Raw genomic sequence first — 52,553 nt, 5'->3', positions numbered from 1 at the left:
CTGACCGTAAGGTCGTGAGCTACAAGCCTCTCACTTTAGTGAGGGGTAGTTGACAACCTTAGCTCAAGAAAATGGGCCTTTGTGCATAGACATAAATAAGGGGCGAACAGTTGGAATTTGTTCACCCCTAAAAGCAATGGGTACTCAGTTATTTTTCTAGTTCTTACAACATTGGCCCCACTGCAGCTAATCCCCGTGCCAGGTTTTCCTTGAGCAGGCCGGACTGGGAGATAAGCTTGTAGATGGTTTGCATCTTAGGTGAAAAGCTAGTATGGCCGAGATTTTTGACGGCTAAGCGACGCATGTCATCTGCTAAGTTGCGTAGTTCGTCTTCTAAGTCGCTCTTAGGTTTAAGTCGGTTCTTGAAATCGACAAGGAGCTTGCGTTCGGCCTCAGTAAGGCTAGGATCTAAAATGAGATTGTAGATAAAAGTTAATAGTTGTTCGTCTGACATAAAGCACTTCCTGTGTAAAAAATTTAATTTAGTGTAACAGAAGTTAAGTGCGTTAGCAAATGGGACACAAAATAAAATCCTTGACAGGAAGCGGTGAGAGACTATACTTAAAGGTGTAAGATTACAAATGTAAACGAACTAATGAAGGGGTGCGTCAGAATGCAAATTTTAGTTGTGATTGTTGTTGTAGCTGCGATTGCCTTTATCGCTTGGTGGTTCTTTGGTAAGCATGATCAAGGCCAAAGCCAAGCTCAAGTTAAGGGTAATAGTCAGGAAGCGCGGATTACCGTTAATGGGGGGTATAGCCCAGAAACGGTAGTGTTGAAGCAAGGGGTACCGGCTAAGCTGGTCTTTAACCGCTTAGATAAATCTAACTGCTTGAAAGAAGTGGTTTTCAAGGACTTTGGGATTAGTGAAGAATTGCCAATTAAGCAAGATAAGGTTATTGAAATTGATACCAGCAAGGCAGGCGAATATACCTATGCTTGTGGGATGGATATGTTCCACGGAAAGGTTGTCATTAAATAATGTCTTACTTTAAACGTTTTGTGATTTCCCTGGTACTGTCGGTGCCACTGATTATTCAAATGGTGGGAATGGCTTTTTCCTGGATGATGCCTGCCTATAATTGGATTGCCTTAATAACAACCACCATTATCATGGCGCTGTCGGCCTTACCATTTTGGCAAAGTGCTTGGGCGGCCTTTAAAAACCATCACGCTAACATGGATACCTTAGTTGCGATTGGCACGGCGGTAGCCTATTTTTACAGCATCTATGCGATGGCAACTGGACGGGCGGTTTACTTTGAAACTGCCGCCCTTGTCACGGTCTTTGTCTTGTTAGGACAAGTTTTTGAGGAACGGATGCGCAATAATGCTTCCAGTGCGGTAGAAAAATTATTACAGTTGCAAGCAAAGGAAGCAGAGGTTTGGCGGGACGGTCACTATCAGCTAGTCCCTGTAGCTCAGGTTCAAGTTGGGGACTTAGTGCGGGTCAAACCAGGACAAAAGGTGCCCCTAGATGGCCTTATCACTGAAGGGGTTTCAAGTGTAGATGAATCAATGGTTACTGGTGAGAGTATGCCGGTAACCAAAAAAGTAGGAGACAGAGTTGTAGGTGCTACGCTTAATAAGACCGGGACATTTACCTTCCGGGTGGAAAAAATCGGGCAAGATACAATGCTAGCCCAGATTGTGGAGCTAGTCAAAAAGGCTCAAACTAGTCATGCCCCGATTCAACGTTTGACGGATAAGATTGCCGATATTTTTGTCCCCATCGTGTTAATAATCGCACTGCTGACTTATCTAGTTTGGTATGTATTTCTAGGAGCTAGCGGGGTAGACGCCATGCTTTATGCCGTGGCGGTCGTTGTGATTGCCTGCCCTTGTGCTTTAGGGTTAGCGACACCAACCGCAATTATGGTGGGGACCGGCCGGGCTGCCAAGTTAGGGGTGTTAATTAAAGACGCTACTGTTTTGGAAGCCATTGATGGTGTTCAAACTGTGGTCTTTGATAAGACCGGTACGATTACGGAGGGCCAGCCGGTGGTGACCGATGTTGTCGGACAAAAAGATCTTTTACGTGTGGCTGCCAGCCTAGAAGCTGCTTCGGAACACCCACTGGCAGCAGCAATTTTAACGGCTGCTAAGCAGGCTGACTTAACTTTAAGCCCGGTAACTGATTTCCAAGTAGTGGCGGGCCAGGGGGTTAAGGCGAAATTAGCCAACAAAGAAGCCCTCTTAGGCAATGAACAGCTCACTAAAGCTTATGAGCTCTCTCCTCGGTTACAAGCGACCCTAACAAAGTTAAAGCAAGCAGCTAAAACCGTGGTGATTGTGGTTTATGACGGGCAAGTCTTGGGCTTAATTGGAATTCAAGACCGGCCTAAAGCAGATGCTAAACAGGCTATGGCTGCCCTAGTCAAGCGAGGTTTAAAGCCAGTTATGCTAACTGGTGATAATGAGGTGGTCGCCCAAGCGATTGCGGACGAAGTAGGGATTAAAGAAGTGATTGCTGGAGTCTTACCAGATCAAAAGGCGGCGACGATTGAACACCTGCAAGCCGCCGGCAAGGTAGCCTTTGTGGGGGATGGGATTAACGATGCCCCTGCACTTTCGACCGCCACTGTGGGGATTACCATGGGCTCTGGGACAGATATTGCCTTAGAAGCCGGCGGGATTGTCTTGACCAACAACCAGTTGATGGGTGTGGTCAACGCCTTTGACATTAGTCAAAAGACCTTCAAGCGGATTAAGCTTAACTTGTTTTGGGCTTTAATCTACAATGTGATTGGGATTCCACTGGCAGCCGGGCTCTTCAGTGGCTTGGGGCTAACTCTCAGTCCCGAATTTGCCGGCCTAGCAATGGCATTATCGTCTATTTCGGTTGTGGGTTCCTCCTTGCTTTTGAATAAAGTTAAAATTGGGGCTTAAAATAATAGTCTAGGATTTGTGGATAAAACAACTCCTAGGCTATTTTGTTAATTCTTAAGTTTTAGTTAAGACTGCTTTTGAAAAAAATAATTTCGGCCTAAATTGCGAATGTTAATAGTAGAGGGGGAAATTTTTTTATTCGCAAAGAGGTGACGAATTTGGATTTGAGAAAAAAACTTGCCCGCAAATGGCGCCAAGCTACAATTAAGGATCACTTGGTTTTTAGCTGGGTTTTCAACGACCATCCGGAACTGCTAGAAGAGTTACTAAAATTGTGGGTGCCCTGGCTAAAAGTCAGGCAAAATTGTCAAAGTTAATCGGGAAGATAATTTTAAGAAGAATGCGATTTTTCACGGGCCCCGCTTTGACGTTTATGCCGAAGACGACCAGGGGATTATCTATGATTTTGAGATGCAAAATGAGGACCAACATGATTTAGCCGAACGAATCTCAATCTACCAGGGTAATTTGAGCAGGCAAGCCCTGTATGCAGGTCAACCGTTCAAGAAACGCAAGCGCACGGTGGTCTTTTTTATTTGCGACCATGACCCTTACGGATTAGGTTGGCCTAGTTACGCCTTGAAAGTCGAGTTAGTCGGGTGTCCAAGCTTTTCAGTTGACAACAAGGAAACCAATGTTATAGTGAACTTAAAAACAGATGTTAGTCATCTTACGCAAGCACAAAGAGAAATGGTAGCGTATTTTAATGATGGTACCGTGAGCGGAGCTTTTAGCCGGAAATTGGCGGTCGCAGTGGCGGCGGTAAAAGCAGATGCAATCAGGGGAGGGATTTACATGACGATTGAAGAGTATGCGGCGCTAAAGAGTGCCTACGCCCGGGAACAGGCTTTAAAGGAAGGCTTGGAACAAGGCGAAGAGGCTGGAAAAGAGTCCGAGCGGATTAAAACAATTACCGGTTTAGCCGCCCTAGACATGAGTCGGGCCCAAATAATAGAATTTTTGAAAACTAATATGGAATTAAGTGAAGAAGAAGCCCAAGCTGCCTACGATAACGCCATGGCGGCCCACGCTTAATCTCTCGCCAAAAAAGTCCCGCTCTAAAAAGAGAGCGGGACTTTTTTAGAAGATAATTTTTGATTAGAAAAAACATTAATTTCCGAACATTGCTTGAAAGAAAAATTACTAGCTGGGGAGACACTTTTTGTCGTGCCTACTTGCTAGACTAACGCTCGTAGGCAACTACGGGTGGGTAAAGCTAGTATTGGGCAAGAAGGTTGCTAGGTACAAAAGATTACTAGAGGGTGGGCTAAAATTTGCTATAATTTACTGTGAGAGGGAAAGAAAATCCAAGGGGGAACTTTTCTATGAAAAAGCAGGTAATTTATCTAGCAACTACGGCGCTACTAACACTAGGGCTAGCGGCTTGTTCTAGCGGTAAGCATGAGCAAGCTAAGACAAGTAGTAGCCAAAAGACCAGTCAGGTTAAAAAAGCTAGTCATAAGAAAGCTGAGCAAAAAAGTAGCAGCAGTCAGTCGGCCAAGAAGCAGGCAGAAACTAAGAACCAACAGGCCAGTGAGTGGGACCAAAGTAAGACCCAACAGTTGACCACCTTTATGACCAACTGGGGCTACACCATGCAGCAGAGCTACCAAGCTTTTAGTCCGCAAAATCCAGGCCACTTTAGGGGGATTACAATCCCAACTGGAGTCTATCCCAATGGTCCTACTCCACTTGCAATTAACGAACCAGCTAACAAGCAAACTGCGGCTTGGTCTAACGATGGTGCGGGACCTAAGAATACCTATAACATTGTTGCCAGTTACATATACCATAACGATCTAGGGGCAATTGACGTTTACGCCTACCTCTTTGCCTTTTACAATGGGAAGCCAGTCGCATTAGTAACTGGTCAGACTGAAGGTAATAGTGAGGGAACTGCGGTTTTCAAGGAGACAGCCAATCCTGACGTCAAAGCGGCCTTTGCGCAAATCGCAGCCGGCAAAGGCATCCCAGCCAAGTATGCTTCGCCTAAACAAAAGGTCGAAGCCAACACCAAGATGACGACCGACCTCGCCTTACAGGTCTTTTGGTCCGCCAAAAAGGCCGAGGATGCCAACTGGGGCTTAGACAACGTTACCTTCTTGTTTATGCATGATGTTTCTAACCACCACGTCTACGATAACGATACGATTGACGCCGTGTTCCCAGCCAATACATACATGGTGGGTCAATCAATTACCGGCGTCAATGACATTGCCTTCCAATTAATTGGTAACAATAAGGCTAAGGTCTACTATCTTCCAGGCAGCTTTATGATGTCTGCCGACGGGGATCCTAACGACATTGTTAATAATGCCATGTCCCATCCACAAGAAGTAGAGATTCTTAATGTCGATACCGCCACATTAGACGGTCTCAAAGCTAAGCTAAATCAGTAATATTAGTAAATAGTTTTAAATCGTTATGATACAATTTAACCCCCGCTGTCTGTGGCAGCGGGGGATTTTTAGTATAGGGAAAATTAATTAGGTATTAACTTTTTAAAATAAAGCTGCTATTCTTAGGTTAGATTTAGATTATAGGAGAAGAAGCGATGAAAAATATTTACGTTGTTGGTGCTGCTTTAATAGAAGATGGTAAATTATTGGTTACTAAACGTAATAGTGACCGTATCTTGGGAGATTTATGGGAATTTCCCGGTGGAAAAATTGAACAAGGTGAATTACCTCAAGAAAGTTTGAAGCGTGAATTAAAAGAAGAATTCAATGATGAAATTATTGTGGGAGATAAAGTAACTGAAACAGCGAGTTACGAGTATGAATTTGGTACGGTTCATTTAACAGTCTACTATGCAAAATTCTTGTCCAAGAATTTTGATTTGATTGCACACAGCAAGGTTAAGTGGATAGACCCGGCTGAGGCATTAGATTTAAATTGGGCTCCGGCAGACATACCTGCAGCACAAGCAATAAGTAAAGTAAACTTGCGTGAGGTAAGATTTGATGAAGATCATTAGTCAAAAGCAAGCATTAAAAGACTCACTCTTAAATTCTTTTCTTGATAAAAATAAGTTCGAGGCAAATGACGAGTATGCAGCTAAGTTGATTGCAAATACTGAGGGCGAAACGATGTACGACCGAATTTTTGATGGAGTTAAGCATTGCCAATTTTTTACATTTGCCGTGGCTTTTATTGAAAGTGGGATTCTTAACTCATTAAAAGTTGCTTTGAAAAATAGGACCGTTCAAGGAAGAATACTGACATCGACATATCTATACTTTAATAAACCAAAAATGTTTAAGGAACTATTGAAGTTACCTAACGTTGAGGTCAGAATTTATGAACAAAATCATGGTAAATTTCATGCTAAAGGTTATTTATTCCAGCACGAAGGTTATCAGTCTGCTTTAGTGGGCAGTTCGAACTTTACTACGGGCGCCTTGCAAGTCAATAAAGAATGGAACTTACTCTTTACTTCTTATAATGATGGTCAGCTCACAGAAGACATCTCCGCAGAAATTGAAGATCAATGGGATGCAGCTACCCCTTTAACGGCTGAATGGATTGAAAAATACGAGAAGGTTTATCACCTAAATCAAAAATTTGTTAAATCAGCCTCAAATATTGTTCCTGAGCAAGTTGATGAAAATAAAGGTAACTATTCTTCGATTCAACCTAATAAAATGCAAGCGGAAGCCTTAAAGAATTTGCAGAATTTAAGATTGTTAAGGGAAACAAAGGGGCTGGTTATTTCTGCAACTGGGACAGGGAAAACGTACTTAGCAGCCCTAGATGTTAAAAATTATCAGCCTAAGCGTTTTTTGTTTATAGCCCACAGGGAACAAATATTGAAGAAGGCTTTGGAAAGCTTCCATAAAGTACTTGGCGGGGATAAGGATTCAAATTATGGAATATTATCCGGCAATTCCAAGGTGATGGACGCCAAGTACCTCTTTGCAACGGTGCAGACATTAAGCAAAGACGAGAATTTGAAACAATTCAAGCAAGACGAATTTGACTACATTTTGGTTGATGAGGCGCACCATGTTGGAAGTAAGATATACAACAAAGTTTTAGATTACTTTGAGCCCGATTTTTTATTAGGAATGACTGCCACCCCAGAACGAAGCGACGATAAGAATATCTATGAGTTGTTTGATTACAATGTTCCTTATGAGATTAGGCTCCAAGAAGCATTAGAAGAAGAAATGCTGGTGCCGTTTCACTATATTGGAGTGTCTGACTATACGTATAACGGTGAAGTAATTAGCGACAATACTAATTTGAAATACCTAGTTAGTGAAGAACGTGTCAAGTATGTGGTAAAGCAAAGTGAGTACTATGGCTATGATGGCGATGTATTACATGGCTTGGTCTTTGTTAGCAGGAAGGAAGAAGCTCGCGAAATAGCGACGTTATTAACTAAATATGGTTATCCTGCCCAAATGTTGAGTGGTGAAGACAGCCAGGAAGAACGTGAAGAAGCAATCGAAAAACTTCGCCTAGGCCAACTAACGTACCTGGTTACGGTAGACATATTTAACGAAGGGGTCGACATTCCTTTCATAAATCAAGTAATTATGATGAGACAAACAGAATCTGTGATAGTTTTTGTTCAACAGTTGGGCCGAGGCTTGAGAAAGGCGCAAGGTAAAGAGTATCTAACTGTTATAGACTTCATCGGCAATTACAAGAATAATTACTTAATTCCAGTTGCTTTAACGGGAGACCAATCGCGGACGCGCGACGGGATTAGGGAACACGTCGAAACCGGTAAGATTGAGGGCTTATCAACAATTAACTTTGAATTAGTTGCGAAAAAACGGATTTTGGATCAGTTGAAAGGAAGCAAGAATTTATTTACTTTAGAGATAAAGAAAGATTATCAAGAATTAAAGCGACGTTTGAATAGGATCCCGCTAATAGCTGATTTTATTAAGAATAATATGGTTGCTTCACAAGCTATTTTATCCGTTTTAAATAAAAAGGGGAATTACAATGATTTTCTCCGCAAAGTTGACAAGGACGCTGCTTATTCATGGGAAAAAGGTTACTTAGATACTACGCTCACTTTTGTAACCACTGAGTTATTAAATGGCAAGCGCGTTCATGAATTATTGCTGTTACAAAAAATTTTACGTGATGGTAAATCTTCGCGAGCAGAGTTGGAGGAATTGGTCTTAGCTACGGGTAGCTATTGTAACGAGGACGTGCTAGATAGTGTTGAACGGATTTTAACCTTAGACTATTACAAGCCTAAGGGATATGACGACAGGAGCGAGCAAGACAAAACTAAAACAGAATTTGCAAAGTTAGGTGGACGACCACTAATTCGAATTGATGAAGAAAAAGGTTATCGGTTTAATGATACAGTCTCTGAATTATTAGATAGTACACCAGGATTTAGAGAATTATTTGAAGATGTGGTTGAATCCGGCTTGCTAAACGCAAAGGAATACAATTTGCGAGAGTTATTCACGTTAGAAAAAAGATACACTCGTTCAGATGTTAACCGACTCTTAAATTGGCAAAGACGCGTCCCTGCTCAAAGTATAGGTGGATATTTTATCGAGAATGGTTATTGCCCGATTTTTGTAACCTATATGAAGAGCGAAGATATAAATGAATCCATCAAGTATGAAGACAGGTTTATATCTAATAGTAAAATTCACTGTTATACCAAGTCAGGAAGAAGACTAGGTAAAGGTGAAATTGCTGGGGTTGTTGAAGGAGCACCTAAGTTAGAATACTTGCTGTTCATAAAAAGATCTGATGCTGAGGATGATGATGAATTTGTTTATTTAGGTACTGGTAAGGTAGATGGTAATTCTTTAAAACAAGAGTACCGTGAGCTTGAAAAAAAGGGAAAAATAGTAAATGAGCCGATTGTTTCTTATGACCTTAAGCTAGATGTACCTGTACCATTTATGCGTTATCGGATGCTGACTGAGGAAAATAACTAATAAGTAATTAAAGGTTTTTGGGGAAGAGTGCTTTTCCGAAGGCCTTTTTTGCTAGGTTAAAAAATAATGATAATTTTTTAATTGAAAATTTAGCTAAAAAAAGAATTAATTGAGTGAGTTTTTGCGAATCATATATATAGAGGGGGAACTTTACCCACAATCAAGAATAGAACGAGGAATTTAGATATGACTAAGATTTTAAAACGAGAAGCTAATTATCCAATTACAATTCCAGCCAAGGTTCGCTTTGATTTGCGCTTAACAGCTAATGAGAAATTATTTTATGGGGAGCTGTACACGTTTGGCGGTATGGCAGGAATTTTTACGGTTTCTAACCAACGCTTAGCGGCTTTATACCATGTGACGGTGAGGTCAATTTCAGCTTGGCTCAATAAGTTGGCTAAGTGTGGTTACATTGAACTTGCCAATTCGCTGGATAAAAACGAGCGGATTATCAGCTTTATACCAGGGGTTGATCCGTTGGATAGGGATGGCTACCTTTATGATGAAGAAGTAGGTCATGAGGAAATAATTGAAGCCGTAGCGGAATCAGCTGATAAGTATGATTACACGGTTGATACTAAGGTTGACCCGGAAGTGATTGAAGCAGAGATGACAGCTCGTTTTGGCCCCATTCCAGACCATTTAACTCCTGAACAAAAAGCTGAGTTAAGAGAGTTTAGAAAGCTAGCCTACAACAAATTACACTCAAAAAATAGTTATGATTCTAAGCTGCGCAAGGAAGCACAACTTGGCAAGGCTTTATATGCTGAAGAAAAGATAACTGAATTTTTTAACAAGTTGAAGTCTAAGGAAACGGAACCCCCACTAGAAAAGCAAATATATATGATGAAGCAAATTACAGAACAGGCGAATAAGGAATATGATTGGTTACACGAAGATGAGTTTAGGAAGGAAATTTCTATGGAAGAAAATTTCTACCCCCTGGAGAAGAAATCTTCTAGGGTAGAAGCAAACTTCCAGCAAGAAGATAATTTCCAGGGGTTAGAAAATGCTGATAATACTAAGGTAGAAGAAAATTTCATGGAGAAGAATACTTCTAGGGTAGAAAATAATTTCCAGTCTAAGTTAGATAATATTAATTCAATAGTGGATAAGATTATTGTCGGCTTCGCCGACATAATTAAAAATATAAATAAACTAAGTGATTTAAGAACTACTAAGAATTTAATTCCTAATCAATCGGCGTAAGCCGATTAATAATAACCACTCTTTAAATAAAATGAACTAGTTAGGCTAGAAAAAATTTTCGCAGGTAGGACAGGAAAAATTTTTCCACCTGGAAGGAAATTAAATGCAAGTAACAATTACAGATGATATTATTTTGGGTAGAATTTTTAGTGACAATGGGTATAATTCCTAGTAATAGCTTTACAAAAAAACAAAGGCTATAGTAAATTAAAAAGGTGAGCTAAGTGCTGAAAACACCGCCAGACAGGCACTTAATACGTATTTTACAAAGCAAATTGTAAGTGATGAATTTACGGCGCAAATAGATCAAGCCGTGCAAGCATTAAAGCAAGATTCGAAAAGGGGGGCAATCTACATGGAAGCAAAAGAATGGGTAGCAAGAGAAGTAGCGCGTGTTCGAACAGATAGCCTTGCAGAAGGTCGTGAAGAGGGGCTGAGTATTGGCCGTAGAGATGGTATGACCCTGGCTTTAGCAGTATTAAGTGATATTCCTAAGCTAATAGCAGCTAATAAAGGACATGAAGAAATAATAACCACTTTGGTAGCTAAGTACAACATAGATCAAGCGCAGGCGGAAAGTTATTATGAGCAAGTGATGGCGCTTAGGGCCTAAATAATAAAAAGAGCAATTGGATTGGCTCAGTGTAGTCTTCCAATTGCTCATTATTACGAAAAGGATAAAGTTAGATTATTTCAAAATTACTTGCAATCCAGCAGCTAGGATTCCACCAATAATTGGACCACAAATTGGTACCCAAGCGTAAGACCAGTTAGCACCACCCTTATTTGGAATAGGTAAAATACTATAAGCAAATCGTGGAGCTAAGTCTCGGGCGGGGTTTAAAGCAAAGCCAGTTGTAGCACCCAAAGCTTGACCAATAACCATAATTAGTAAGCCAACTATTAAGGGTTTTAATCCCTGAGTAAAATCGCCTAAATTGATTAAAGTAAAGACAAAAAAGAAGGTGGCGATTGTTTCGCTTAAGAAGTTAAATAAGCCATTTGGAATTGAAGGTCCAGTTGCAAAAATTCCTACAGAGTTACCGTTGTTATTATCAGTTTCTTTAAAATGAGGATAATAATGAATAATAACAAAAATTGCTCCGACAAAGGCACCCAGTAGTTGCCCACTGATGTAAGGTAGAACTTGTGACCATGGGAAAAATCCAAAAACAGCAAAGCCTAAAGTGACGGCTGGGTTTAAATGTCCTTGAGCGCCAAATTGTCCGGCGACATAAACGCCAAATGTTACAGCCATTCCCCATGCTAATGAGATGTATAACCAGTTTGAACCTTTGGCATAACTGTTTTTTAAATTAACAGCAGCACCGCAGCCAGTACCAAATACGATTAAAATCAGCGTCCCTAAAAATTCGCCTAAAAAACCGGACATGTTAGTCATCCCCCTTTATTTTAAGTGGTTTTAATTGTTGCTCAATAGTGGATAGCTCAACTCCTGCTTGAAGTAATGAGGCTGCAACGTAAGAACTTTCAACTAAAGCAGTATCGTAAACGTGGATAGTTTTATCAGAAAATTCAATGGCCATATCTAAATTCATACGTGCACTGCCGAGATCATAGAAGGCCAAGATTTCATCAGCAGTATTTGTGGTTAAAGCTTCAGAAATTTTTTCCATACTTGTGCCGATGTCGTTTTCATCAGTACCGCCGGCATAGGTAATGGATATATCTTTTGCCACTTGCTTTAAAAGTTTGGGTAATCCTTGGGCAATTTCTGGAACGTGTGAACAAATTAAAATACCATACGCCATATTATTCACCGGCTTCCAAAAGTGCTTGGAATAGATAGCCACTAGAAACTGAACCAGGATCTAAATGACCGATAGAACGTTCACCTAGATAGGAGGCTCTTCCTTTCTTGGCTTCCATGTCCTTAGTTGATTGAACAGCTTCTTCTATTTGTTTTGCTGTTAAGCTATTTTCCTTTAGTGCAGGAACAGCGACCAACCATACATCTACCATAGTTTTATCACCAGCATTTGCACCACCACGTTTCTTGATGCCATTAACAGCTGCTTCGGTCAAGAGACCTAGATCGTTTGTAGATGTACTGAGTTTAGCCATTTCTAGAAAAGCAGTTCCGTACAGCGGACCGGCAGCACCACCAACTTTAGATATCAAAGACATTGCGACTAACTTTAGTGCAGAAGTTACATCAGTTGGGTTCTTACTTTTAAACGCCTCTTGGACTGCGACCATTCCACGAGCCATATTGTTACCATGATCTCCATCGCCAATAGGGGTATCTAAATCGCTTAAATATGCTTTGTTTGCCTCGATTTTTTCAGCAAATAGTTTCATCCATTGTTTTGTTAAAGCTAATGTTAGTTCCATATCTAATCACTCCCCATTACCAAGCAATTGTGTCAACTTCATAATTTAAATAGTCCAACCATTTTGTTTCAGCTAGTTCAAAAACTGTAAGTGAAATACCGGCCATATCAATGGAAGTCATGTAGTTTCCAACTTTAGTAAAGACAGGAACAATATTTTTATTTTCTAGCCAGTTTAAAACATCATTGGAGAAGATATACTGCTCCATTAATGGAGTTGCTCCCATCCCATTTACGAGGACTGCATATTTTTTATCACTCTTTAAATTCAGACTAGCATCAATTTTAGCTAGCATTTCAGCAACTAAATCTTTAGAAGGTTTAATTGTTTCTCTTCTATACCCTGGTTCACTATGAATTCCCACACCATATTCAATCTCATCATCAGCTAATTCAAAGCCAGGTTTACCAACTTCTGGGACAGTAGCTGCTTTTAAAGCAACCCCGATGGTGTTGATATGAGGTAAAACTTTTTCGGCTAGGGCGGCAATTTCCTCAAGAGAAGCACCTTGATCAGCAGCTGCTCCGACAATTTTATGCATTAAAACAGTACCAGCAACTCCCCGCTTTCCTTGGGTATAGAGACTATTTTCAACGGCAATATCATCGTCAACGATAATCGATTTAACAGGAATATCGTCCATTTCAGCCATATCTTTTGCCATATCAAAGTTCATTACATCACCGGAGTAATTCTTTATAACTAAGAACACACCTTGACCTTGATTTGCTGCTTTAATAGCTTCGTAAACTTGATTAGGAGTTGGAGAAGTAAATACTTGACCGCAAACAGCTGCTGTTAACATTCCTTGACCTACAAAGCCTGCGTGTGAAGGCTCATGGCCACTGCCACCTCCAGAAACAATTCCGACTTTGCCAGTCATACTAGCTTTATTGCTACGCACAACGGCTTCTGTACCAGGGATTTGTTCGAGGTATTGAGGATATGACCGCACAAGACCACTGACCATTTCACTAACTACGTTGCTAGGATTGTTGATAATTTTTTTCATAATAAAGATCCTTTCTTGACTTATCTTAATGACAAGTCCATTATAAAGTGAAAACGCTATCGCTCGTAACGGACAGAAAATAAAAGTTGTCCGTATTGCTAAAAGGAATTGCTATGTTAGTTTAAAATAAAGGGAGAAAGGGGGTTTTTGGGGTATGAAAATATATAATTCTGAAGATAGCCTACTAACTGATACACAAAGAGGCATTGAGATAGTTGCGCCACATTTAAAAAAAGTAGAAGGAGTTTACGGTTATGTTGATTCAAGTTTTGATGATTCGTATATTCCAGTGATTTCAGGTGGAGGTGCTGGACATGAGCCCTCCGATTGGGGTTTTGTAGGTGGAAATATGCTAACGGCGTCAATCACTGGAAAATTATTTGAACCACCTATGCCTGAAGAAATTATTAAAGTAGCAAAGGCGGTAACTAAAAAGAAGCGCGCTTTTTTTATTATTAAAAATTTTGAAAAAGATGTGCGGGTTTTTAAGCAGGCAATTGAATATTTGAGAAACATAGGTTGGTCGATAGAATACGGGATTGTAAATGATGATATTTCGGTTGATGCAAGTTCATTAAGAAAATATCGCCGTGGGTTAGCTGGAACCATTTTAATTGAAAAAATTATTGGTACGTTGGCGAAAAAGGGGAAGAGCCTAGTAGACTTAAAAATGGTTTGTGAGCAACTCTTGCCGGAAACCAAAACGATTGGCCTGGCCTTTAGTGATTCCGTTTTATATAAACAGAGTTGTCACACTCTATCTTTGGGAAAAGATGATATTTATTATGGAATTGGAATCCATGGTGAAGCCGGTTATCGTAAAGAGCATTGGCAAAAATCAGAGTTAATGGCGCGCGAGATTGTTAACAAGATGCGCTTAAACTTTAGGTGGCAAAAAAAAGAGAACGTGGCGCTCCTAGTTAATAATATCGGAAAGATATCCCCAATGGAAGAATTAACCTTTACTGCAGATATCACAGAACTTTTGGAATTAGAGGGACTAAAGATTCCATTCATAAAAACTGGTTCTTTTATGACTTCACATGATATGTCAGGAATTTCCGTATCAATTTTACGCTTGCAGGATAAATGGCTAGAGTACTTAAAACAACCAAGCACTTGTTATGCTTGGCCTAATAGTATTTGAAGGTGAAGTAGATTGCATTGACAACTTTTTTAGATAGTTCATCATATTCTTTTGGGTGTGGTTTATAGAGGTTATTAGTCATTGTATAAGTCATACCTAAGCTATAAGTTTCTACGAAATCACGGGCTTGGTCATTTTTGACTAAGCCTTTTGTTTCAAGTATATGTAAAAGAAGTGTTGTCATATATAGTGATATTTCTTTAACAACATCAACTTCGGTTTGATCTGCAATTACACTACGAAAGAATTTAGCATTGATCTCAATATCATAAAAAACGAGGGGGATGATTTCTTCCCAAGATAAGTAGTCTAAATTGCTAATAATGTCGTCTTCCATCATTGAGCGAATAGTCCATTCTAGCAAGTCATATTTATCCTTAAAATTATCATAAAAAGTTTGGCGGCGAATGTTGCCTTTTTTCATGAGGGAAGCTACGCTCACGTGGTTGAACCCTCGTTTAGAAACCTGTTCTATAAATATTTGCGAGATTCGTTTTTGAAGGATGTAGGACAAGAATTGACACCTACCTAAAATAAAAATCATTATTTGTGAATACTTTATTAAACTATTGTATCATACCCGACTTGTAATTGATAAATGGGAAATGTTTATTAACAAAACGATGAATTGGTGCCTATTATTACCATTTAATAGAAATCCACGCTTGTTGGAATTTAAGTTATAATCAGGTTGAGATAGTATGAATCCGTTTTTATTTAAAAGTTAAAGTTATAATGCATAGTAGGTGGTAGAGATGAATGTAAGTTTAGTTAAATTACAATATTTTGTGGATGTGGTTGATGAGGGGACTTTTTCTAAGGCGGCGTTAAAAAATAGAATAGCGCAAACAAGTATTTCGCAACAAATTAAGGAGCTAGAACAATATTATCAGTGTGAATTGATAAAACGGCAACAACCGGTAGTTATGACGCAAGCTGGTAAAGTTTTATATCAAAATGCTAAGAAGGTTTTACAGCAATTTACATTACTTGAAGAACAGATGGAAAAAGCGAAGAATAATCAAGTGGAACTTAATATAGAGTATGCATCTATTGTCGATATTCAGTCGCTAAATTTAATGCTCAAAGGTAAAAATCAACCTAACTTTACTTTGCATAAGGTTAATTTGGGCGAAATTGCTAGTAACTTATTAAGTGGTAAATATGATTTTGCAGTTACATTTGATTCTGAGTTTCAAGGTGTGGCGGGAGTTGAAACTAAAGAATTGACTAGTGGGGAGTATTGGCTAGGAATTAGTCAAGATAATCCGTTAGCAACAGTAAACGAAGTAACGCTAACTCAACTCGAATCTTACCCATTAGTTATGTTGTCTCCCAAAATAATCGGAAAATCATATGATATCATGATAAAAAGGTCACAAGGTAAACTGAAAATTAACAGAATTGTTGATGATATAGAAAGTGAAATCTTCTATATGAAACAAGAAAATTTGTTAGGATTTTTTCCTAAGACATATGAGTTAACGCTTAAAGAAGAAGGAATAAAGTTAGTTAAAATCATTGATTCTCCCCATGTTTATAGTGTTGTTCTAGCTTGGAGGAAAGTGGGGCTTACAGAAATTCAAAAACGCTTTATTGAGGTATAGGTATTACCTATACCTGTATAGTTATTTCATGTTTGAATTTGTTAACAAAATCACATAAACTAAAAATGAAAATAAATATAGAGGGTGATTTTATGACTAAATTAATTTTAACGGGTGTTGATGGCAACCTTGGAGCGCAAGCAGCAGCGGACCTCTTAGAATTAGCTCAAATTCAAGATTTAGTTTTTTGTGGATATGATCAAAAAAATTTAGATAAGTACAAGAGCATGGGAGTAGCAGTGCGCCAAACTGACTTTAATAATGCGGATGGATTAGCAGAAAAGTTTCAAGGTGGGGACGTTTTGGCATTAATTTCAATGCCATTTGTCGGTAGTAAGCGACAGAATGCCCATAAAAATGTAATTGATGCTGCTAAAGAAGCTGGAGTAAAAAAGATTATCTATACTTCTTTGGTTAACGCAGATGATCCAACTAATCCAAGTAAAGAAAAAATAGATCACATCTATACGGAAAACTACATTAAAGATTCTGGCTTAGACTATATTTTTTTGAGAAATTCGCAATATGCCGAAGCAATGATTACTAATTACTTTACGTATGTAAAAACAAGTGGAGTGCTAACAAATAATCAAGGGGCAGGTAAAATGGCCTATATTTCTAGGAAAGATTGTGCTAAAGCAGTAGCGTATGCTTTGTTAGCTACTGATATGCACCACCAAATTTTAAATATTAACGGTCCCGAACTAATGACAATTAGTGATTTTATAAGAATTGGTAATGAACAAACAGGTAATAATGTAAGTTATCAAGAAGTATCTGATGAAGAAAACTATGCAATCTTTGATGCAATGGGTGTACCACGGACAACGGATGGTCAATTTAAAGAAGGATCCGAAGCGCCATTTTCTTCAGAGGGAATGGTAACCTTTGGTCAGGCTATTCGTGAAGGGAAGATGGCAGAACATACCGATGATTTTGAGAAACTGACGGGTTCTAAGCCTTTAACAGTTGCTTACATGTTTGCGCATAACGAAGATTTTCAGATTGGTGATCGTCACTCTAAAGATAATTAGGGAGGCACAGTGATGAGAAAAATTGTAATCAATGGTGTAGATGGTAATTTTGGTAAAGTTGTAGCTGACAATGTCTTAAAATTAATTCCTAAAGAAGAGCTACTTTTTACAGCGCCTAGAGCTGAAAAACTCGCTGAATACAAGAAATTAGGAATTAATACAGCTGTAGCAGATTTTAATTCAGCAGATAGTTTACAAGCAATCTATCAGGATGCTGATAAAGTCTTATTGATTTCAATGCCATTTGTGGGAGCAAAGAGACGACAAGCACATAAAAACTTTGTTGAAGCCTGTGTAAAAGCACATGTAGGCCAAGTAATTTACACATCAGTTTTATCGGCTGGAAATCCTTTCAATCCTAGCATCGAGAATAGAGATCATGGGTACACAGAAGCGCTCATTCAGAATACGTCGCTAGACTATATTTTTCTGCGAAACTCTTTATTTGCAGAAGCATTTATTACTGATTATTATCGGGCAGTAAATAATGGCGAGACTACGATTGAGAAAAATATGGGAGATGGTCGTGTATGGTTTATTTCACGACAAGACGCAGCCTTAGCAGCAGCAAATGCATTAAATAATGATTTATTGCACAGAGAAGTTCTTAATATTAATGGAATTGAACCACTAACGTATACAGATTTTTTGAAAATTGCTAATGAAGTTAGTGGTAATGAAATTAAGTATGTTAAGCGTACAGATGAAGAATTGTACGAGTATTTTGATAGCATTGGAGTGCCTCGCAATACTGACGGTGATTTTTCTAAGAGTCCAATTCAAGCAACTTCAGAAGGAATGGTAACCTTTGGAACAACTGTTAGAGCTGGGTACCTTGACGTTCCAGTAAGCGATTTTTCAAAATTAACAGGTAGAAAACCATTAACTGTTAGGTATATGTTTCAACACCAAGCCGATTTTCAGTTAGGTGATCGTCACCCAACAGAATGAGGATTGCTAACAAAGTAAATTTTAAAAAGAGCAGTTGTCAGGATGTATTTACTCAAATACATGCTGGTGACTGCTCTTTTTTTATGGTGAAAAGATTTCTAGCAAACTTTTGTACGTTTTTTCTTTACGGTTATCAAAATAGTGATATACCAAAAATAGGTCATATGTTCTGTTAATTAAAATTTGATAATTAAAATAGGGTGTCATTATGCAGCAATTAGCAACTGGGTTGGAACAGATTATGGGGCAACCGGCCATCACGCGGTTAGAGTAAATGTACGTCATTGCTAAGCTTGAGCAAGGTCAGTATGTTTACTATAACCAAAATACTAAGAAATTTTTGCCTACGGATAACCATGCTAGTAAGTGGACGAGTATTTCGGCGGCTAGGGAAGCATTGCATAAGTTAGAAGAGAAACAAGCCTTAAAAGAGAATCTACTAAATTCATTGACTGATGAATTTCAGACGCAAAAAGCACCTGTGGTTAGCGACTATAGCCAAAAATTTATCAGACGTAGTCAGGAAGAAGTGCTAGCACAGGTTAAAGAGACAGTGCTGTTTTTACGGCACCTTGGTGAGATTGCGGGGTTATTACGCAAGGAAATTTCTGAGGCTGATGGGGCGGTTTTGCAAGATATCTTGCATTTAGCCGAGTTAGGCCAGCCTGGGATTATGGGGAAGGTGCAGATTTATAATTGCTTGAGTCAAAGTCGAATTAAGCGTAGAAAGGCTAAGGATTTGTTGGCGATTATTGCTCCCCTAATTCCAGCGGAAGATAACAGCATCGACCTTGATAAATGCAATGATGCCTTACAGAACTACCTAAAGGTTGCTAGCGCTCGGACCTACCATTTCAAGGATGCACAACTAAAAAATAATTTCAAGCGTTACTTGGAACAAAGTAACGGACTTAGGGGGCAAGTAGATGACCTACGTGATTGTTAAGAATGAGGGAACCGGTGCACGTTACTACCGGCGGAAAGATAATAATTTTACTAAAGACTTAATGCTAGCGAGCAAGTGGGATACCTTGAATCGGGCTGAAGAGATTTTAGCTGAGCTTAACAAAACAGGCGCACAAGAACTAGCCATTGAAGAAACAGCTAAGCTAAAACAGCAGGTCAAACAAGAACAAGTCGTTAAGAAAGACACGGAGCTAAGGGAGTACGCCCACCAACTACTGGCGGCTAAGGATCAAGCCTTTTATGCCGAGTTGGAGCGGGTTAGTCGGTTCTTGGCGGCTAGTCCTTACCTGTTAGATGAAATTACTGCCAAGATTTCGCAAGAAGATGGGACGGTCTTACAAGACTTACTGCACACCATTGAATTAGGGGACTATCGGGCTCACGAGGGCTTGGCGTTACTTAAGGATTTGCGGGCTAGTCGCAAGAAGCGTCGTTACTACAAGGACCGTCAGCAGGCCGTCAACTATTTACTAACCAAGGCCAATACCGGGCAAGTAACCACGACTTCTGACAAGGCACAGGTTGCCTTAACTAAGCTAGGGGACTTACAGGCAGAGCGCAATTATAATTACCGCAACAGTGGCTTGCAGGCAAAGTATGCGAAGCTGTTGGGAAAACAGACGGTGCAAAGTTGGGTGCAACTCTTTACGCGCCTGCGAAAATACTGAGAAATCCGGGCTAAAAGCGCTTAAAAAATGTGTTATCATTAAGGAAGTTAAGCGTAATTTTTGAGGTGAGATGGGATGATTAAGAGTAAGAAGTACTTGGCGGCTAAGGCTAATGAATTAGTGGCGGCTTTTGCCAAGCAGGCGCCGGCTAATCCTAACTTGGAAGAGGTAATCAAGCAGGCCCAAGCAGAGCTTGAGGCCCGTCAAATTGCTCCCCAAAACATTGTGGAACAGTTGGTGTTAGATAGTTACCGGATTTGTCGTTTGAGTCATCTGAAGGTAAATGATGAGGCCTTTCAGCTTTTAAAGGAGATGGAGGCCTTGTCACGGGAACGGTCAATTTTACCCTTCTTTCGTTATGATCCTTGGACTTAAGTTAGTAGGACCTCAGTGGGGTCCTATTTTTTTATCGGCTTAAGCGATGTGGTATAATTAATTGAATTTAATGAAAAAGTTTTCACAGAAAGAAGGGGTAAGATGCTGACGGTAACAAATGTCACCAAGAAATTTGGCGACTTGACTGCAGTTTGTGACCTAAGTTTTGAGCTGGCAGCAGGGGAAGTCTTAGGCTTAGTTGGTCAAAACGGGGCCGGTAAGTCGACGACCTTTAAAATGATCTTGAACTTTCTGGAGCCAACCGCGGGGAGCCTAAGTTTTTTAGGCCACCAACTTGGCCCGAATGATTTAAATGAGATTGGCTATATGTCGGAAGAACGTGGTCTTTATATGGATATGACCATCGAACAACAGGTAGTCTATTTTGCCCGCCTACACGGGTTAACGACTAAGGAAGCCAAGGCCAGGTTAGGTGACTGGATGGATAAATTACATGTGAAAGGTCAGGTTACCTCAAAGATTAAGGAGCTGTCTAAGGGGAATCAGCAAAAGGTGCAGCTAATCACGACCATGATCCATGAACCGAAGCTGTTAATCTTAGACGAACCCTTTTCTGGGTTGGACCCGGTTAACGTGGCGGCTTTGATTGAAGTTATTAAGGAGGCGCGGAGCAAAGGGGCGGCGGTAATTTTTTCTTCCCACAATATGCAAAACGTGACCGAAGTTTCGGATAAGGTTTTGATGCTCGTTAACGGTAAGCGTCGCTTGTACGGGGGCTTAGACCAGGTCCGGGCTAGTTTTGAGCGGCAAAAGCTGTATTTAGAAGGTGACTTTGACTGGCAAAACTTCACGGGCTATCAGGCCATCAAGGATGACCACCCTGGTAAAATTTTGACCTTTGAAAGCGAACAGCAAGCTCGGGCCTGTTTGGAGCAGGTTAAAAATTCTCCTAACTTAGAAGGCTACCGGTTGCTGGAGCCTAGCTTAGACGATATTTTCAAAATGGTGTTAGGGGGAAGTAAGCATGAGTAAAAAGCAAATTGTGGCCTTAGGGGTCTTTAGTCGGCGCCTAAGGTCTGCCAGCTATTATTGGATGATCTTTGGTCCGCTGCTAATGTGTCTCATAATCGGTGGAATTAACTACTTCGTGGCTAAGTCGGTCACCAAAAGTGAGCCCAAGATTGCGGTTGTGGCTAACCCCCAAGTCAAAGCTGCCCTGATGAGTTTGCCTGCGGATGGGTACCGCCTGGATAAGAAGCTGACCTTAACGAACCAAAAGCAAATTAAGCAAGCGCTAGCACAAAAAAAGGTCGACGGGGTCTTGGTAATAAAGGGTGATTTTAAGTCGGCCCGCTACCTCTACCAAGCCGGTAATGATAAGAACCAGCCGACCCAGGTGTTAACGGCCATTTTGAGTAAACTCAAGTCGTCGCTGGCAGCCCAAAAAGCCGGCCTCAGTCCCAAGCAGTGGCAAGAAATCACTGCGGCCGTTCCCCTTAAAACCGAAGTTATCCGCCAAAGTAATCAAAAATCGGAAGACGATAAGCAGATTGCTAAGGGAATCAGCTTTGTAGTGGTGGTAATCTTATTTTTAGTAGTTTCTAGCTACATCGGGATTGTTGGTAGTGAGCTAGGAAACGAAAAGAGTAGCCACTTAATCGAATCCTTATTAGCCTCGGTTCCGGCCAGGGAACACTTTAGCGGTAAGATGCTGGGGATTGCCTATTTGATTAGCTTCCAGCTGGTAACTTACCTCCTGATGGGCGGCTTGTTCTACGTTGGCTTACAGGTAGCTGGTTACGGCAAACTGGTGAATGATTTGCACTTGGAGAAATATTTAACTAGTTTTGGCCCCCAATTTTGGCTACTAATCTGTCTGATTATTGTCCTGTCACTGGTTCTTTACATCCTCTTAGCCGCCTTACTGGCTTCATTTGTTTCGCGGGTAGAAGACATCAGCCAGCTTTCTTCGATGGTGGGGATGCTAGTGATGGTGCCATACATTTTTGCTTTGATAGCAATGTATGCTCCGAACGTTTTAGCCGTTAAGGTTTTGTCTTACCTTCCGTTTATCATCAACGGGCCGATGGTTGTGCGCCTAGCCTTAGGGGAAGCTAGTCTAAGCGCTGGTTGGATTGCAGTTGGAATCTCAGCCTTAGCCGCGATTGGCCTATACTTCCTAGCGGTTAATGCTTACCAACGTAATGCCTTAACTTATAGTAATAAGTCACTCTTTGTAACTTTAGGTCAAGCTTTGAGAAGAAAGTAGGAATCCTTATGTCTGACGTGGTAATTGTCTCCGCTTGTCGCAGTCCCTTGGGAAAATTCGGGGGCGCCTTAAAAGATGTTAGCGCCGTGGAACTGGGGCAAAGCGTGGTTAAAGAGGCGCTGGCTCGAGCACAAATTGATGGTCAGCTAGTGGACGAAGTGATTTTTGGAAACGTCTTGGCGGCAGGCTTGGGGCAAAATCCAGCCCGGCAAATTGCCCTAAAAGCAGGTCTGCCCCAAAAGGTGGCGGCCACCACCATCAATATGGTTTGTGGTTCGGGCCTAAAAGCTGTCTGCCTAGGAGCTAGCATGATTAAGGCCGGGGATGCGCAGGTGGTTGTTTGTGGCGGGAGCGAGAATATGAGCGCTGCCCCCTACCTCTTGCCTAGCATGCGGTTTGGCGCCCGCTTAAATGATAGTCAGGTAATTGATAGCTTAATTCATGACGGCTTACAAGACGCCTTTAGTGGTGAGCACATGGGGCTGACGGCTGAGCGGGTGGCCGCCCAATTTAAAATCAGTCGGCAAGTTCAAGATGAGTTTGCCCTGACCAGCCAGCTCAAAGCCCAAAAGGCGCAGATGGCAGGTCGATTTGAGGCAGAAATTGTGCCCCTAGCGCAACTAGCAAGCGATGAAACGATTCGGTATGATACCAGCCTCGAAAAGCTAGCTAAGCTCAAGCCCGTTTTTAAGGCCAACGGCACGGTAACAGCTGGTAATGCCGCGGGCCTAAACGACGGGGCAGCCGCCTTGGTTTTGATGGCTAAAGAAACTGCCCAAGCGCGCGGTCTAGACTACCTGGCGGAAATTAAGGCCTACGCTAACGTGGGACTTGACCCACAGGTGATGGGCTTAGGGCCAATTGAGGCCGTCAAGAAGCTGGTGGCCCAAAGCGACTTACAGTTAGCCGATTTTGACTTAATTGAAGCTAACGAAGCCTTTGCTGCCCAGGCTTTAGCGGTGTTAGACCAACTGCAATTGGATACTAGCAAGGTAAACGTTAACGGGGGCTCGTTGGCCCTAGGGCATCCTTTAGGCGCATCTGGTGCCAGAATTTTGGTAACCCTCCTGTACGAACTGAAAAGACGGCAAGCTAACCTGGGGCTAGCCACCCTGTGTGTGGGTGGCGGCCAAGGAGTGGCTTTGGCAGTCGAAGCTAAATAACTATAGCATTAAGCGTGTGACTCATGGAGTGACACGCTTTTTTAGTAGGTAAAATTAAATAGTTTTAATGATTTTAAGCAAATTTTTTTAAATTAATTACCGCTTTGTTTGCGTATCTTAATATAGGAGGGATAAATATGCTAACAAGATCAGTCTTAGCAAAAACGCTGGCAGCAAGCAACCATCAAAAACAATATTATTTTCAACTGGGTCTTTGGCGGCCGGTCAGTCTTTTAATGAGCGCAAGCAAACCTTAATTGCTTTTTTGTGTGACTTTGACCTTTATGGTCGCAACCGCCCAGTCTACAAGCTGAAAACGACGGTTGAAGGCCAGGAAGATATTTTAGTTGACAGAGGGGAAACCAATGTTATATTTAACTTAAAAGCCACTGACTTAGCAGGTTTGCCGGTTGATTATGTCGCTTTGCTGACCTATTTTAATACGGGGCAGGTTAGCGACGACTTCACGGCCGCAGTTGATCAAGAATTTAGACGACTTAAGGGAAATGATACCAGAAGGGAGTACTTTATGAGTATTGAATCAATAATTACGCTGGCAGAAAGCTATGCTAGGCAAGAAGGTTATGATGAAGGTCGCGAAGAAGCAGCCAAGCTATTGATTGAAGACGCGGTGCAAAACCAGCGGGACCTAGATAGTTTGCTTACGAGCCTCAAGGCGATTTTTAAAGATCAGGCTCACATTGACGAGTTACTGACTAAATATTACTACCGGTAACAAGGACGACAAAAAAGCAGGGAACCTAAACTGAGGTTGCCTGCTTTTTTACGGCTACTTATTTTTTAGTTCGTTGGTAGGCTTTAACTAGTTCGACAATAATAACTAAGAGGGCTCCCGCCAAAAGGACAACTCCCCACTGACTAAGGTTAAGGGGGCTAACGTGGAAGAGGGCGTTGAATTGGGGAATAAAGATGGTGGCAGCTAGGAGCAAGGCCGAAGTTAAAATCGCCCAGTTAAAGAACTTGTTAGCAAAAATTTGCTTGGAAAAGACGCTAGCGGTAAGGGACTTACAGTTAAAAGCGTGAACGAGCTGTAAGAAACCTAGGGTGATGTAGGCCATGGTTAAGGCGTCTTGGTGAATTAAGGTTGGGTCTTGGTGGACCGGCCAGCAAATGGCATATAAATACACCCCTAGCGTCAGTAATCCTTCCAGTAACCCTTGGTAAATGATGTTGAAACCAACGCCATTTGATAAGAAGTTAGACTTTAAGCCCCGGGGAGCTTGGTCCATTAAGCCCTTATCGCCTGGCTCTACTCCCAAAGCAATAGCTGGGAAGGTGTCGGTTACCAGGTTAATCCAAAGAATTTGTACCGGCGCGAAGATTGACCAGTTAAAGATGGTCATCAAAAAGAGGGTCAAGACTTCGCCCAGGTTAGCCGATAGGAGGTACTGAATGGCCTTTTGGATGTTAGCAAAGACCTTGCGTCCTTCCTTGACCGCCAAAATGATAGTCGCAAAGTTATCGTCGGCTAGGACAATGTCGGCGGCATTTTTAGAAACTTCGGTCCCGGTAATACCCATACCGACCCCAATATCGGCTGTTTTTAAGGCGGGGGCGTCGTTAACCCCGTCACCGGTCATGGCGACAATTTTGCCGTGAGATTGCCAAGCCTTAACAATTCGCACCTTGTGCTCGGGTGCTACCCGGGCGTAAACCGAGTATTCACCGACGTGTTGGACTAATTCCTGGTCGCTCAGTTGGTCTAGCTGAGCACCACTGATAACTCCCTTAGTATCAGTGGGAGCAATTATTCCCAAACGAATTGCGATGGCGCGGGCGGTGTCCATGTGGTCGCCAGTAATCATTAATGGTCTAATGCCGGCTTGCTTTGCCTCAGCCACAGCCGCTTTGACCTCGGGACGTTCGGGGTCAATCATCCCAATCAAGCCGACAAAGATTAGGTCCTGTTCCGCTTCAAGGTTAAGTTGGTCAGCTGGGGCCAGCTTTTTATAAGCAAAACCTAAAACCCGTAAGGCTTGGTCGGCTAATTGCTTATTAACCCTTGCTAGCTCTTGTCGCTTAGCCTTGGTGAGGGGCGTTACTTGCCCGGCTTCTTCGATAAAGTTGGCCCGCCGCAATAGCTCGTCTGGTGCGCCCTTAGTTAAGAGTAACTCACCCGTTTGGACGGACATTAGTTTCCGGTCGGAATCAAAAGGCAGGCTGGCTGTGCGGGGATAGGCGGCGCAAACCTTATCCCAATCAAACCCAGTCTGACCTAAGAAATGCTGGATTAAGGCTGTTTCGGTTGGATCTCCCACCAAGCCGGTTGGGGTTTGCTGGCTGTCGTTGGCTAACAACATGGCCAGGGCCAACTTGGAATCAGCCTGAAATTTAAGCTGGGCGGCGGGCTTGAGTTGGCCGTCAGTGTAAAATTGTTCGACCGTCATCTTATTTTGGGTTAAAGTCCCGGTCTTATCGGAGGCAATAATTTGGGTAGCCCCCAGGGTTTCTACTGCGGGCAGCTTGCGAATGAGGGCGTGCTTTTTAGCCATTTTTTGGGTCCCTAAGGCTAGGGTAATAGTAACAATCGCCGGGAGGCCTTCAGGGATGGCTGCCACTGCAAGTGAAATGGCCGTTAGTAGCATATCTAAGGGACTTTCGCGCCCGGTTAGGGTTCCAAAGGCAAAGATAAAGGCCGCAATCACCAAAATTAGGACCGATAGGACCTTGCTGAGGTGGCTAATATTTTTTTGGAGGGGAGTGACCGTCTGGTCAACTTCCGTTAGCATCTTGGCAATCTGGCCGACCTGGGTAGCCATTCCAGTTTCAACTACGACCGCCTGGGCGGTACCGTAGGTTACGTTAGTGTTCATAAAGCCCAGGTTGGTTTGTTCTGCTAAGGGGATGTTTTTAGCAGGCAGAGGGCTAGCTTGTTTTTCAACCGGCACCGATTCACCAGTTAGGGCCGCTTCTTCGACCTTAAGGGCGTTTGCCTCCAAAAAGTAGACGTCGGCCGGAATGATGTCCCCGGCTTCAAGCAAGACAACATCGCCTGGGACCAGGTCTTCTGAGTCAATGACCTGCACGGTTTGGTCTCTGAGCACCCGTGACTTGGGGGTGGTCATCTTTTGGAGGGCGGCAATCGCATTTTCCGCCTTAGCTTCCTGGAAGACCCCGAAAACGGCGTTAAGGATGATGACCAAGAAAATGATAATTGCGTCAGAGCCTTCCCCGGCTAGGAGGGCCACGAAGGCTGCAATCATTAGGATAATAATCATTAAGTCCTTAAACTGCAGGATAAATTTGGTTAAAAGACTAGTTTGCTTATGGTCGCTTAATTTATTAGGACCAGTCGCTTGCAAACGAGTGGCCGCTTCGGTTTGGCTAAGACCTGTTTTTTTGGTGTGTAACTGGGCCAAAACCTGAGTTGCATCTAGCTGATAATACTTTAGTGCCATGTAAATTCCCCCTTCATGTTATTTACCTATATTCTAACATGTTTATGTAAAGGATTTCAAAAAAATGAAGGGAGCTAAAAAAGCTGGGGTAGTTAGCTTTTTTAGCTTAACTATCCCAGCTTAATTAGACGAGTAATTAGTGTTCTAACCCTTTAGGGGTAAAGACTAGGTGTTCATTGACGAAGGCATTAAAGCCAAGTGGGCTCAATTCCCGGCCGTAGCCAGAGTTCTTAATCCCACCGAATGGAAGCTCTGGCAGAGAGGTCCAGCCAGAGTTAATGAAGGACATCCCAGTTTCAATCTGGGCTGCTACCCGGGCTGCGTGCTCAGGGTCGCTACTAAAGACAGTCCCACCGAGTCCGTATGAGGAGTCATTGGCTAGTTCGATCGCTTCTTCTTCGCTATCAACCTTGTAGATGGAAGCGACTGGACCGAAGATTTCTTGGTTGTAGATTGGGTTGTCCTTGGTAATGTTGGTCAAGATGGTTGGCATGACGAAGTAGCCTGGGTGGTCGATTAGTTCGTTACCATAAACAACCTTAGCTCCATTTTTAACGGCTAAATCGATTTGAGCTAAGACGTCTTTCTTAGCCCGCTTGGATGAAAGGGGAGCCAGGGTAGTAGCTGGATCCATTGGGTCCCCCCACTTAGCTTTGGCAAAGGCGTCTTTAACGAGGGCTACAAATTCGTCATACTTATCTGCCATGACGATGAAGCGTTTGGAAGATGTGCAGACCTGGCCGGTATTGTAGAGGCGGGCAAAGAAAATGGTCTTAGCTAGTTGATCCCAGTTAGCGTCGTCCAAGATGATGAAGGCATCGTTACCACCCAGTTCTAAGGAGGACTTCTTTAGGTTCTTTCCGGCTTCTTCAGCCACACTTGCACCACCGCGTTCAGAACCAGTCAAGCAAACCCCGCTAACGCGTTTATCAGCAATAATTTTCGAGACTTTGTCATAAGAGATAAAGAGGTTGGTGAAAGCTCCTTCTTCTCCACCGGCTTCTTTAACTAACTCGTCGAAGGCTTGGGCAGACGCAGGACAAATGGAAGCGTGCTTTAAAATCATTGGGTTACCGACCATAAAGTTAGGGGCAAAGACCCGCATAATTTGGTAGAAGGGGAAGTTCCATGGTTCAACCGCCATGATAACACCGGTAGCTTGCTTGAGATAGTAAGCCGTCCCCGCTTGTGTTTCAAGCGGAGTTGGTTTCATGAACTCTTCTGCCTTATCTGCATAGTAGTCGGCAATGTCGGCACAGAGTTCTACTTCACCCTGGGCTTCAGTAAAGAGTTTCCCCATATCCTTAGTCATGATTTCAGCGTATTTATCTTTATCGGCTCGGAGGAGGTCAGCTACCTTGTGGAGGGTAGCTTGGCGTTTGGCGAGCCCTTCCTTACGCCACTTCTTATATAAAGCGTGGGCCTTGGCTAGCGTAGCTTCGACTTGAGCGTCAGTAGCGTTAGGAAATTCGTGTAAAACTTCATCAGTGTATGGATAAGTTGTTTTATAAGCCATAATAAATTCCTCCTAAACTTACTTTTACATAGTTATTATAATTCTCTTAGAAAACGATTACAAGAAATGGACTCGTGTTTTTAAAAAATTGGACCTCACCACTTGGTGATAACTTACACAAAAATTAAATAGAAAAGGCTTGCTAATTTGGTTAAAAGTTAATAGGCTTAAATTAAGAACTTGAATTTAGAAGGGAAGTTGGTAGCCATGGAACTAGCTGCTATCTATCATCGCCCTAATAGTGAGTGGGCCTACATGTCAACTCCAGACGAATTTGTAATTAACTTACGGGCTAAACATAATGATTTAAGTAAAGTAGAAATTTTATACGGAGACCCCTACGATAAAACCTTGACCGAAGCCAATACTAGCAAATGGAATTATCAAGTTAAGGAACTGGTGAAAAATTTGCGGGGGGTAAGTGCCGATTACTGGCAAGTAAAACTAAGTATTCCCGCCAGCCGGCGCCTGGCCTATGCCTTTAGAATTTATAGCCAAGAAAGCGAACAGTTTTTGTATGACGACCGCAAGCTGGCTCCCTTTAGCGAAACCAGTCTTCATGACCTAGTCGCTTTTCGGACCCCTTACCTGGATCCGGCTGAAATCACTGGCCTGCCAGCCTGGGTGGCGAAAACAATTTGGTATCAGTTAATGCCGGACCGGTTTGCTAACGGCCAGCCCACTAACGATAAGGAAGGCACCGTGGCCTGGGACAGTGAAGAAGCTAGCGCCACCAACTTTTTTGGAGGTGACTTGGCTGGGATTATTGATAAGCTTGATTATTTGCAGGAGTTGGGGGTCAACGGACTTGATTTGACGCCGATTTTTACCGCCTATTCCAACCATAAATACGACACGGCCGACTTTTGGAGCGTTGACCCTGCCTTTGGCAATAAGGAAGACCTCAAGCGCTTAGTCGATGAGGCCCACAGACGCCAGATGAAAGTCATGCTTGAGGGAACTTTTGATCACCTCAGTGATTTTTCACTACAATGGCAAGACGTTCACAAACTCGGGGCTAAATCTCGCTTTGCCAAGTGGTTTAAGGTCAAAGCCTTTCCGGTTCGTTATACCCTCAGCGCAGATCCTAATTACGCTCCGGATGCGAGTTACGCCATGTTCGCTAATAATCCCCACCTACCTAAGTTAAACCTACATGAAAAGGCCGTGCAAGATTATTTGTTAGAGGTGCTAACTTACTGGGTTCAACAGTTTGATATTGATGCCTGGCGGATTGGGACCGCGGATGAATTTCCACCTAGTTTTAGCCGGCGGCTGGTTGCCCACCTTAACAAGATTAAGCCGGACTTCTACCTCGTGGGGGAAAATAACGATACGGGGATAAATACCGAGGGGCGGCCCCTCTTTAATGGGGGAGTTAACTACCCCTTAGTTGAGATTATGAAGGACTATTTCTTAGACGAAAAAGCAGCGGTGGGTTGGTTGATTGAAGCCACCAACACCCAGTTGATGCGCCATGCCAACCCGACCTTACAGGGGATGCTTTTAAGTCTAGATGGGCCTAATAGTCCCCGCCTACTAGACCTCTGTCACCAAGACAAGCAACTAATGCGGGCCTTGCTAGCCTACAGTTTCCTGCAGATTGGCAGTCCCGTCCTCTTTTATGGGACGGAGCTTGGCCTAACCGGCGCCAGTGTTCCCGCCAACCGGGCCTGCATGAAGTGGAAAGCAGACGAGCAAGATGAAACCATGCTGCGTTTTATCAAGGTCCTGGCCGATTTTCGCAAGGCCTACAACCCCCTAATCACGAAGGGAAGCTATGAATGGGGGCAATATAGTAGCAAGTATGATTACCTCAGTTTTACCCGTCGCTTGGGTAAACAGCGGATTTTTGCTCTCTTTAACCTCGGCTATTCCAGCATCAAGTTTGTGCTCCCGGCCAATGCTAAGCTCATTATGAGCCAAAACATGATCGAAACCGATTCACGCTTAGGCCAGTACGGCTTTGTGATTATTGAAGCGTAATTAAAGGAGGGGTAATTTAATGAGAAAAGTAGTTTTATTTTGGGTAAGTTGCTTAGTCTTTTTGGGGATGGTTGGCAGTGTTTGGGCCAGCAATAATTCCAAGGTGAAAGTCTATAATCCCCAGGGCAAGCTTATTAAGGTCTATAGCTCAAAAAAGCAGCCACGGCAAGTTGAATTAGTGAGTGATATTTTAGGGGATGCTGGTGGCAAAGCAGAAGGAAAGGATAACTTTTTATTCAAGCGCCCGCGTCACGCCAAGTTAAAGGCAACCTATGTCTTGTTCCAAAATGGAAAGCGTTCAAAAGCTAAGATTTACAGCAATCGTGAAGCGCTTATCAAAGTCAAGTTACTAAAGGTGAAAGTTAAGTTGACAAAAAAGCAGTATCGCCAGTTATTAGACCTAAGTAAATAATTTTGCTAATCATCCTCTTGAACAGCAAATCGAAATCCTCTCAAAAAAATGAGAGGATTTTTTTGAATCGTTACAAGCTTAAACGCTTAAGACGAAAAAGTGACCACTTAGGACAAATCACTCCGTAAGTTGCTAGTTAGTGTTACAATTAAAGGGTGTTTAATGCAAGTGAAAGGGGAGATTTGATGGCGACGGATAAGAAGCTCTTATGGTTAAGTCATGTCAACTTAGTGATAATGGCTGTATTAACCGCAATTGTTGGGAACATAGCCTTAGCCCACAGTAAGATGAAGATGCCAGCTCAAGCACTAAAAACGGCGCAAGTCGCAGGGACGGTAACTGCTGTGATTGCAACGATTATTGGGTGTTTGTTGGTGGCTCTAATTCTTAAAGGAGTAGTGCGGTTGACAGGGGAGTCGATGTCCTTTAAGGATGCTTACGTTACCTATTTAATTAGCCGCTACCCAGTAATTTTTTATTCCTTAGTTGAAGTTGGCTACGCTTTAGTCAAGAAACAATTAATTAGCACTGATTTTAGTAACTATGCCAATATTTTAATGGTAATTTTCAGTCAGGCCATCCTGTACGTTTACCTAGATGGTCGGTTGAGCAAGAAGCAAAATTTGATTGTAAACATTGTCTTTGCAATCTTGCTGTCAGCTGGATCGATTTACCAATTAGTTAAATAAGCATAAAAAAGCACAGCCTCAATTTTTTGAAGCTGTGCTTTTAGTTTGAAATCAATGCTTAGTTCACGTGAACTGCAAATGATGGTTGGTAGTAAGTAAAGCTCTTAACACTTACTGATTCACCTGGTTCTGGAGCAGCGATGTAAGAAGAACCACCAAGGTAGATACCTACGTGGTAAGCTGAACCGTATGCACCCCAGAAGAGTAAGTCGCCTGGTTGAGCACTTGATACTGCAAGCTTAGTACCAGCGTATTGTTGTTGGTAAGTAGTCCGACCAATGTTCTTGCCGAAGTGGTTGAAGACATATTGGGTAAAGCCGGAGCAGTCAAAGCCAGCTGGAGTTGTTCCACCTAAGACATAAGGTACCCCAGTGAATGTTTGTGCGTATGAAAGTAACGCACTAACTGAGTATGATGATGGTGTAGCAACTTGAGCTTGGCTAGCTTGAGTTTGTTGGCTAGTTTGGGTTGTTTGACTAGCTTGGCTAGTTTGAGTTTGAGCTGCTGGTTGGCTAGTAGTTTGACTAGTTGTTTGGGCAACTTGGTTAGTTGTCGTTGCAGCTTGAGTTGTTTGGGTTGCTTGAGTAGCTTGGCTAGTGGTTGTAGTTTGAGCTGGAGTTTGTTCAGCTTGACTAGCAGCTACGCTAGCTTGAGGGTTCTTAGTTGGGTCGTTAACTGTTAAGCTTTGACCAACTTGTAAAGTAGCCCCTAAAGTATTAGCTTGACGTAAGGAGTCAACAGTTACACCGTACTTTTGAGCGATAGTGTAAAGTGAGTCCCCGGCTTGAACCGTATAAGTTACGTGGTTAGCGGCTACGTATGGAGTAGCTGCTTGACTAGTACTTGCAGCTTGGCTAGCTTCAGAGCTTGCGGTTGAAGTAGCTTGACTGGTTTGGCTAGCTTCAGAACTAGCAGTTGCAGCAGCTTGACTAGTTTGGTTAGCTTCAGAACTTGCGGTTGCAGCAGCTTGACTAGTTTGGTTAGCTTCAGAACTTACAGTTGAAGTAGCTTGGGCATTGGTTGTAGTTGTTGTCGTTACTTGACCGTCAACCTTAATAACGTCGCCAACATGAATTAAGTAAGCGTCGCTAGCAAGGCCGTTTAGTTGGCGTAACTTTTCAACGGTTGTCCCGTACTTTTGAGCTAAAGCCCATAAAGTATCGCCGGCTTTAACAGTTACTTGGCTGGTCTTAGTAGCAGTCTTAGCTGCAGTCTTACCAGTAGTAGGAATTGTTAAAGTTTGCCCTTCGCGAATTAAGTGGGTGTCAGTGTTAATTTTGTTTAATTGTTCGATTGATTGAATTGAAACGCCGTATTTTTGTGATAAATCCCAAACGGTATCGTTCTTAACAACGTAGTGGGTTGTATCAGCGTTAACGCTAGCTGAGGAAGCTAGGAATAAACCGGCTGCTCCAACAGTACCGAATAAAATTTTCTTAGTAGTATTATTCAAATCTTTCACTCCCGGATATTAATTTTACGACTGTGATTCTATTTTAATCTTTTAATATTGCATTAGGGTACAAAAAAGGTTACAAAACTTAATTTTTTTGTAACAAAAGTCCGATAAAAGCTAATTATAAAGGGATTGCTAACTTTTGTAAGAATTTGTTAAGTAATTCTTAAGCAAAGAAAGCCCGTGGTTGAGCCGTTTTTTCTGAAAGGTAAGTTGACTTGTAATTCTTATCCTAACACAAATGTTACAAAAAAGTTACGAAAGATTTAAGGTCTACTAGCTAGGAATTAGCCGGCTTAGGTGGGGCAATGTTCTGAGACCTTAAAATTTAGTTTGACGTTTATGTTACAAAAAGATTAAGAGGCGTCAGTTAAAGATTACAAGCAGCTAACCTTGTTTAGCGGTGCATAAACTAATTAAAGATAAGACTTATTATTAGCTGTTTTTAATTTTATTAGTTGCCCTCTATGCCTAAATAAGCTATATTTAAAGTGGAGCTTAGAACTTAAAATGAGAAAAATAAGCTTGGAAAATTAATTTTTAAAGAAAGAAGTGGATAATGTGACAGAAGTTTATAATTTTTCGGCTGGGCCGGCGGTGTTGCCAGTTTCAGTCATCAAGAAAATGCAAGCCGAACAGCCTTCTTTTAAAGACAGTGGCATGAGTGTATTGGAGATTAGTCACCGCTCCTCTCTTTACGAAGAAATGTTTCACCAAGCAAAGTCAGACTTACGGAAGTTAATGAAAATTCCGGATACTTACGAAATTTTATTCCAACAAGGAGGAGCGACCTTACAATTTACGGCTACGGCTTTGAACTTAGCAACTAAACAGAAACGAATCGGGCTGATTGATAGCGGCCACTGGTCACAGCGAGCCGGGCAAGAGGCACAGCTTGTGGGCGTAGAAGTTGACCCGGTTGCTAGTGGGCAGGCCAGTGGCTACACCGAACTTCCTTACCAGTTGAATTTAACCGGGGCTTATGATTACCTTCACATTACAACCAATAACACGATTGAAGGCACTATGTACCGCCGGTTACCAGCGACTGAAGGAAACCTGTTGGTAGGTGATATGTCCTCAAATATTTTGGGCCAAAGCTATGACGTTAACGACTTTGGTTTAATCTATGCGGGGGCGCAAAAAAACATTGGCCCCGCGGGCTTAACTATTGTCATTGTTAAAAAGGATTTGCTAGGCCAAGCTCAGGCTTTACCAGCTATGCTTGACTATAGCAAGCAAGCTAAGAAAGACTCCGCTCTAAATACGCCCCCCGTCTTTGCAATTTATGCAGCTGGATTAGTCTTTAAGTGGCTACTAGATTTAGGGGGCGTGGCTGCGATGCAAAAGCGCAACGAAAAAAAGGCTGCCTTACTTTATGACTATTTGGATAATTCGACCCTCTTTAAACCAGCCGTAACGAAGGTAAGTGACCGGTCCACCACTAACGTACCCTTTATGACTGGGGATGAGGCTTTGGATGCACGCTTTATTGAAGAAGCTACTGCCCAAGGCTTGCTTAACTTGAAGGGTCACCGCTTGGTTGGAGGAATGCGAGCTAGTCTGTACAACGCCTTTCCTTATGAAGGGGTCGAAGCTTTAGTTGCTTTTATGGAAAAATTTGCCAAGACAGTAGGGGAGAAATAAATTATGATGGATATTAAAACTTACAATGTGATTGCCAAGGAAGGGTTGGCCGAATTTCCAACCGATTTATATACTGTTAACCAAAGCCAAAAGCCTCAGGCCCTCTTAATCCGGAGTCAAGATATGCATAAGACCCCATTTGGCACTAACGTTTTAGCGATTGCGCGGGCGGGGGCAGGGGTTAATAATATTCCCTTGGTTCAAGCTACTTCGGCAGGGACAGTCGTCTTTAACACTCCAGGCTCTAACGCTAACGCGGTTAAAGAACTGGTCTTGACCATGTTGTTATTGGCATCACGGCCGGTACTTGATGCAATCCCCTGGGCGCATAAGTTGGGGGGCGCGGATGTTTCCTTACAAACCGAGGCCGGCAAGAATCACTTTGCTGGCAGTGAGCTACTGGGTAAGTCTATTGGGGTAATCGGGCTTGGAGCCGTTGGGTCCCGGGTGGCTAAGGCGGCCAGCGACCTTGGCATGAAGGTCATCGGTTATGATCCCTATATTTCGGTAGAGCACGCTTGGCAACTATCAAACGACATTCCTCGGGCGGAAAGCCTAGAGGATTTATTAGCCGTCAGCGACTTTGTGACCGTCCACGTTCCTTATACCGAGAAGAACCGCCATTTGCTTGGCAAAGAACAGGTGGAGGCCATGAAGCAAGACGCGGTGTTATTAAACTATTCCCGGAGTGGAATTGTAGACGACGCGGCTGTTTTAGCAGCTTTAGCCGCCGGCAAGTTGCGACTATTCATCAGTGACTTTGGCACCCCTGCTTTGGTTAGCCACAAAAAAGTAATTGTGACCCCCCATTTAGGTGGCACAACTGCTGAGGCCGAGGTTAACGGGGCTAAGATGGCAGCTAGGACTTTGCGTAAGTATTTAGAAACGGGCAACATCGTCAATTCAGTTAACTTTCCGACGGTAGAAATGGCCTTTGAAGCGCCATTGCGCCTAACTTTAATCCACCAAAATGTGCCTAACATGGTGGGGCGGATTACTACCATTTTGGCCAACTATAATTTAAACATTGATAACATGATTAACCGGTCACGGGAAAAAATTGCCTACACGGTAATTGATATGGCAACTGTCAGCGCGGAGCAACAAGCCGAACTGACTAAAGAATTGCTCCACATTCCCGAGGTAATCCGGGTCCGCTTTTTGAAAAATCCGCGGGCATGAGCTAAACTGTAATTACCTTGGCAGGGGCATTTGCCCAAAAGGGTCGCTTACCGGCGACTCTTTTTTATGACCAAAATGGAATTACTTTTCGGTTAAACTAGCGGTAGACTGGAATTAGTGAGGTGAAGTAGAATGGTTGAAAACTTAACGAAGATATTTGCTGAAATTATGGCTGATCCCCAAAACGAAACTTACACTCAAGCGGGGATAGAGCCGCTTTACTATGCTAATCCGCAAGCAAAATTACTGATTATCGGGCAGGCTCCGGGTAAGAAAGCCCAAGACAGTCGGATTGTTTGGAACGATCCTAGCGGAGACCGGCTCCGTAGCTGGCTGGCTGTTGACCGGCAGACTTTTTACGAATCCGGGCAAGTAGCCGTGTTACCGATGGATTTTTACTTTCCTGGCAGTGGCAAGAGCGGGGACTTACCCCCTCGTAAGGGCTTTGCACAAAAATGGCACCCCCGCTTACTGGCGGCGATGCCTAACATACAGTTAACGATTTTAGTGGGGGCTTACGCGACTAAGCATTACCTCAATTTGAAGGCGAGCACGAAGTTGACTACGGTCGTTAAGAACTACCAGGAATACTTACCGACTTACTTTCCCTTGGTGCACCCTTCACCCCGTAATCAAATTTGGCTCAAGAAAAATCCTTGGTTTGAAGCTGAGGTGATCCCCGACTTACAAGCTAGGGTGAGGAAAATTTTATCCTAAAATTAAGAGCAGGATCTAACTGGCAACATGGTTAGATCCTGCTTTGATTTTTGATTAATCTAAGTTAAGTTTGTGCTTGGACAAGGCTTTGAAAAGAACAATCAAAACGATTGTTTCAATCGGCCAAAAAATAATCTCCTTAGGTAAACGAGCCAGTAATAAGGTCTTAAACGGCGTCGTATATAAGATATGAATCCACAAGGTGGTGAAAAAGACGTTGGTGATTACTAGTTGGCAAAATTCATAAAAGGCCAACCGATACCAAGTTAAATCTTGCTTGTGGAGCAGGCTACCAGCAATAACCCCTGATAAAAAGGCGCTAAATGTGAAGCCAATAAAAAAGTTTCCGTTGCTTGCGAGGATGGTATTAGCGATTAAATCGCTTAAAACCATCGCTAAGCCTCCTAGCCAAGGGCCAAGAAAATAACCAATTAGAGCAGTACCTATAAAGCCCAGGCTAATCTTGAAGAGACTATCGGAACCAACGGAAATCTTACCTAAGACGACATGAATAGCGACTAAGATTGCAGTTAGTGTCAAAATCTTAGTTGCTAATTTTGGACTGTGCCATGTGAGTTTTAACATGCTAAAACATCTCCCTAAAATTTTTGGGAAAACAAGCACCAAAAATGGTGAATGCGGCCTAGAAACGTCGGCGTTGCCTTTCTGCCAAGGTCCACATTCCGTTCCCTTGGCCCGTAACGCAACTAAGCCTACCCCTTAGGCCTTAAGTTTACCATATTATCATGAAAATGAAAGAGAAGACTCAAAAAAATTTCAAACTTTTTTCATATCTACCCATTATAGTGTAAGCATACCCAATAACAAAACCTACTTTTTCATAACTTTTTCTCTAAAGATTTAGAGATTCCCCTAAAATATAGACAGAGTAAGCCGGCCTAAATCATTGATTTGGCGGGCTTATTTTGCTGATGCATTTAGAAATGGTTAATTAAATTAAAAAAAGCACTTGAAATTTTAATTTAAGCGCGTTAGGATATAAGCATCAAATTAAATCAATTAAAGCTTTGAGCGGAACAAGTAGACGTGGACTAGGGTTAAGAGAGCTAACGGTTGGTGAAAGTTAGCCGAATATAGACGTTGAAATCAGTCGCAAATCACCAAAGTTGGCAGTGCCCGTTATCGCACCGGTAAATCGCCCTAAAGTATTAGGGCTGCTTACTTGAGGCAGGATATTTTTCCTGTAAATAAAGGTGGTACCACGTTGATGACGTCCTTTAACTTCGGTTAAGGGGCGTCTTTTTTGTTTGTTTAGCTTAATTTAGGCGGATTCGAGGTGGTTACAATGTCAGCTAGTGGCATTATTAACATTCAAGCACAAGTATTAACTACGAACGCTTAATGTTATGAGGCGTTCGGGAAATGAGGGATTTCGAATGCAAACAGAGATGAAAAAGAAGTTGAAAAAGACAAGTGTAGTATTGATGGGGGCGTTAAGTTTAGCAACCTGTTTTCCAACGACCGGGGTCAAGGCTGCTAGCAAGCAGACCCTTCGCTGGAGTGAACCGGCTGAAATGCAAACCTTAGACCCATCTTTGGTTCAAGACCAGGTCAGCTCGGACGTGATTGCTAACAGTAACGAAGGTTTGTACCGGTTAGGGAAAAACTCGAAGGTTGAAAATGCCTTAGCCACTTCAACTAAGGTATCTGACGGTGGGTTGAAGTACACCTTTACCTTGCGGAAGGATGCCAAGTGGTCAAATGGTGACCCGGTAACCGCCCAAGACTTTGTTTATTCTTGGCGGCGCACTGTCAATCCTAAAACAGCTTTGGCTTACGCTTACTTGTTTGAGGGTGTGAAAAATGCTAGCGACATCGCCGCTAATAAGAAGTCATACAAGACTTTGGGTGTTAAAGCGGTAGGCAAGCACAAGTTGGTCGTAACCTTGGATAAAAAGGTGCCTTACTTTAAACTTCTGCTTGGGTTTACGGTCTTTTATCCTCAAAACCAACATGCGGTTGAAAAATACGGTAAGAAGTACGGGACCACGTCAAAATACATGGTTTATAACGGACCGTTTAAGATGACTGGTTGGAGCGGGTCTAACTTAAGTTGGAAGTTAGTCAAGAACCCAACTTACTGGGATAAAAAAGATGTCAAGCTACAAGAGATGACCTTCCAGGTAACCAAGAGTACCAACACTTCTTACAATCTCTATCAAAGTGGTAAGTTAGACCAAACTTACTTGGATGCAACCCAAGCCCGGGAATTGAAGGGCAAACCGGACTTTGTCTCTTACAAACAAGCGCGGACTAACTACCTCGAATTTAACCAAACTAAGAAGGTACTCCAAAATACCAAGGTCCGCCAAGCTTTATCCTATGCCGTTGATAGAAAACAACTGGTCAATAAGGTCTTAGGCAATGGTTCTTTGACCGTAACCGGGATTGTTTCTAAAGGCTTGACCCAATTTGATGGTAAGGACTTCTCAGTTTTACAAGATACTAAGACTGGTGCTAACTATAATTTAGCCAAGGCAAAGAAACTTTGGCAAGAAGGTCTCAAAGAAGAAGGTGTGTCTAAAGTATCTTTGAACTTGTTGGGTGATGATGACGGGGTAAGCAAGAACGTAACGGAATACTTACAAAGTCAACTTGAACAACACTTAAAGGGCTTGACGGTAACGGTTAATAATGTTCCTAAGAAGACCCGGATTGCTAAGGCAGAAAGTGGCGACTTTGACCTCGTCTTATCCGGTTGGGCCGCTGATTACTCAGACCCAGTTAGCTTCTTAGACATGTTTACCACGGATGCTAGCTACAACAACGGAAAGTGGTCAAACAAGGAATATGACCAATTAATCGCTGATGCTAAAGGCAAGGATGCTACTGATAAGTCGGCGCGGATGAATGACTTAGTTAAGGCCAGCCGCCTTTTGAACAATGACCAAGGGGTGGCTCCACTTTACCAATTGGCCCAAGCTTCGCTAGTTAAAACGAATGTTAAGGGCGTGGTTTATAACACGGCCGGGGTCCAATTTAACTGGAAGGGTGCCTACTTGAAATAAGCAAAAAAAGAGTTTATTACGAAGAAATTTTCGCAATAAACTCTTTTTTAGTACTTATTTATGGGCAGTGGCTAGCTGTTCTTTAAAAATAGCGCCCCCGTAAATGATGGCCTCGATGGCAGTAATGAAGAAGCTGACCGGCCAATCAGTAAGGTAACTAAGGTAAAGGCCTAGCCAAATGCCGGTTAGGGCAAAGATGAAGGTGAGCCCAATCATCTTTTTAAGCGAGTGGGCGAAATATTTAGCTGCCGAAGCCGGAATCGTTAGTAAGACAAAGATTAAAAGTGAACCGACAATTTGGGCGGTGACACTGATGGTTAGGGCCAAGAGCACTAAGAACACAATGGAAACCAACTGGTTATAGCGCTGATTATATTCGGCCCCTTGCCCGTCAAATGAGTTATAGGCCAGGCGTCTGAACATGAAGAAGATTGTCACCAGCAGGACTAAACTCAAGCCGATTAGGGTGTGGAGGTTATGGGCGTCAATTCCAACGATGCTTCCAAAGAGGATGCTGGTGGCATAACTGGATTGCTGGTCTGACAGGGATAAAAATAAAATTCCTAACCCTAAGAACAGTCCAGAAAATACGCTGATTGACGCTTCGCGCCGACCTAGCTTTTCTCCGGAAAAGCCAATCAAAATCGCACTAGCACAGGTAAAGGTTAACATCCCCAACAGGGGTGAAATTCCCATGAACACCCCGAAAGAAGCACCAGAAAAGCCGATTTCGGAGAGGGTGTGGGTGAAAAAGGAGGTTTGCCGGGCAACGACAAAGACTCCCATGAAGGCACAGATTAAGGCGATAAAAATCCCCGCCGTGAAGGCATAACGCATAAAAGCATAGTAAAACATTAAGCTTGCCCCCTTTTAATTAAGTGACCGGTTTGATTGGCCAAGTGTAATTCGTAGTCAGCGTATTGCTCAATTAGCTCTGGGTCATGGGTAATGAAGAGGATGGTTAAGCCCCGCTTCTTCATGATGTTGGTTAGTAGTTTTAACAACTCGTGCTTGCTGACAACGTCTAAGCTGGCGGTAGCTTCATCTAAAATCAACAACTCGGGGTTAGCACACAAAGCTTGAGCTAAGTAAGCCCGCTGTTTTTCGCCACCGGATGCGCGGCCTAAGGGCTGGTACTTGATTTTAGTGAGGTTGGTTTCAGCTAAAATCTGATTTAAGGTAGCTTTCATCTTGGGCGAGTTCCAAGGCAGGATGCGCTTTTTAAATCCCAGGGCCACGAAGTCGTAAATGCTAAGGGGATATTCGTCATCAATGTTTCTTAGCTGGGGTACGTATTGGACTTGTTCCCTGGTGATCTGAAAGCTAACGTGGTTTTGATTTTTGCGGGCTAAATCGTCCAGGAGGTGTTTAACTAGGGTAGTTTTTCCCACCCCGTTTTCGCCGGTGATACAGGTCAGCTTATGGGCTGGTAGCTCAAAGCTAAGGTGATTAAACAGCCGGCGCTTGGGAATATCTAAGTCTAAATTGGTTACTGTTAAAATCGAATCCATAATTATCGGGCTAAATGCCTGTCCTTTCTTCCAAATAATATTATTAATTATAGCCTAGCTTGGTTAGGCAGGCAAAAGTGAAAGCCAAAAGTGGGTGACTTTTGGCTTAAAAACTATTTTTGTAAAGTAAGAACTTGTTGGTATTGCTTCTTCATCCAGGAAACATAATTTTGGTGGGCAGGGAGGGTCTCAGTCACCTTCACCACCGGAATTTTGTACTCCTGGCATAATTTGACCATGTTAGTAATCACCTTGCTATCAGACTGAGTGTTAAGTACAAAGAAGGCAATCTCCTTATTTTTGATGGCCGTTTGCAACTTCTTAATATCGGTATAAGAGGGATCGGTTTCTTCTTCGGCGGCCATAGCAAAGTGCTTATTAGTGATGTGATAGCCCATCGCCTCTAAAGAGTAGTCAAAGACAGGTTCACTAACTGCTACTTTTTGCCCCTGGGATTTAGTCTTGATTTGGGCGACCATTTTAGTTAAGGGAGCTAATTTAGCCTGGTATTTTTTAGCGTTAGCTAGGTAATCTTGCTTGTGCTTAGGGTCTAAGCGCCCGTACTCTTTGGCCAAAGCTAAGGCTAGTTTGGACATTGTTTGCGGTTGGTACCACAAGTGTTCATTTTGCCCAATTTTTGCCCCGGTAACCGAAGCGACGGTCAGGTATTTTTTAGCACCAAGTTTTTTAATCCAGGAATCGTACTCCAGCCCGTTATAGACCGCCAAATCTGCCTTAGCGACTAGTTTGGCCGTTTTGGTAGTTGGCTCGTAGTCGTGGGGGTCAACGCTAGGGCTAGTGATAATCGGGGTGACCTTGCCGTGTGAGCCAAGTACCGCGCGGGCAACTTCTCCGTAAAAATCGGTGGTAGTTACAACCTTTAGTTGGTCAGCTTTTGTTTGGGTTTGATTCTTAGCACAGGCGCTCAAAGCTAAAGTTAAGCAGAGGCCGAAAGTGGCTAAGGCGATTTTAAAAATTTTTGAATTAAGCATCGTTTTCTCCTTATGTGTAATGATTACTTTTTAGATGGTAACGGAGACCAAAAAGCCTGTCAAGCCTTAAAGAGTAGGCCTGACAGGCGATTACGATTTAGCTAGTTTGGCAAAGGTCACTAACTAAGCGCTAGGAGTGTCCCGATTACTATTTAAAAAAATTAGGCTAATAAGCGGTCACCTAAGCCTTTAGCCATTTTGATAAAGGCGGTCATCTGAGCAGTAAGCTCTTCGTTTTCTTTATGAGCGATGACTAACTTATAGCTTAAATCGTCAACCGGCAGCTCGTAATAGTTAGCTGGTTGAATATTTTTAACCTTATTGGCAACTGATTTAGGTACAATTGTACAGCCGAGGTTTCTAACCGCTAATTGCGCAATCGTCAACAGGTTGCTACAACGTAAGAAGTGTTTGAGGGTAATGCCGTTTTCGGCTAAAGTATTGGTAATCAGCTGCTGGAAACCGACGTTTTCAGAAGCGCTGATGTAAGGAAAATCAGTTACAAACGGGAGGATATCCTTGACTGAGGCGAGCTTTTGCTTAGGTTGGTCGGCAACGTAGCGGGGATGGCTTTGCGGTACCAGGAGGTAAGCTGGCTCGCTTGCCAGTTGTTCGTAGTGGACATCAGAGCGGAAAATCGGCAAAATTCCCAAGTAGAGGTCGATTTTAGCGTGAATCAATCGCTCTTCATTGTGTTCAGAGGTATCTTCCACTATCTGGATGTTAACGTCGTTATAAACTTTGTGGTACTGGGGCAAAATGAGGGGCAAAATCTTTTGTCCTAACGATTGGGTGACCCCTAAGGTTAACTGGCCGTGGTTAGAGCTAGCCATCCGGGTTAAATCGTGGTAGACGGCTTCGTATTGGCTAGTTAATCGTTTGAGGTTGGTCAGATAGAATTCACCGGCCTCGGTTAAGCGAAGGGGGTGATGCTTACGGTCAATCAAGGTTACGCCTAAGTCACGCTCTAATTGTTTTAACTTCTTACTTAAAGAAGGTTGGGAAATAAAAAGGTAGTCGGCTGCTTTGCTGACACTACCGTACTCGATGATGGTTTCGAGAATTTTGATAAATTGTTGATCATTTTCAAACGAGCGCATAAGGCTGGCCCCTTTCTTGTAAAATAACTAATTACATTATGCACTTACAGGCATAAATAGGCAAGGTTATTGCCCTAGGCCTCAGCGTCCCACTCTGCCTTAAAGGTAGCCACGAAGTCCTTCATTACCTGTTGGCGGCTAGCGGCGAGGGCGCGTGCTTGCGGGGTATTTAACATGTCAGCCAGTTTAAAGAGCTTTTCGTAAAAATGGTTGATGATGGTTTCATCAGCTAAATTCCGGTAACTGGCTTTGTCTAATTGGGTTCGGGGTAGAATTTCTGGGTCGTAAATCTTTTCGCCATGGGCTCCACCGTAGTAGATGGCCCGGGTAATACCGATGGCCCCGATTGCATCTAGCCAGTCGGCATCCTGGACGATTTGTCCCTCTAAAGACAGGACTTGTTTTTCGTTCAAATTGCTGGCATAGGACATATGGGTAATAATATGAATAATTTCGTCACTTTGAGCTGAACTAAAGGCTAGGGAGGTAAGTAATTCCTTAACTTCATTGACAGCCTGCTTGGGGCTAGCGACTAATTTATCGTCAATTGTGTCATGAAGGTAAGCGGCCGCTAAAATTACGGTTAAATCTACTGGTTTGGTCTGCGCTTTAGCTAAGCGGTTGGCTAGTTTAACTACCCGCTGGATGTGGTCGAAGTTGTGGCCGGTTTTATCAGCCGCTAACTTACTTTTAGCGAAGGTTTTGATAGTGGTTAATTGTGCTTGTGAGTTCATGGAAAGGCCCCCTTGGTTAATCTTATCCAAAATTATAGCACAAAAAAACTCCATGACCGGGAAGCCATGGAGAAAAAGGAATATATATCAAATCAGTTTAGGATGTCTGATTTGATGGGTTCACTTACTGTTTAGGGGGAGTAAATGAAAAGTTTGTTTGTTGTTTGTTATTAGGTATGTATATACAATAAAATAAAGTTGTGAAGAAAATGTGAATTTTTTGTGAACAAAATATGAAAAATAACAAAAAGTTATTTTTTCTTAACTTTTTGTTTAAGAAAGTTTTGAACAATATTTATTAGATAAGGACTAAAAAAGCTGTCATCAAGGGCTTTTTTAGCTGGGGTATAGTAAACTAGACTCTTTTTTTGACTGGGGTGAGCTAGTAAATCTAAATTTAAAAATAAATTGTCAGCTTCTGAACCTACTTGTATATATAAGTTATCTTTGAGGTCCCTTTTCCCCCAGTAAGAAAATAAGTCAGCTGACTGGTTAGCAAAGTAAGAACTGGTGGGTTTGAGGCTAGTTAAGCCAAAGCAGATGCAAGCTTGGTAGTTTAAAGCCTGCATGCGGCAATCTTCATCATTGAAGGCTTGGTTGGTGGCGGTTAGACTAGCTAAAAGGCTAGAGTAGCTAGCACTAGCACCGTGCCCCCACAAAAAGTAGCGGTAAGGGTCAATTTGATATTGGTAGGCGTGGCCAAGAAGGTAACGGCTAGCGCTGAGGAGGTCGCTAGTTTGGGCCGGAAAGGGGGCCACATCTTTAGGGCGCACTTCCACTAAGGCAATGACGAAACCTTGTTGGGCTAGTTGCATGAGTGGATAAAAGTAGTGACTCAAGTCGTCATTAGTAAAGTTTGTCCCCGCAGAGAAGATAATTAGTGGGTAGTGACCCTTGCTAGTTGCTGGTTCGATGAGGTGCAAGCGTAAGGCCCGTTCGCTTTTGAATGCGTAGGGGAGGTTTAAGTGGAGGCGGGGGTTTTGGAGTAAGGTTGGTTCATTTAAAGTAAAACTAGGCATAAAGTTGATCCTTTCTTAATCAGGGTAGTGTTTCATTAATTATAGCATTAGCTAGGTTAAAGTTAGCTTGTGTTATACTTAAGGTAAGAATTTAAGTTAGGAAGGAAAATTCGATGGCAGGAGTAGAATTATTAGAACGGCCCTTAATCAACATTGTTAACCTAATTTGGAGTTTTGACCGGGCTAGCGAACAAGTTTACCTGCTATTGGTCAAACGTGCTAGCGCTCCTTATAAGAACCGGTGGGCGCTGCCAGAAACCTTTATGCGGACCAAGGAGAGTGCAGACCAGGCGGCCTTGCGGTTAGTGAAGGAAAAAATCGGCCTAGAGTTGGCCTCGTTTCATACGGAGCAGTTGGCGACCTTTACCAACCCTAAGCGGACTAAAAAAGAACGGGCTATTTCCTTGGCCTACATGACCTTTTTACCGGAAATGCCAACCCTTAGAGCTGGCTATGGCGCAAGTGAAGTCCGGTGGTTTCGGTTTGGCTACCAGGCAGAAAAATACTGCCTAGTCAGCGGCCAAAAGCTGTTTTGGGCTAGCCAGGCACAAACGGAGCAGGCTTACTACGACCAACCACTAGCTAGTGGGCAAGCCCACCTAGCCTTTGATCACGAGTGGATTTTTCAGGTAGCAGCTACCCGGATAAAAAATAAGCTGGACTATCAGCCCAATATCTTATTAATCCTGGGCAATACCTTTACCCTAAAGGAAGCCAGAAGCGTCTACGCCCCCTTTTTGATGACGACCCTCAAGCAAATTGATAACTCTAACTTCAAAAAGACCCACGGCCACCTCCTAAAAGACGTCGGCATGGCCACGGCTGGTCGGCCGGGGCGGCCTCCGCGCTTGTACCGCTTAAAATTATAGCAAGAAAACGCTTGTCAAGCAGGTGTTTTTTTGTTATGTTAATAGCAATATATTAAATTAACAGGTTATTTTCAAAAAAGTAATTTTTACTTTTAATCGAAACCGAGGAGAATTTTTATGAATCCAGAGAAACTGGCTTTACTTACAGACTTATACGAATTTACAATGGCAAATGCCTTTTACCAAGAGTTGCCAAAAGAAGAGGGTGTATTTGACATCTTCTTTAGAAACCTGCCTGACAACGGCAGCTTTGTGGTTCTTGCCGGGGTGAAACAAGCGGTCGAAGCCGTTGAAAAATTCCACTTGTCTGCTAGTGAGTTAGATTACCTACGGGAGTTAGACTTATTTAGTGAAGAATTTTTAGCGTACTTAGCAGATTTTCAAAATCAATGTGAGGTTTGGACGATTGAAGAAGGGACGCCGGTCTTTTCCGGTGAATCCGTGGTTACGGTACAAGGTCCATTAATCCAAGCCCAATTATATGAAACAATGTTGCTTAACTTGATTAACCACCAGACCTTAATTGCATCTAAGGCCCGCCGGATTGTGGCTTCAGCCAAGGGCCGGGCCGTGATGGAATTTGGGTCCCGCCGGGCACAAGGGCCAGATGCCTCGATTTACGGGGCGCGGGCAACGATTATTGGGGGGGCGAAGTTGACTTCTAACCTCTTAGCCGGAAAGAAATTTAACATTCCGGTGGCCGGGACAATGGCTCACAGTTGGATTGAGTCTTTCCCAACCGAACTAGCAGCCTTTGAAGCCTGGGCCCGGCAAAATCCCCACAACTGTTCTTTATTAGTCGATACCTATGACATCTTGAACTCGGGGATTCCTAATGCCATCAAGGTCTTTGAACAACTAAAGACTGAGGGTGTGGACGCTAACATTGGAATTAGAATTGATTCTGGAGATGTGACCGAATTAACCAAGAAGGCTAGAAAGATGTTAGATCAAGCCGGCTTTACCGAAGCTAAGATTACGATTTCTAATGCCCTAGATGAATACATTATCGAATCCATTCTTGACGAAGGGGCCCAGGTTGATAACTTTGGGGTGGGTGAAAAGATGATTACTTCTTCTACCTCCCCCGTGTTAAGTGGGGTCTACAAGCTTTGTGCGGTTAAGCATGAAGATGGGCAGGTGGAACCTAAGATTAAGGTCAGCGCAAGTAAGACCAAGGTGACTCTGCCAGGGATTAAGCAAGTTTACCGGCTATATAATACCTCTGGCCAAGCCTTTGCCGATGTGATTGCCCTTCGTGACGAAAAGTTGGGGCACTCATTATCGGTAGTTAAGGCCGACCCACTGGCAACCAAAAAAGAACATGTACTGCAAGACTTTATTGCTAAGCCATTATTACGGCCGGTGCTTAGGGGAACGAAGCGGGTAGAAGAACTCGAAGGTGACGTCTTTAAGATTCAAGCAAATAGCCAGGCTGCCTTAAAAGAATTACCAGCTGAAACTAAGCGCTTGATGAACCCGGCTATTTTCCCAGTCTACGTTACAAGTAAGTTAAACACCTTGCAAAAGGAAATGCTAGCTAAGCACTAATAAGCTAGAAAAAATTGAGAAAACGGTAGCGTCTGTGTGGGTGCTACCGTTTTTTGCTTGCGCTAAGAGCTTGTTTTTACCGGCTAAATCACTTACACTAGAACTAGCCTGTGAAACGTATTTTGTTTCACAAAATTACGGAGGAAAATTATGACGCCAGAAGAATTCCGCCAAGCATTGGCCGCTCAAGGAATTGAGTTGACAGCAAGGCAATTAGAACAGTTTGCCATTTACTATCAATTCTTGGTTGAAACTAACCAGCACTTAAATTTGACTGCCATTACGGAAGAAAAGGAAGTTTACCTAAAGCATTTTTATGATTCGATTCTAGCAGGGATTGCGGTGACAGACCTCAGAAAAGAGGAGTTAAGTCTGTGTGATGTGGGGGCAGGTGCCGGCTTCCCATCCATTCCGCTAAAGATTGCTTTCCCCCAGCTTAAAGTAACGATTGTTGACTCACTAAACAAGCGGATTAACTTTTTGAATGAGTTAGCTGCTAAGCTGGATTTAACGGGGGTGGCCTTCTTCCATGCCCGGGCAGAGGAATTTGCCGGCAAAAAGAGTCCTTACCGGGAAAGCTTTGACATTGTGACGGCGCGGGCAGTTGCGCGGATGACGGTCTTGTCCGAATTGTGCTTACCTTTAGTTAAAAAAGGCGGACGCTTTGTAGCCCTTAAAGCCCAAAAGGCCGAAAGTGAGCTTGCAGAAGCAACCTATGCCATCGCCACGCTCGGAGGAACGGTCAGTCAAGATATTGAGCTAACCCTTCCTAAGTTAGGGGATGAGCGGCATATTATCGTGATTACTAAGAAAAAGGAAACACCTAAGAAATATCCACGTAAGGCAGGTACGCCTGCTAAGCAGCCATTAGTAGCAAAGTAAGGGGGAGTTAGGATGGCTTTTTCATTTTTTAAATCGAAAAAAGAGGTCAGTGCTAAACCAGGGGTTAATGACGTTGTCGAGTTAGAGGTCCAAAAGATTATTCCTAACCGCTACCAGCCCCGCAAGCTCTTTAGCGATGAAAGTATCGCCGAATTAGCTACAACCATTGCGGAGCACGGCTTATTGCAACCAATCGTGGTTCGCGAATACGAAGCCGGAAAGTATGAAATTATCGCGGGTGAGCGGCGGTTTCGGGCGGTTAACCGGCTTAAGTGGGAAAAGATTCCGGCCTTAATCAAGAAGATGGATGATACTCAGGCAGCCTCCATGGCGGTAATCGAAAACTTACAGCGGGAAGGTTTGTCTGCCATCGAAGAGGCCCAGTCCTACCAAAAGTTGATGGAGTTAAACCAGTTAACCCAGTTACAACTAGCCCGTGAAATCGGGAAGAGTCAATCGTTTGTGGCTAACAAGTTGCGCTTGCTCAAGCTTAACATGGGGGTGCAACGGGCAATTTTAAACCGGAAATTGACAGAACGCCACGGCCGGGCCTTGGTGAGTTTAGACGATAAGCAACAAGTCGAGCTGTTAAAGCAGATTGAAGAAGGCCACTTAACCGTCAAGGAAACTGAGGCTTTGGTTGCCAAGATAACTGCGCCTAAGGTCAAGGCTCAACCTAAAAAGAAGGCCAAGGCTAGGACTAAGGGAAGTTCTAAGGACGTCAAGATTGCCCTTAATACCATTAGGCAGTCGGTTAAAATGGTAACTGACACGGGCTTAAAGGTAACGACCAGTGAAGAAGATGCTCCAGGGGTTCACCGGATTATCATTGAAATTCCCCTGGATGGCTCCGACCAAAAGTAGGTGGTCAAAGTGGTAGAGCAACAAGCACTCAATAGTAAGTGGCTAGCCCAACTGGCCAATGGTAAGGATGATCAAGTCGTTAAGCTAAGCCTTGACGATTTGCGGCCTAACCCCTATCAACCTAGAAAAGTATTTGACCAAGGCGCTTTAGAGGAACTGGCTAATTCAATTAAGAAGACGGGGGTTTTTCAACCGGTGATTGTTAGGCCCTCCAAGGTAAAGGGCTACGAGCTAATTGCGGGCGAACGACGTTTTCGTGCCTCGATAATGGCCGGCCAAAAGCAGATTCCTGCTATTATCCGCACCATCAGTGATGAAGAAATGATGGAGATTGCGGTCGTGGAAAATTTGCAACGTGAAGATTTGAATCCTTTAGAAGAAGCACAAGCATACGCGACTTTAATGGAAAAATTACACTTAAACCAAACCCAGCTAGCTAAGCGCTTGGGTAAGTCAAGGCCTTATATCGCTAATTACCTCCGCTTGTTAGGCTTACCCCCCAAGGTAAAACAATCCCTGCGAGCCGGTGAGCTCTCGATGGCCCAGGCCCGGACCCTTCTGTCCTTAAACGATAAGAGCAAGTTAGCGCAACTGGCCCAAAAAACGGTGAGTGAAGGCTTGACGGTCCGGCAGCTAACGGAGCTAGTGGCTAAGCTTAACGGGACTAACAAGGTAAAGCCTAAGCCAGTTAAAGCAACTAATCAATACGCGCTTTATTATCAAGAAACAGCTCAGCTACTAGCAGAGAAATTAGGGACCAAGGTAGAGGTTAAGCCCCAGGGGAAAAAGGCTCAGGGTAAAATTGAGATAGACTATTATTCCACCGAGGATTTTAACCGAATTTTAGAGATTTTGCAGATAAGTTTAGATTAAGGGGGCTTTTTAATGTATAATTTACATGATATCGTTGAAATGAAGAAACCACATCCGTGTGGCCTTAATCGCTGGGAAATTATCAGATTAGGGGCCGACATTAAGATTAAGTGCACAGGTTGTGGCCGCCTCATCATGCTGCCCCGGCGGGAATTTGAAAAGAAAATGAAGAAAGTTCTAGAGACAGCAGAAAATAATTAAGAAAGAGTGACAGAAAAGATGGCATTAACTGCAGGAATTGTCGGCTTACCTAACGTGGGTAAGTCAACTTTATTTAACGCGATTACTAAGGCAGGGGCCGAAATGGCTAACTATCCCTTTGCGACAATTGAACCTAATGTGGGGATGGTGGAAGTTCCTGACGAACGGTTGGCACGCATCGATGAACTAATTCCAGCCGCTAAGATTATTCACACCACCTTTGAATTTACCGATATTGCGGGGATTGTTAAGGGTGCAAGTAAGGGTGAAGGACTAGGAAATAAGTTCTTAGAAAACATTCGGCAGGTTGATGCTATCGTGCACGTTGTACGGGCATTTGATGATGATAACATTACCCACGTTGCTAATAAGGTGGCGCCCCTAGAAGATATCGACACCATCAACTTAGAATTGGTTTTAGCCGACCTTGATTCCATCAACAAGCGGTATGCGCGGGTGGAAAAGGTGGCCCGGACTAAGGATAAGGCTGCCGTGGCTGAATTTGAAGTACTTAAGAAGATTAAGCCTGTCCTAGAAGCCGGTAAAGCCGTGCGGTCAATCGAATTCAATGATGAAGAAAAAAAGATTGTTAAGGGTCTCTTCTTATTGACTTCTAAACCGGTTTTATACGTGGCAAACATCTCTGATGACTATATTGCTAATCCAGAGGAAAGTAAGTATTACCAAGAAGTAAAGCAATTTGCTGAAGCTGAAGGGGCACAAGCCTTAGCTATTTCTGCCCGGACGGAAGAAGAAATTGCCGAATTAGATGACGATGAACGTCAATTCTTCTTGGAAGACTTAGGGGTTAAGGAATCAGGTTTAGATTGCTTAATCAAGGCCTCATACAAGCTCTTAGGGTTAGCTACCTTCTTTACTGCCGGTGGCAAAGAAACCCGGGCTTGGACCTTCAAGCAAGGGATGAAGGCTCCTCAAGTGGCAGGGATAATTCACTCAGACTTTGAACGAGGCTTTATCCGGGCAGAAACAGTTTCCTTTGAAGACTTAGATAAATACGGTAGTATGCAGGCGGTCCGTGAAGCCGGTCGGTTGCGGTCTGAAGGAAAAGAATACCAGGTTCAAGATGGCGATATTATTGAATTTAGATTTAACGTCTAAGTAAGGGAGGAAACCATTGTGGCAGAGCAAACAAATCGTGAAAAAAATCAAGCGGCCAGCCAACAACAAGCTCAAGTGCGGGAACAAGAAGTGACTGTTAGGGGCGGTAAGTTCGATGGCTTGACTAAGCGAAATGAAGACTACCTCTTTCATTTAGATAAGGCCTTGGATGAACGAGGAATGGATTATGAAAAGAAAAACGACATCCTAGAGACTATGTATCAAGAATTAAAGAAGGTTCAAAAACAAGGGTATACGGCTACCAAGTTGTACGGTCCGGTTCAAGAAAAGGCTAAGGAATTAGTCGATGGTCCGGCTAAGAAAGAAGCAGCCCCAGCGCAAAATCAAAAGTTTTGGGTGGTGGCCTTGGATAACGGCTTAATTATGTTTATCCTCTTTTGTGCAATGTACTCACTCATGGGCTTCTTCGGGGGCAACGCTCAAACCCAAGCAAGTGGCGGGTGGCTGACGCTATTAACCACTTCAGTAATTGCCGGGATTGGGTTAGCCTACTTCTACACGGCTATGTTACCGGAAAACCTCAACAAGCATAAGCACAAGTGGGTGCACATGATTTTATCTACAATTGCTTTGATTGCGGTTTGGATGGTCATCTTCTATTTAGTCGCCTTAATCCCAGCTTCAATTAACGTGGTCTTGAGCCCAATTATCTACGCTATCTTAGCGGTAGTCGGCTTTGGGGTTCGTTACTACTTAAAGGGCAAGCTAGGTTTCCAACGGGTCTTTCGGTAAAAGCTAGCAAACTTAAGCGGCCGTTTTGCGGGAAAATGATTTATCCGCAAAACGGATTTTTTTATGGGAGTGCGATTAAAAAAACAAAAAAGGGTTGTGTAAAATAATGAAAATAGTGTATAATATATTTTAGCTTAAAATGTATATACATGTTAGACAAGTTCAAAAGATAGTTAGAACTATGCGACTAAGATAAAGTTTCTTATAATTCTAAACTTATATATAAGTTGATGGAACTTATAGGTTGTTTTCAGAAATAGTTTAGTTATTTTTGGTTTTGCACTATACTTTATGCTAGAATGTATATATAGGAATATGTGAAAAATTACTTGGAAAAGCTGTAGGCAGCGAGGGATTGATAGGGCCCCAGAGTAATCTTGATTATTGGTTTTTAGTCTGTTTTTAAGGTGGCTTGGCTAGCCATAAGCCTTAAAAAACCGTCTTGGGCACTATGTCCTGTCAAGTATACAGTTTAAATATATAAAATAGACTATGCGGT

At 42.9% G+C, this 52,553-nt stretch carries 50 protein-coding genes and 1 riboswitch; of the genes, 34 read left to right on the top strand and 16 right to left on the bottom strand.

Translation table 11 applies throughout. The features are described from left to right. Window positions 1–163: 163 nt before the first annotated feature. Complete coding sequence (locus FC14_RS04980) at window positions 164–454, bottom strand: bacteriocin immunity family protein (RefSeq protein WP_050610660.1); 291 nt, start codon at window positions 452–454, stop codon at window positions 164–166. A 159-nt stretch (window positions 455–613) separates the two neighbouring features. On the opposite strand from FC14_RS04980, the gene FC14_RS04975 reads away from it, so the two are divergent. From FC14_RS04975 to FC14_RS04940, 8 genes are all read left to right on the top strand, one after another. Then, a complete protein-coding gene (locus FC14_RS04975; protein WP_050610661.1) occupies window positions 614–982 on the top strand; it encodes a cupredoxin domain-containing protein in 369 nt (122 codons plus the stop codon). After that, complete coding sequence (locus tag FC14_RS04970) at window positions 982–2,889, top strand: copper-translocating P-type ATPase (RefSeq protein WP_056976735.1); 1,908 nt, start codon at window positions 982–984, stop codon at window positions 2,887–2,889. Before FC14_RS04975 ends, FC14_RS04970 begins: the two co-directional genes overlap by 1 nt. Window positions 2,890–3,192: 303 nt before the next feature. After that, complete coding sequence (locus FC14_RS04965; protein WP_156655740.1) at window positions 3,193–3,924, top strand: PD-(D/E)XK nuclease family transposase; 732 nt, start codon at window positions 3,193–3,195, stop codon at window positions 3,922–3,924. A gap of 290 nt (window positions 3,925–4,214) precedes the next feature. Beyond that, on the top strand, window positions 4,215–5,288 hold the full coding sequence (locus FC14_RS04960) for a DUF4767 domain-containing protein (protein WP_056976733.1): 1,074 nt from the start codon (window positions 4,215–4,217) through the stop codon (window positions 5,286–5,288). 155 nt (window positions 5,289–5,443) lie between these two features. Then, window positions 5,444–5,866 carry a (deoxy)nucleoside triphosphate pyrophosphohydrolase gene (locus FC14_RS04955; protein WP_056976732.1) on the top strand — a complete coding sequence of 141 codons (423 nt, stop codon included), beginning with the start codon at window positions 5,444–5,446 and terminating at the stop codon, window positions 5,864–5,866. After that, window positions 5,853–8,813: a DEAD/DEAH box helicase gene (locus tag FC14_RS04950; RefSeq protein WP_056976731.1), complete on the top strand. Its 2,961-nt coding sequence runs from the start codon at window positions 5,853–5,855 to the stop codon at window positions 8,811–8,813. The genes FC14_RS04955 and FC14_RS04950 overlap by 14 nt, the downstream gene beginning before the upstream one ends. A 186-nt stretch (window positions 8,814–8,999) precedes the next feature. After that, the gene (locus tag FC14_RS04945; protein WP_056976730.1) at window positions 9,000–10,025 is read left to right on the top strand and encodes a helix-turn-helix domain-containing protein; all 1,026 of its coding nucleotides are present in this window, start codon (window positions 9,000–9,002) and stop codon (window positions 10,023–10,025) included. Window positions 10,026–10,380: 355 nt separating this feature from the next. After that, the gene (locus FC14_RS04940) at window positions 10,381–10,638 is read left to right on the top strand and encodes a hypothetical protein (RefSeq protein ID WP_056976729.1); all 258 of its coding nucleotides are present in this window, start codon (window positions 10,381–10,383) and stop codon (window positions 10,636–10,638) included. Window positions 10,639–10,713: 75 nt separating this feature from the next. Here the strand turns inward: FC14_RS04940 and FC14_RS04935 are convergent, their stop codons facing one another. From FC14_RS04935 to dhaK, 4 genes are read right to left on the bottom strand one after another with little or no spacing between them, the layout of a single operon-like run. Then, entirely contained in the window at window positions 10,714–11,418 is a 705-nt protein-coding gene (locus FC14_RS04935; RefSeq protein ID WP_056976728.1) for an MIP/aquaporin family protein, read from the bottom strand. Between the two features lies 1 nt (window position 11,419). After that, on the bottom strand, window positions 11,420–11,797 hold the full coding sequence (dhaM, locus tag FC14_RS04930; protein WP_056976727.1) for a dihydroxyacetone kinase phosphoryl donor subunit DhaM: 378 nt from the start codon (window positions 11,795–11,797) through the stop codon (window positions 11,420–11,422). A 1-nt stretch (window position 11,798) separates the two neighbouring features. Further along, window positions 11,799–12,380 carry a dihydroxyacetone kinase subunit DhaL gene (gene dhaL, locus FC14_RS04925; protein WP_056976726.1) on the bottom strand — a complete coding sequence of 194 codons (582 nt, stop codon included), beginning with the start codon at window positions 12,378–12,380 and terminating at the stop codon, window positions 11,799–11,801. A 16-nt stretch (window positions 12,381–12,396) separates the two neighbouring features. Further along, complete coding sequence (gene dhaK / locus FC14_RS04920; protein ID WP_056976725.1) at window positions 12,397–13,392, bottom strand: dihydroxyacetone kinase subunit DhaK; 996 nt, start codon at window positions 13,390–13,392, stop codon at window positions 12,397–12,399. Between the two features lie 154 nt (window positions 13,393–13,546). Here dhaK and FC14_RS04915 point away from each other — a divergent pair, with 154 nt between their 5' ends. Then, on the top strand, window positions 13,547–14,539 hold the full coding sequence (locus FC14_RS04915; RefSeq protein ID WP_056976724.1) for a dihydroxyacetone kinase subunit DhaK: 993 nt from the start codon (window positions 13,547–13,549) through the stop codon (window positions 14,537–14,539). Here FC14_RS04915 and FC14_RS04910 read toward each other — a convergent pair. Continuing rightward, window positions 14,526–14,963 carry a hypothetical protein gene (locus tag FC14_RS04910; protein ID WP_225363567.1) on the bottom strand — a complete coding sequence of 146 codons (438 nt, stop codon included), beginning with the start codon at window positions 14,961–14,963 and terminating at the stop codon, window positions 14,526–14,528. The genes FC14_RS04915 and FC14_RS04910 overlap by 14 nt on opposite strands. Before the next feature lie 331 nt (window positions 14,964–15,294). Here FC14_RS04910 and FC14_RS04905 point away from each other — a divergent pair, with 331 nt between their 5' ends. From FC14_RS04905 to FC14_RS04860, 10 genes are all read left to right on the top strand, one after another. Continuing rightward, window positions 15,295–16,146, top strand: coding sequence for a LysR family transcriptional regulator (locus tag FC14_RS04905; RefSeq protein ID WP_056976722.1), 852 nt, complete (start codon window positions 15,295–15,297; stop codon window positions 16,144–16,146). Between the two features lie 92 nt (window positions 16,147–16,238). Next, a complete protein-coding gene (locus FC14_RS04900; RefSeq protein WP_056976721.1) occupies window positions 16,239–17,180 on the top strand; it encodes an NAD(P)H-binding protein in 942 nt (313 codons plus the stop codon). A gap of 12 nt (window positions 17,181–17,192) precedes the next feature. Further along, window positions 17,193–18,131 (top strand): NAD(P)H-binding protein, encoded by a 939-nt coding sequence (locus FC14_RS04895; protein ID WP_056976720.1) that lies wholly within the window; start codon window positions 17,193–17,195, stop codon window positions 18,129–18,131. Between the two features lie 274 nt (window positions 18,132–18,405). Further along, window positions 18,406–19,077, top strand: coding sequence for a hypothetical protein (locus FC14_RS04890; RefSeq protein WP_056976719.1), 672 nt, complete (start codon window positions 18,406–18,408; stop codon window positions 19,075–19,077). Continuing rightward, window positions 19,058–19,765, top strand: coding sequence for a hypothetical protein (locus FC14_RS04885; protein ID WP_056976718.1), 708 nt, complete (start codon window positions 19,058–19,060; stop codon window positions 19,763–19,765). Before FC14_RS04890 ends, FC14_RS04885 begins: the two co-directional genes overlap by 20 nt. 75 nt (window positions 19,766–19,840) lie before the next feature. Continuing rightward, the gene (locus FC14_RS04880; RefSeq protein ID WP_050611642.1) at window positions 19,841–20,140 is read left to right on the top strand and encodes a hypothetical protein; all 300 of its coding nucleotides are present in this window, start codon (window positions 19,841–19,843) and stop codon (window positions 20,138–20,140) included. A gap of 102 nt (window positions 20,141–20,242) precedes the next feature. Continuing rightward, entirely contained in the window at window positions 20,243–21,133 is an 891-nt protein-coding gene (locus tag FC14_RS04875) for an ABC transporter ATP-binding protein (protein WP_056976717.1), read from the top strand. Then, window positions 21,126–22,370 carry an ABC transporter permease gene (locus FC14_RS04870; RefSeq protein WP_056976716.1) on the top strand — a complete coding sequence of 415 codons (1,245 nt, stop codon included), beginning with the start codon at window positions 21,126–21,128 and terminating at the stop codon, window positions 22,368–22,370. Before FC14_RS04875 ends, FC14_RS04870 begins: the two co-directional genes overlap by 8 nt. A gap of 8 nt (window positions 22,371–22,378) precedes the next feature. Continuing rightward, complete coding sequence (locus FC14_RS04865) at window positions 22,379–23,533, top strand: acetyl-CoA C-acetyltransferase (protein WP_056976715.1); 1,155 nt, start codon at window positions 22,379–22,381, stop codon at window positions 23,531–23,533. Between the two features lie 214 nt (window positions 23,534–23,747). Beyond that, window positions 23,748–24,269, top strand: coding sequence for a hypothetical protein (locus tag FC14_RS04860; protein ID WP_056976714.1), 522 nt, complete (start codon window positions 23,748–23,750; stop codon window positions 24,267–24,269). A 58-nt stretch (window positions 24,270–24,327) separates the two neighbouring features. On the opposite strand, the gene FC14_RS04855 is transcribed toward FC14_RS04860, so the two are convergent. Next, entirely contained in the window at window positions 24,328–26,952 is a 2,625-nt protein-coding gene (locus FC14_RS04855) for a cation-translocating P-type ATPase (protein ID WP_056976713.1), read from the bottom strand. Window positions 26,953–27,088: 136 nt separating this feature from the next. After that, window positions 27,089–28,468, bottom strand: a complete 1,380-nt coding sequence (locus FC14_RS04850; RefSeq protein ID WP_056976712.1) for an NAD-dependent succinate-semialdehyde dehydrogenase — start codon at window positions 28,466–28,468, stop codon at window positions 27,089–27,091. A gap of 207 nt (window positions 28,469–28,675) precedes the next feature. Here FC14_RS04850 and FC14_RS04845 point away from each other — a divergent pair, with 207 nt between their 5' ends. From FC14_RS04845 to FC14_RS04835, 3 genes are all read left to right on the top strand, one after another. After that, window positions 28,676–30,454, top strand: coding sequence for a glycoside hydrolase family 13 protein (locus tag FC14_RS04845; RefSeq protein ID WP_056976711.1), 1,779 nt, complete (start codon window positions 28,676–28,678; stop codon window positions 30,452–30,454). A gap of 19 nt (window positions 30,455–30,473) precedes the next feature. Further along, window positions 30,474–30,866 (top strand): hypothetical protein, encoded by a 393-nt coding sequence (locus FC14_RS04840; RefSeq protein ID WP_056976710.1) that lies wholly within the window; start codon window positions 30,474–30,476, stop codon window positions 30,864–30,866. Between the two features lie 185 nt (window positions 30,867–31,051). Then, entirely contained in the window at window positions 31,052–31,555 is a 504-nt protein-coding gene (locus FC14_RS04835; protein ID WP_056976709.1) for a YIP1 family protein, read from the top strand. Window positions 31,556–31,613: 58 nt separating this feature from the next. Here the strand turns inward: FC14_RS04835 and FC14_RS04830 are convergent, their stop codons facing one another. Further along, window positions 31,614–33,017 carry a C40 family peptidase gene (locus FC14_RS04830; RefSeq protein ID WP_338131944.1) on the bottom strand — a complete coding sequence of 468 codons (1,404 nt, stop codon included), beginning with the start codon at window positions 33,015–33,017 and terminating at the stop codon, window positions 31,614–31,616. A gap of 555 nt (window positions 33,018–33,572) precedes the next feature. Here FC14_RS04830 and serC point away from each other — a divergent pair. From serC to FC14_RS04815, 3 genes are all read left to right on the top strand, one after another. Next, window positions 33,573–34,658, top strand: coding sequence for a 3-phosphoserine/phosphohydroxythreonine transaminase (serC, locus tag FC14_RS04825; protein ID WP_056976707.1), 1,086 nt, complete (start codon window positions 33,573–33,575; stop codon window positions 34,656–34,658). Window positions 34,659–34,661: 3 nt separating this feature from the next. Continuing rightward, window positions 34,662–35,840 carry a phosphoglycerate dehydrogenase gene (locus FC14_RS04820; RefSeq protein ID WP_056976706.1) on the top strand — a complete coding sequence of 393 codons (1,179 nt, stop codon included), beginning with the start codon at window positions 34,662–34,664 and terminating at the stop codon, window positions 35,838–35,840. A gap of 132 nt (window positions 35,841–35,972) precedes the next feature. Further along, the gene (locus tag FC14_RS04815) at window positions 35,973–36,557 is read left to right on the top strand and encodes a uracil-DNA glycosylase family protein (RefSeq protein WP_056976705.1); all 585 of its coding nucleotides are present in this window, start codon (window positions 35,973–35,975) and stop codon (window positions 36,555–36,557) included. A gap of 54 nt (window positions 36,558–36,611) precedes the next feature. Here the strand turns inward: FC14_RS04815 and FC14_RS04810 are convergent, their stop codons facing one another. Continuing rightward, complete coding sequence (locus tag FC14_RS04810) at window positions 36,612–37,142, bottom strand: folate family ECF transporter S component (RefSeq protein ID WP_050611629.1); 531 nt, start codon at window positions 37,140–37,142, stop codon at window positions 36,612–36,614. Window positions 37,143–37,185: 43 nt separating this feature from the next. After that, a riboswitch (THF riboswitch) is annotated at window positions 37,186–37,280 on the bottom strand. A 674-nt stretch (window positions 37,281–37,954) separates the two neighbouring features. Here FC14_RS04810 and FC14_RS04805 point away from each other — a divergent pair. Further along, the gene (locus FC14_RS04805) at window positions 37,955–39,586 is read left to right on the top strand and encodes a peptide ABC transporter substrate-binding protein (protein WP_056976704.1); all 1,632 of its coding nucleotides are present in this window, start codon (window positions 37,955–37,957) and stop codon (window positions 39,584–39,586) included. 54 nt (window positions 39,587–39,640) lie between these two features. On the opposite strand, the gene FC14_RS04800 is transcribed toward FC14_RS04805, so the two are convergent. The 6 genes from FC14_RS04800 to FC14_RS04775 all read right to left on the bottom strand — a co-directional run bounded on the left by FC14_RS04800 (window position 39,641) and on the right by FC14_RS04775 (window position 44,942). After that, window positions 39,641–40,441: a metal ABC transporter permease gene (locus tag FC14_RS04800; RefSeq protein ID WP_050611627.1), complete on the bottom strand. Its 801-nt coding sequence runs from the start codon at window positions 40,439–40,441 to the stop codon at window positions 39,641–39,643. Beyond that, the gene (locus FC14_RS04795; protein ID WP_056976703.1) at window positions 40,441–41,097 is read right to left on the bottom strand and encodes a metal ABC transporter ATP-binding protein; all 657 of its coding nucleotides are present in this window, start codon (window positions 41,095–41,097) and stop codon (window positions 40,441–40,443) included. The genes FC14_RS04800 and FC14_RS04795 overlap by 1 nt, the downstream gene beginning before the upstream one ends. Before the next feature lie 113 nt (window positions 41,098–41,210). Further along, window positions 41,211–42,089: a metal ABC transporter solute-binding protein, Zn/Mn family gene (locus FC14_RS04790; protein ID WP_056976702.1), complete on the bottom strand. Its 879-nt coding sequence runs from the start codon at window positions 42,087–42,089 to the stop codon at window positions 41,211–41,213. A 161-nt stretch (window positions 42,090–42,250) separates the two neighbouring features. Next, complete coding sequence (locus tag FC14_RS04785; protein WP_056976701.1) at window positions 42,251–43,189, bottom strand: LysR family transcriptional regulator; 939 nt, start codon at window positions 43,187–43,189, stop codon at window positions 42,251–42,253. A gap of 74 nt (window positions 43,190–43,263) precedes the next feature. Continuing rightward, on the bottom strand, window positions 43,264–43,923 hold the full coding sequence (locus FC14_RS04780; protein ID WP_056976700.1) for an HD domain-containing protein: 660 nt from the start codon (window positions 43,921–43,923) through the stop codon (window positions 43,264–43,266). Between the two features lie 251 nt (window positions 43,924–44,174). Beyond that, window positions 44,175–44,942, bottom strand: a complete 768-nt coding sequence (locus FC14_RS04775) for an alpha/beta hydrolase family protein (protein WP_056976699.1) — start codon at window positions 44,940–44,942, stop codon at window positions 44,175–44,177. A gap of 113 nt (window positions 44,943–45,055) precedes the next feature. Here FC14_RS04775 and FC14_RS04770 point away from each other — a divergent pair, with 113 nt between their 5' ends. From FC14_RS04770 to FC14_RS04735, 8 genes are all read left to right on the top strand, one after another. Continuing rightward, entirely contained in the window at window positions 45,056–45,811 is a 756-nt protein-coding gene (locus FC14_RS04770) for an NUDIX domain-containing protein (RefSeq protein WP_056976698.1), read from the top strand. Between the two features lie 117 nt (window positions 45,812–45,928). Further along, window positions 45,929–47,362 carry a nicotinate phosphoribosyltransferase gene (locus tag FC14_RS04765; RefSeq protein ID WP_056976697.1) on the top strand — a complete coding sequence of 478 codons (1,434 nt, stop codon included), beginning with the start codon at window positions 45,929–45,931 and terminating at the stop codon, window positions 47,360–47,362. A 150-nt stretch (window positions 47,363–47,512) separates the two neighbouring features. Continuing rightward, on the top strand, window positions 47,513–48,244 hold the full coding sequence (gene rsmG, locus FC14_RS04760) for a 16S rRNA (guanine(527)-N(7))-methyltransferase RsmG (RefSeq protein ID WP_056976696.1): 732 nt from the start codon (window positions 47,513–47,515) through the stop codon (window positions 48,242–48,244). 12 nt (window positions 48,245–48,256) lie between these two features. Beyond that, window positions 48,257–49,108, top strand: coding sequence for a nucleoid occlusion protein (noc, locus tag FC14_RS04755; protein WP_056976695.1), 852 nt, complete (start codon window positions 48,257–48,259; stop codon window positions 49,106–49,108). Window positions 49,109–49,117: 9 nt separating this feature from the next. Beyond that, window positions 49,118–49,981 carry a ParB/RepB/Spo0J family partition protein gene (locus FC14_RS04750; RefSeq protein ID WP_056976694.1) on the top strand — a complete coding sequence of 288 codons (864 nt, stop codon included), beginning with the start codon at window positions 49,118–49,120 and terminating at the stop codon, window positions 49,979–49,981. A 12-nt stretch (window positions 49,982–49,993) separates the two neighbouring features. Then, entirely contained in the window at window positions 49,994–50,182 is a 189-nt protein-coding gene (locus tag FC14_RS04745; protein WP_050611616.1) for a DUF951 domain-containing protein, read from the top strand. A gap of 18 nt (window positions 50,183–50,200) precedes the next feature. Next, window positions 50,201–51,301 carry a redox-regulated ATPase YchF gene (ychF, locus tag FC14_RS04740; RefSeq protein WP_056976693.1) on the top strand — a complete coding sequence of 367 codons (1,101 nt, stop codon included), beginning with the start codon at window positions 50,201–50,203 and terminating at the stop codon, window positions 51,299–51,301. An 18-nt stretch (window positions 51,302–51,319) separates the two neighbouring features. Next, window positions 51,320–52,054, top strand: a complete 735-nt coding sequence (locus FC14_RS04735; RefSeq protein ID WP_056976692.1) for a DUF1129 domain-containing protein — start codon at window positions 51,320–51,322, stop codon at window positions 52,052–52,054. Window positions 52,055–52,553: the final 499 nt, after the last annotated feature.

The organism is Ligilactobacillus agilis DSM 20509 (genome assembly GCF_001436215.1).
In the GTDB taxonomy this organism is placed as follows: domain Bacteria; phylum Bacillota; class Bacilli; order Lactobacillales; family Lactobacillaceae; genus Ligilactobacillus; species Ligilactobacillus agilis.
Note: the sequence above shows the minus strand (reverse complement) of the source record. Positions and strands in the feature narration are given on the sequence as shown.

What these genes read in the sequence shown, in the direction of transcription:
- FC14_RS04770 (WP_056976698.1), top strand. Translation starts at nt 45,056, where the DNA reads ATGGCAGGAGTAGAATTATTAGAACGGCCCTTAATCAACATTGTTAAC.
- FC14_RS04915 (WP_056976724.1), top strand. Translation starts at nt 13,547, where the DNA reads ATGAAAATATATAATTCTGAAGATAGCCTACTAACTGATACACAAAGA.
- dhaK (WP_056976725.1), bottom strand. Translation starts at nt 13,392, where the DNA reads ATGAAAAAAATTATCAACAATCCTAGCAACGTAGTTAGTGAAATGGTC.
- FC14_RS04780 (WP_056976700.1), bottom strand. Translation starts at nt 43,923, where the DNA reads ATGAACTCACAAGCACAATTAACCACTATCAAAACCTTCGCTAAAAGT.
- FC14_RS04880 (WP_050611642.1), top strand. Translation starts at nt 19,841, where the DNA reads ATGATTAAGAGTAAGAAGTACTTGGCGGCTAAGGCTAATGAATTAGTG.
- FC14_RS04955 (WP_056976732.1), top strand. Translation starts at nt 5,444, where the DNA reads ATGAAAAATATTTACGTTGTTGGTGCTGCTTTAATAGAAGATGGTAAA.
- FC14_RS04865 (WP_056976715.1), top strand. Translation starts at nt 22,379, where the DNA reads ATGTCTGACGTGGTAATTGTCTCCGCTTGTCGCAGTCCCTTGGGAAAA.
- FC14_RS04745 (WP_050611616.1), top strand. Translation starts at nt 49,994, where the DNA reads ATGTATAATTTACATGATATCGTTGAAATGAAGAAACCACATCCGTGT.
- FC14_RS04960 (WP_056976733.1), top strand. Translation starts at nt 4,215, where the DNA reads ATGAAAAAGCAGGTAATTTATCTAGCAACTACGGCGCTACTAACACTA.
- FC14_RS04820 (WP_056976706.1), top strand. Translation starts at nt 34,662, where the DNA reads ATGATGGATATTAAAACTTACAATGTGATTGCCAAGGAAGGGTTGGCC.
- FC14_RS04835 (WP_056976709.1), top strand. Translation starts at nt 31,052, where the DNA reads ATGGCGACGGATAAGAAGCTCTTATGGTTAAGTCATGTCAACTTAGTG.
- FC14_RS04905 (WP_056976722.1), top strand. Translation starts at nt 15,295, where the DNA reads ATGAATGTAAGTTTAGTTAAATTACAATATTTTGTGGATGTGGTTGAT.
- FC14_RS04840 (WP_056976710.1), top strand. Translation starts at nt 30,474, where the DNA reads ATGAGAAAAGTAGTTTTATTTTGGGTAAGTTGCTTAGTCTTTTTGGGG.
- FC14_RS04810 (WP_050611629.1), bottom strand. Translation starts at nt 37,142, where the DNA reads ATGTTAAAACTCACATGGCACAGTCCAAAATTAGCAACTAAGATTTTG.
- FC14_RS04800 (WP_050611627.1), bottom strand. Translation starts at nt 40,441, where the DNA reads ATGTTTTACTATGCTTTTATGCGTTATGCCTTCACGGCGGGGATTTTT.
- FC14_RS04910 (WP_225363567.1), bottom strand. Translation starts at nt 14,963, where the DNA reads ATGAAAAAAGGCAACATTCGCCGCCAAACTTTTTATGATAATTTTAAG.
- FC14_RS04975 (WP_050610661.1), top strand. Translation starts at nt 614, where the DNA reads ATGCAAATTTTAGTTGTGATTGTTGTTGTAGCTGCGATTGCCTTTATC.
- rsmG (WP_056976696.1), top strand. Translation starts at nt 47,513, where the DNA reads ATGACGCCAGAAGAATTCCGCCAAGCATTGGCCGCTCAAGGAATTGAG.
- FC14_RS04900 (WP_056976721.1), top strand. Translation starts at nt 16,239, where the DNA reads ATGACTAAATTAATTTTAACGGGTGTTGATGGCAACCTTGGAGCGCAA.
- ychF (WP_056976693.1), top strand. Translation starts at nt 50,201, where the DNA reads ATGGCATTAACTGCAGGAATTGTCGGCTTACCTAACGTGGGTAAGTCA.
- FC14_RS04875 (WP_056976717.1), top strand. Translation starts at nt 20,243, where the DNA reads ATGCTGACGGTAACAAATGTCACCAAGAAATTTGGCGACTTGACTGCA.
- FC14_RS04855 (WP_056976713.1), bottom strand. Translation starts at nt 26,952, where the DNA reads ATGGCACTAAAGTATTATCAGCTAGATGCAACTCAGGTTTTGGCCCAG.
- FC14_RS04790 (WP_056976702.1), bottom strand. Translation starts at nt 42,089, where the DNA reads ATGCTTAATTCAAAAATTTTTAAAATCGCCTTAGCCACTTTCGGCCTC.
- noc (WP_056976695.1), top strand. Translation starts at nt 48,257, where the DNA reads ATGGCTTTTTCATTTTTTAAATCGAAAAAAGAGGTCAGTGCTAAACCA.
- FC14_RS04765 (WP_056976697.1), top strand. Translation starts at nt 45,929, where the DNA reads ATGAATCCAGAGAAACTGGCTTTACTTACAGACTTATACGAATTTACA.
- FC14_RS04980 (WP_050610660.1), bottom strand. Translation starts at nt 454, where the DNA reads ATGTCAGACGAACAACTATTAACTTTTATCTACAATCTCATTTTAGAT.
- FC14_RS04935 (WP_056976728.1), bottom strand. Translation starts at nt 11,418, where the DNA reads ATGTCCGGTTTTTTAGGCGAATTTTTAGGGACGCTGATTTTAATCGTA.
- FC14_RS04895 (WP_056976720.1), top strand. Translation starts at nt 17,193, where the DNA reads ATGAGAAAAATTGTAATCAATGGTGTAGATGGTAATTTTGGTAAAGTT.
- FC14_RS04815 (WP_056976705.1), top strand. Translation starts at nt 35,973, where the DNA reads ATGGTTGAAAACTTAACGAAGATATTTGCTGAAATTATGGCTGATCCC.
- dhaM (WP_056976727.1), bottom strand. Translation starts at nt 11,797, where the DNA reads ATGGCGTATGGTATTTTAATTTGTTCACACGTTCCAGAAATTGCCCAA.
- dhaL (WP_056976726.1), bottom strand. Translation starts at nt 12,380, where the DNA reads ATGGAACTAACATTAGCTTTAACAAAACAATGGATGAAACTATTTGCT.
- FC14_RS04805 (WP_056976704.1), top strand. Translation starts at nt 37,955, where the DNA reads ATGCAAACAGAGATGAAAAAGAAGTTGAAAAAGACAAGTGTAGTATTG.
- FC14_RS04885 (WP_056976718.1), top strand. Translation starts at nt 19,058, where the DNA reads ATGACCTACGTGATTGTTAAGAATGAGGGAACCGGTGCACGTTACTAC.
- FC14_RS04950 (WP_056976731.1), top strand. Translation starts at nt 5,853, where the DNA reads ATGAAGATCATTAGTCAAAAGCAAGCATTAAAAGACTCACTCTTAAAT.
- FC14_RS04940 (WP_056976729.1), top strand. Translation starts at nt 10,381, where the DNA reads ATGGAAGCAAAAGAATGGGTAGCAAGAGAAGTAGCGCGTGTTCGAACA.
- FC14_RS04795 (WP_056976703.1), bottom strand. Translation starts at nt 41,097, where the DNA reads ATGGATTCGATTTTAACAGTAACCAATTTAGACTTAGATATTCCCAAG.
- FC14_RS04850 (WP_056976712.1), bottom strand. Translation starts at nt 28,468, where the DNA reads ATGGCTTATAAAACAACTTATCCATACACTGATGAAGTTTTACACGAA.
- FC14_RS04870 (WP_056976716.1), top strand. Translation starts at nt 21,126, where the DNA reads ATGAGTAAAAAGCAAATTGTGGCCTTAGGGGTCTTTAGTCGGCGCCTA.
- FC14_RS04785 (WP_056976701.1), bottom strand. Translation starts at nt 43,189, where the DNA reads ATGCGCTCGTTTGAAAATGATCAACAATTTATCAAAATTCTCGAAACC.
- FC14_RS04845 (WP_056976711.1), top strand. Translation starts at nt 28,676, where the DNA reads ATGGAACTAGCTGCTATCTATCATCGCCCTAATAGTGAGTGGGCCTAC.
- FC14_RS04945 (WP_056976730.1), top strand. Translation starts at nt 9,000, where the DNA reads ATGACTAAGATTTTAAAACGAGAAGCTAATTATCCAATTACAATTCCA.
- FC14_RS04970 (WP_056976735.1), top strand. Translation starts at nt 982, where the DNA reads ATGTCTTACTTTAAACGTTTTGTGATTTCCCTGGTACTGTCGGTGCCA.
- FC14_RS04775 (WP_056976699.1), bottom strand. Translation starts at nt 44,942, where the DNA reads ATGCCTAGTTTTACTTTAAATGAACCAACCTTACTCCAAAACCCCCGC.
- FC14_RS04890 (WP_056976719.1), top strand. Translation starts at nt 18,406, where the DNA reads ATGTACGTCATTGCTAAGCTTGAGCAAGGTCAGTATGTTTACTATAAC.